Consider the following 55871-nt stretch of genomic DNA (forward strand, 5'->3'; position numbering starts at 1 on the left):
AGAGGCAAGTGACGAGTCAAGAGCAATAAGGCTTGAACAACGTGAAAGCCAGCGTCTTTAGGCGCTGGCTGGTAATTTGGGCTTATAGCCCTGGTACAAACCACCCGTTTGACGGGTGGTTATGATTGGGCTACTTAATGGGAAAAGTGGTAAAAAGTAAATTTCTAAAATACTAGAAAAATAAAGAAATTGAAGTGGAGAAATTTCTATCGAGTATCATTAGTAGGATCACGAAAAATAAAAGGTGACTGTTTATTTTTAAAATATGGAGATAGAGCCTTGTAAACTAGGTAAACAAAAAGAGGTTGGGATAAAAAAGATCCCGACCTCACTTTTTATTAGCAATTAAACTTTGACGCGATAGCTGATTGAACTTTTTTGTTCGTCTTTTAGACTCCAAAAAGTTCTAATCATCCTCGCGGGGCTGGGAATACGAAATCGAGACTTTGTCAATCGATTTCTGTCCCACCGCCTTTTTTTAAATATAATGGAGCCGGTGGGAGTCGAACCCACGTCCAAACACCTGCTAACATATTTGTCTACAACCATAGGTTATGTATTGTTTTAACAGCTCCTCGACACATAACTCAAGCCTAGAAACTGCGAGTCTATAAATCTCTTATCAAACTGCTAGACAAAGTTTGATCGTATCTCGCTAATAATAAGACCTGTCATTGAACACGAGCGATCCAAATCGGGTCACGCCTGCTGGTTTTTAGGCAGCTAGAGCGTAAGAAGTGTTATTTTTTGCAGTTATATTTAACTGAGCGTTTACGTCGCCACACGAGTCGCAAAATATGCCTCATAATGCCTGTCGAATCCGTAACGACCCCAAAAGACAACACAATTATTATACCTTATCTGAGGGGAAATTGCAAAAGTCAAGTAAAAAAAGGAATGACACTTTGTCATGTATATGTTTTATAAGTGGCTGTTTAGAACGATGAAGAGTCATCAGCTTAGTAAGAAAATCAAGAGAAAAACTGGAAATCATGTTATAATAAAGAGATAGAATCGTAAGAAAGAGTGGATGATTTTTTTGATAATTCCTACTTATAATTGGCAATTCGCTCCGCAAGTTGAGGATGCGGATTTTACAAAGATAGCTAAGAAAGCTGGTTTGGGCCCTGAAGTAGCTCGTTTGTTATTTGAACGAGGCATTCAGGATGAGACTAGTCTGAAAAAATTTTTAGAACCTTCTTTGGAGGATTTGCTTGATCCCTACCTTTTAAATGATATGGAAAAGGCAGTGGAGCGGATTCGCCATGCTATTGAACAAGGGGAACTGATTCTTATTTACGGGGACTACGATGCGGATGGGATGACTTCGGCTTCCATTGTTAAGGAAAGTTTAGAACAGTTGGGTGCTGAGTGCCTGGTTTATCTTCCCAATCGCTTTACGGATGGCTATGGTCCAAATGCCAGTGTCTACAAATATTTTATCGAACAGCAGGGCGTGTCTTTGATTGTGACGGTGGATAATGGTGTGGCAGGGCATGAAGCCATTGATTTGGCCCAGTCTATGGGAGTGGACGTCATTGTGACCGACCACCATTCTATGCCTGAGGTTTCACCAGATGCCTATGCTATTATCCATCCTGAACATCCAGGGGCGGACTATCCTTTCAAACATTTGGCTGGTTGTGGGGTCGCTTTTAAGCTAGCTTGTGCCCTTTTGGAAGAAGTACAGGTTGATTTGTTAGACTTGGTTGCAATTGGGACAATTGCCGACATGGTCAGCTTGACGGACGAAAATCGTATCATGGTCCAATATGGTCTTGAGGTCTTGCGCAATACTCAGCGAATGGGATTGCAAGAAATGTTTGAAATCGCTGGGATTTCGAGTAGTGATGTGACAGAAGAGACAGTTGGTTTTCAGTTAGCACCGCGTTTAAATGCTCTAGGACGTTTGGATGATCCTAATCCAGCTATTGATTTGTTGACTGGATTTGACGATGAGGAAGTGCATGAAATCGCCCTTTTGATTCATCAAAAGAATGAAGAACGTAAGGAAGTTGTTCAGTCCATTTACGATGAAGCCAAGGGCATGGTGGATCCTGATAAAAGTGTTCAAGTTTTGGCTAAAGAAGGCTGGAATCCGGGAGTTCTTGGAATTGTAGCTGGACGCTTGTTGGAAGAACTAGGTCAGACAGTTATTGTGCTAAATATCGAAGATGGACGCGCCAAGGGAAGTGCTCGAAGCATAGAAGCAGTCGATATCTTTGAAGCCTTGGACCCACATCGAGAACTGTTTATCGCATTTGGAGGTCACGCAGGTGCTGCAGGTATGACCCTCGAAGTGGATAAGTTGGAAGTCTTGTCTGATGTTTTGGAAGCATATATCCGAGAAAAAGGTGCAGATGCCCAAGGTAAAAACAATCTATTTTTAGACGAAGAACTGGATTTAGAGGCCTTGAGTCTGGAGACGGTGAAAAGTTTTGAACGTCTAGCTCCTTTTGGGATGGATAACCAAAAACCTGTCTTCTATATTCGAGATTTCCAAGTTGAGAATGCTCGAATTATGGGGGCTGGTAATGCTCATCTCAAGCTGAAAATTTCCAAAGGTGAGGCTAGTTTTGAGGTGGTCGCTTTTGGTCAAGGTAAATGGGCGACTGAATTCTCACAGACCAAGCAACTGGAATTGGCAGTGACTCTCTCTGTTAACCAATGGAATGGACAAACAAGCTTGCAGTTGATGATGGTTGATGCCCGTGTAGAAGGTGTCCAGCTCTTTAACATTCGTGGCAAGAATGCCCTGTTACCAGAAGGGGTAGCCGTTTTGGATTTTACGCAAGAGTTACCTGATGTGACCTCTTGTTCAGCTATTGTCGTTAAGAATATTCCTGAGGATATATCCCTCCTTAAGAAAATCTGTCAGGAGCAGGAATTTTCAGCTCTTTACTTTAAAAATGATATAGCCAAGGCTTACTATTTGACGGGCTATGGCACTAGAGAGCAGTTTGCAAAATTGTATAAAACCATCTATCAGTTCCCAGAGTTTGATATTCGCTATAAACTCAAGGATTTGGCGACCTTTCTCAAGATTGAGCAAATCTTGTTAGTCAAAATGATTCAGATATTTGAAGAGCTTGGCTTTGTGACCATTGAAAATGGAGTCATGAGGGTGAATAAAGAAGCTGAAAAGCGTGATATAGCTGAGAGTCAGATTTATCAAAAGCTGAAACAAACTGTTAAAGATCAAGAGATTATGGCGCTTGGAACAGTTCAGGAAATCTATGATTTCTTAATGGAAAAAAGTGAATAGAGATAGAAAGAGTTGGCTTGCTGACTCTTTTTTGTTTGCTAACAAAAACCTCTTCAATGAAAGGAATTTAGTGCTATAATGAGAGGAGTGAAGGACTGTTGAACCTTGTTGAAGAAAGTTATACTCTTCGAAAATCTCTTCAAACCACGTCAGCTTTATCTGCAACCTCAAAGCGGTGCTTTGAGCAACCTGCGGCTAGCTTCCTAGTTTGCTCTTTGATTTTCATTGAGTATTAGTATCAAAAGTACCAGAGAAGTTAGTCGGAGGAGAAAATGGATAAAGAGAAGAAAAAGAAATTACTGGCAGAGTATAAGCAACAACAGAAGAAAGAATTTGAAGCTAGTTTACCGATAACAAGGGAGCTCTTTTTAGATTTGTTTGATTTTTTGGATCAGGAGTTAGAGTCGCTGACTTGTCCTGCTGATTTTACCTTGACTAGATCCTTTCTAAAAGAGCGTGATTTAGAAGTTGAAGTGATTTTGGGATTTTTAGAAGCAAATGGAGCCTACTGTGACTGCGAAGTGCTTTATAATGTTGCTGACTTATTTGAAGATTAGACAGGATGGGAGCAACAATTGTCTCATTTGCCCCTCTTGTTAGTGCTGCTTTGTCCGTTATTGAACGGAAAGAGGTAGTTGAAGTACGATTATCTGTAAGATTCATTTTGAAAATTAGTAAAAAAATGGTATAATGAATGGAAAAGATTCGGCTGAAAGTGAATTGGACTTTCAGAAAAAGAGAGCTTTTAAAGCTCTACAAACAGTTGAAGTGACTATTCGGAGGAAAAATGAATACTATTAAATTAACAACACTTGGGGGTGTACGTGAAAATGGTAAGAACATGTACATCGCAGAAATTAACGACTCGATTTTTGTATTAGATGCAGGTTTGAAATATCCTGAAAATGAACAGTTGGGTGTCGATGTCGTTATTCCCAACATGGACTATTTGTTTGAAAATAGCGATCGTATTGCTGGGGTTTTCTTAACACACGGGCATGCGGATGCGATTGGCGCCCTCCCTTATCTCTTGGCAGAAGCTAAGGTTCCTGTATTTGGCTCAGAGTTGACCATCGAACTGGCTAAACTATTTGTTAAGGGAAATGACAGCGTCAAGAAATTTGATGATTTCCATGTGATTGATGAAAATACAGAGATTGATTTTGGCGGAACGGTAGTATCCTTCTTCCGTACAACCCACTCTATCCCAGAAAGTTTGGGTGTGGTCTTGAAAACATCTGAAGGCAACATCGTCTATACAGGAGATTTCAAGTTTGACCAAACAGCTAGTGAATCCTATGCTACTGACTTTGGACGTTTAGCCGAAATTGGTCGTGAAGGAGTCCTGGCTCTTCTAAGTGATTCTGCGAATGCAGATAGCAATATCCAAGTAGCCAGTGAAAATGAAGTTGGTGTAGAAATCACGCAAACCATCTCTGACTGGGATGGACGTATCATCGTTGCTGCAGTTGCAAGTAATCTTTCCCGTATCCAGCAGGTTTTTGACGCAGCTGCGGAGACAGGACGTCGTGTTGTCTTGACAGGATTTGACATTGAAAATATCGTCCGTACAGCTATTCGTCTGAAAAAATTGTCTTTAGCAAGTGAAAATCTTTTGATTAAACCAAAAGATATGTCTCGTTTTGAAGATCATGAGTTGATCATTCTTGAAACTGGACGTATGGGTGAACCCATTAACGGCCTACGCAAGATGTCTATCGGTCGTCACCGTTATGTTGAAATCAAAGAAGGTGACCTAGTTTATATCGTTACAACACCCTCAATCGCCAAGGAAGCGGTTATGGCACGTGTAGAAAATATGGTCTACCAAGCAGGTGGAGTTGTCAAGCCAATTACTCATAGCTTGCGTGTGTCAGGACATGGGAATGCGCGTGATTTGCAATTGATGATCAATCTCTTGCAACCTCAGTATCTCTTCCCAATCCAGGGAGAATACCGTGAGTTGGATGCCCATGCTAAGGCTGCTATGGCAGTTGGTATGCTACCAGAACGTATTTTTATTCCTAAAAAAGGGACTACTATGTCTTACGAGCATGGGGACTTTGTTCCATCTGGTGCAGTTACAGCAGGCGATGTCTTGATTGATGGGAATGCCATCGGAGATGTCGGTAATGTCGTCCTTCGTGACCGTAAGGTCTTGTCAGAAGATGGGATTTTCATCGTGGCTATCACTGTTAACCGTCGTGAGAAAAAAATCATTGCTAGAGCTCGAGTGCACACGCGTGGATTTGTCTATCTCAAGAAGAGCCGTGATATCTTGCGCGAAAGTACAGAGCTAGTCAATCAAACAGTAGAAGACTATCTACAAGGTGAAGATTTTGACTGGGCTGAACTCAAAGGTAAGGTACGTGATCATTTGGCCAAGTTCCTCTTTGACCAAACCAAGCGTCGCCCAGCTATCTTACCAGTAGTCATGGAAGCAAAATAGGATCAAATAGCAAGAGAAAGTCGAGTTTCGGCTTTTTCTTATCTTAAATGAATAAGGAGCAAGTTATGGCAGTAATGAAGATTGAGTATTACTCAGAAGTTTTAGATATGGAGTGGGGAGTGAATGTTCTCTACCCAGATGCGTCTCGGGTTGAGGAGCCAGATTCTACGGATATTCCTGTCCTCTATCTCTTACATGGGATGTCAGGGAATCATAATAGCTGGCTCAAACGGACCAATGTAGAGCGCTTGGTGCGAGGGACTAATCTGATTGTTGTCATGCCTAATACAAGTAACGGTTGGTACACAGATACTCAGTATGGCTATAACTACTATACAGCTCTAGCAGAAGAACTGCCTAAAGTGCTCAAACGTTTCTTCCCTAATATGTCTAGCAAGCGTGAAAAGACTTTTATCGCTGGCCTTTCAATGGGAGGCTACGGTTCCTTCAAATTGGCCCTATCAACCAATCGTTTCTCACATGCAGCTAGTCTTTCTGGTGCTCTTAGTTTCGAAGAGTTTTCTCCAGAAAGTCAAAATCTTGGGTCGCTTGCTTACTGGCGAGGTGTTTTTGGTAAAGTTAATGATTGGGTGAATAGCCCTTACTCACTTGAAACACTCGCTAAAAAGTCTGATAAGAAAACCAAGCTCTGGGCTTGGTGTGGTGAACAAGATTTCTTGTATGCTGCCAATAATCTAGCAGTGAAGAATCTCAAGAAACTTGGTTTTGATGTGACCTATAGCCACAGTGCAGGGACCCACGAGTGGTATTATTGGGAAAAACAATTGGAACGGTTTTTGGCTACCTTGCCAATTGATTTTGTTTTGGAAGAACGCTTGTCTTAGTTTTAGTTTTCTTTCAGCTTACTCAAGTAAAATAAGGAATCTATCTTTAGAATGGAAATCCATGGTTTAAAGATGGATTCTTATTTTTTTAGGAAAGGCGGGAAATCATGTTCTGGATTATTCGTGTTCTATGTCGATTGTTACTAGGGATTTGGCGCATGTTCTGGCGCCTTGTGTGGACTCTTGTAGTCTTAATTCTCATTGCTTTAGGGATTCTCTGGTATATGACAGGGGATTTATCTGGTATCTTCAATCAAGCGGGGCAACTTGTTCAAGTTGGTCAAGCAGGCTGGCATCAATGGCAAGAAACTGGTAAGTTGCAAGGTTTGTCTCAGACTGATCATCATCAAGATTCAGGAGTAAAATGGCCCCAAGCACAGGCGACAATTTATATTGATCCTCAAATGGATGCAACCTTCCAAAAAGCCTACGCTGAGGCTATTGCCAATTGGAATCAGACTGGCGCTTTTAATTTTGTACTTGTGACAGAACCTGACCAAGCAACTATTTTTGCGACTGAAATGAATGATGGTTCCACATCTGTTGCTGGTGAGGCAGAGAGCCAGACAAATCTCCTAACCAAACAATTTACTTCAGTAACAGTTCGTTTGAATCATTATTATCTATCCAATCCAAACTATGGCTATACCTATGATCGTATCTTGCATACGGCAGAGCATGAGCTAGGACATGCCATTGGCTTGGAACATACTAATGAAGTGTCAGTCATGCAGCCAGCAGGTTCTTATTATGGTATTCAGGCTCAAGATGTTCAAGCAGTTCAAGAACTATATGAGTCTGGAGAGTAAGTGATTTTCAAACGAAAAATAGAGCTCCTTGATGTAAGCAATGAAGGGGGCTTTTTGCTATAATGGAACTATGAATAACTTGATTAAATCAAAACTAGAGCTCTTGCCGACCAGCCCTGGTTGTTACATTCACAAGGATAAAAATGGTACGATTATCTATGTAGGAAAGGCTAAAAATCTACGTAACCGTGTACGGTCCTATTTCCGTGGGAGTCATGATACCAAAACAGAAGCCTTGGTGTCTGAAATTGTGGACTTTGAGTTTATTGTTACGGAATCCAATATTGAGGCCCTCCTTCTGGAAATCAACTTGATTAAGGAAAATAAGCCTAAATACAATATTATGCTCAAGGACGACAAGTCCTATCCTTTCATCAAAATTACCAATGAGCGCTATCCTCGCTTGATTATCACCCGTCAGGTCAAGAAAGACGGAGGTCTCTATTTTGGACCCTATCCGGATGTGGGCGCAGCTAATGAAATTAAACGGCTATTGGATCGGATTTTCCCTTTTCGTAAGTGTACTAATCCACCGTCTAAGGTCTGTTTTTATTACCATATCGGCCAGTGCGTGGCTCACACCATTTGTAAGAAAGACGAGGCTTATTTCAAAGCCATGGCTCAAGAAGTCTCTGATTTTCTAAAGGGGCAGGATGACAAAATCATTGATGATCTCAAGGGTAAAATGGCAGTGGCAGCCCAAAGTATGGAGTTTGAACGTGCAGCGGAATACCGTGATTTGATTCAGGCCATTGGCACTCTTCGGACCAAGCAACGGGTTATGGCCAAGGATCTCCAAAATCGTGATGTCTTTGGCTACTATGTAGACAAGGGCTGGATGTGTGTTCAGGTTTTCTTTGTCCGTCAGGGTAAGCTCATTGAGCGTGATGTCAACCTTTTTCCTTACTACAATGATCCAGATGAAGATTTTCTGACCTATGTTGGGCAGTTTTATCAAGAAAAATCTCATCTGGTTCCCAATGAAATTTTGATTCCTCAGGATATTGATGAAGAGGCCGTTAAGGCTTTGGTGGATACCAAAATTCTCAAGCCCCAACGTGGGGAGAAAAAACAACTGGTTAATCTGGCTATCAAAAATGCGCGTGTAAGCTTGGAGCAGAAGTTTAACTTACTAGAAAAATCAGTTGAGAAGACTCAAGGGGCTATTGAAAATCTGGGGCGACTTTTACAAATTCCAACCCCAGTCCGTATCGAGTCCTTTGATAACTCCAATATCATGGGGACTAGTCCAGTCTCTGCTATGGTTGTTTTTGTCAATGGTAAACCTAGCAAGAAGGATTACCGCAAGTACAAGATAAAAACAGTTGTAGGGCCAGATGACTATGCAAGTATGCGAGAGGTTATCCGCAGACGCTATGGTCGAGTTCAACGTGATGGCTTGACCCCGCCTGACTTAATTGTTATTGATGGTGGTCAAGGTCAGGTTAATATCGCTAAGCAGGTTATTCAAGAAGAGTTGGGGTTAGATATTCCCATTGCAGGTCTGCAAAAAAATGATAAGCACCAAACCCATGAATTGCTCTTTGGAGATCCGCTTGAGGTGGTAGAGCTGTCTCGTAATTCTCAGGAATTTTTCCTCTTGCAACGCATTCAGGATGAGGTGCACCGCTTTGCCATTACATTCCACCGTCAACTGCGCTCTAAAAATTCCTTTTCCTCTCAATTGGATGGAATTGAAGGTCTGGGTCCAAAACGCAAGCAGAATTTGATGAAATATTTCAAATCTCTGACAAAAATCAAGGAAGCCAGTGTGGATGAGATTGTCGCTGTTGGTATACCAAGAGCAGTGGCAGAGGCAGTTCATCATCACCTGAATCCAGAAGTAGACTCAGGGCTAGCTCAAGTAGCTGAGAAGCCTGTCGAGTATAAGGAATAAAGCAACAGTGGAATGTTTTAGCTTTAGTGAGTGCAAGCTAGTCGGATTTGTGGTAAAATAGATAAGATATGACAAAAGAATTTCATCATGTAACGGTCATGCTCCATGAGACCATTGATATGCTAGATGTAAAACCTGATGGTATTTACGTTGATGCGACCTTGGGAGGAGCAGGACACAGCGAGTATTTATTAAGTAAGTTAAGTGAGAAGGGGCATTTATATGCCTTTGACCAGGACCAAAACGCTATTGATAATGCACAAAAACGTTTGGCGCCTTACATTGAAAAGGGCATGGTCACCTTCATCAAGGATAATTTCCGTCATTTGAAGGACCGCTTACATGACTTAGGTGTGACTGAAATTGATGGAATTTGTTATGATTTAGGTGTGTCAAGCCCGCAGTTAGATCAGCGTGAACGTGGTTTTTCCTATAAGAAGGATGCACCACTGGATATGCGCATGAATCAGGAAGCTAGTTTGACCGCTTATGAAGTCGTTAATCACTACGACTACCATGATTTGGTAAGAATCTTTTTCAAATATGGAGAGGACAAGTTTTCCAAACAGATTGCTCGAAAAATTGAACAGGCGCGTGAGCTTAAACCAATCGAGACAACGACCGAGTTGGCAGAGATTATCAAATCTGCCAAACCGGCTAAGGAGCTCAAGAAAAAAGGTCACCCAGCCAAACAAATTTTCCAAGCTATCCGTATAGAGGTCAATGATGAACTGGGGGCTGCGGATGAATCAATCCAGCAGGCGATTGAACTTCTAGCTCTTGATGGAAGAATTTCAGTCATCACATTTCATTCGCTGGAGGACCGCTTGACCAAACAGTTATTTAAGGAAGCTTCTACAGTTGAAGTTCCTAAAGGTTTGCCTTTTATTCCAGACGATCTCAAGCCAAAGATGGAATTAGTATCTCGTAAACCGATTTTACCAAGCAAGGAAGAATTGGAAGCCAATAATCGTTCCCACTCAGCCAAGCTTCGAGTGGCAAGAAAAATTCACAAGTAAGAGGAAATAATGGCAGAAAACAGAGGAACAACGAGCCAATTGCTACAAGCTCGTATAAAAAAATTTTCGCGTGTTGAAAAGGCCTTTTACCTTTCAATTGCTATCACAGCCCTGATCTTAGCAGTAAGTGTTGTCTATATGCAAACAAAACTCCTGCAAGTTCAGAGTGAGTTAACAACAGTTAATAATCAAATCGAAGAAAAGAAGACCGAACTAGATGATGCCAAGCAAGAAGTTAATGAATTGATCCGATCAGAACGCTTGACAGGAATTGCAGACTCGCAAGAGTTGCAGTTAAATAATGAAAATATCCGATCGGCGGAGTAGTATATGAAAACCTGGAAAGAAAGAATAATACACTTTGCCATTAAGAATCGCAGAACTCCTCTAGAAAACCGCAGACGAGTTGGAAAAAGCCTTAGTCTCTTGGCTGTCATTCTCTTTGCTGTTTTTTTGGTTAACTTTGCGGTGATTATTGGTACGGGAAAGAAGTTTGGTGTTGACCTGGTCAAAGAAGCTTATAAGGTTCATCAAACAACTCGAACAGTCCCTGCTAAGAGGGGAACCATTTATGATCGTAATGGAACTCCGATTGCAGAAGATGCAACGTCCTATAATGTTTATGCTATCATTGATAAGGATTATAAATCAGCTAATGGAGATATTCTATATGTTGAGGAATCTCAGTACAATAAGGTAGCCGAAATTTTCCATAAGTACTTGGATATGGAGGAGACCTATGTCAAAGATCAACTCTCTCAACCGAATCTCAAACAGGTTTCTTTTGGTGCTAAAGGAAATGGGATTACCTATGCTAATATGATGTCCATTAAACAGGACTTAGAATCTGCTAAGGTTGAGGGTATTAATTTTACGACTAGTCCAAATCGAAGTTATCCAAATGGAAAATTTGCCTCATCCTTTATTGGTTTAGCACAGTTACATGAAAATGAAGATGGCACGAAAAGTCTAATTGGGACATCGGGTATCGAGAGTTCCTTAAATAGTTTATTGGCAGGGACAGATGGTATTATTACTTACGAAAAAGACCGTCTAGGTAATATTGTTCCTGGTACAGAACAAGTCACCCAACAGACCGTAAACGGGAAAGACGTCTATACGACCCTATCTAGTCCTTTGCAGTCCTTTATGGAAAGTCAAATGGATGCCTTCCAAGGAAAACTAAAAGGCAAGTATATGACTGCGACCTTGGTTAGTGCCAAGACAGGAGAAATTCTGGCCACGACTCAAAGACCGACCTTTGATGCTGATACCAAAGAAGGGATTACAGAGGACTTTGTCTGGCGTGATATCCTTTACCAAAGTAACTATGAACCAGGTTCAACCATGAAGGTCATGACCTTAGCAGCAGCTATAGATAACAACACCTTCCCTGGTGGAGAATACTTTAATAGTAGCGAATTAAAAATAGCAGATGCAACTATTAAGGACTGGGATGTGAATGATGGCTTATCAGCTGGAAGTATAATGACATACTCACAAGGTTTTGATCACTCGAGTAATGTCGGTATGACCTTGCTCCAGCAAAAAATGGGGGATGCCACTTGGTTAGACTATCTCAGTCGTTTCAAATTTGGTGTTCCTACTCGTTTTGGGATGAGTGATGAATATGCCGGACAATTGCCTGAAGACAATATCGTTAGTATTGCCATGAGTTCTTTTGGTCAAGGGATTTCTGTTACTCAGACCCAGATGCTTCGTGCCTTTACAGCAATCGCTAATGATGGGGTCATGCTAGAGCCGAAGTTTATTAGTGCCCTCTATGATCCAAATGATCAGACTGTTCGTAAATCGCAGAGGGAGGTTGTAGGGAATCCTGTTTCTAAAGAAGCGGCTAGTCTGACTCGAGAAAATATGATTTTGGTTGGTACAGATCCTGTTTATGGTACAATGTACAATAAACTTACCGGTAAACCAATCGTTACTGTTCCTGGTCAGACTGTTTCTGTCAAATCTGGAACAGCTCAAATTGCCGATGAGCAAAACGGAGGATATTTAGTTGGGAAAACCAATTATATCTTTTCTGTAGTAACCATGCATCCTTCTGAAAATCCTGATTTTATTCTTTACGTAACAGTTCAACAGCCAGAACACTTTTCTAACCCTTGGTTTGGAGAATTTGCTAATCCTATTCTTGAACGAGCTTCTGCCATGAAGGAATCTCTCAATCTTCAATCTACAGCTAAGAACTTGGATCAGGTAACATCAACAACTAACTATGCAATGCCTGCGACTAAGGATTATAGTGCTGGAGATTTGGCTGAAGAGCTACGACGTAACCTTGTTCAACCAATTGTTATCGGTTCCGGAACAAAAATTAAAGAAAGTTCAGTATCAGAAGGAACCAATCTAGATGCTAATGAAAAAGTTCTACTACTCTCTGACAAGGTAGAGGAGATGCCTGACTTATATGGCTGGTCTAAGAAAAATGTTGAAACCTTTGCCAAATGGTTGAATCTTGAAGTTGAATTTGAAGGTACAGGAGAAATTGTTAAAAAACAAAGTGTTCGTTCTAATACAGCTTTAAAAGATTTACAGAAAATAAAAATAACATTAGGAGATTAGAATGCTAGTTTCTATCTTTCCTGGGATCCTTACTTTTGTTCTTACAGTGGTAGGAATTCCAGCTTTTATCCGTTTTTACCGTAAAGCACAAATTACTGGTCAACAGATGCATGAGGATGTTAAACAGCACCAAGCAAAAGCTGGGACGCCAACAATGGGAGGAATAGTCTTCCTCGTAACAAGTGTTTTAGTTAGTTTAGTTCTTGCACTTTTGACTAATCAACTAACCAACAATGTCGGAATGATCCTCTTTATTCTCGTTTTGTATGGTTTGGTTGGCTTCTTAGATGATTTCCTCAAGGTTTTTCGTAAAATCAATGAAGGGCTCAATCCTAAACAAAAGCTCTTGCTTCAATTAGTAGGAGGAGTTATCTTCTATCTCTTTTATGAAAGAGGAGGGGATGTCTTAAATGTATTTGGTTATCCATTGCACTTAGGCGTTCTTTACATTTTCTTTGCTCTCTTCTGGTTGGTTGGTTTTTCAAATGCTGTTAACTTGACTGACGGAATTGATGGCTTGGCAAGTATCTCAGTAGTGATTAGCCTATCTGCCTATGGAGTCATTGCTTATGTACAAAACCAATTGGATATTCTCCTAGTGATTCTTGCTATGATTGGTGGTCTTCTTGGTTTCTTTGTCTTTAACCATAAGCCTGCTAAAGTTTTTATGGGAGATGTCGGAAGTCTTGCTCTTGGAGGGATGTTGGCCGCTATTTCTATGGCATTGCACCAAGAATGGACGCTGCTTTTGATTGGTCTAGTGTATGTCTTTGAAACAACATCTGTTATGATGCAAGTCACCTACTTTAAGTTGACTGGAGGAAAACGTATCTTCCGTATGACACCAGTTCACCATCATTTTGAGTTGGGGGGCTTTTCTGGAAAAGGCCAAGCTTGGAGTGAGTGGAAGGTCGACTTCTTCTTCTGGGGAGTGGGCTTACTCGCTAGTCTCTTGACTTTAGCTTTCATGTATTTGTTCTAAAAATAGAATATTGATTATAAGAGAGAAGGATTAAGTTCCTTCTCTTTTCTATTTCCATCAGTTTATTGCATCCCCTTCTCAAAAATAGGTAAATTTATGGTAAAATGGAAATAGAAAGTTGAAATGATGAGTTATTTTAAAAAGTATAGATTTGACAAATCCAAGTTTAAGTTAGGGATGCGAACTTTCAAGACAGGGATCGCTGTTTTTTTAGTTCTCATGATTTTTGGTTTTTTTGGCTGGAAAGGACTTCAGATTGGAGCCTTGACTGCGGTTTTTAGTTTAAGAGAAGACTTTGACAAGAGTGTTCATTTTGGTACTTCTCGTATTCTCGGAAATAGTATCGGTGGTTTTTATGCCCTGATTTTCTTTCTCTTAAATAATCTTTTTCACGGAGCCTTCTGGGTAACCCTCCTAGTTGTTCCAATTTGCACCATGTTAACCATTATGACAAATGTTGCTATGAACAATAAAGCAGGTGTTATCGGTGGAGTTGCGGCTATGTTGATTATTACCTTATCAATTCCAAGCGGTGAGACTGTTTTGTACGTATTTGCCCGAGTTTTTGAAACATTTATGGGTGTTTTTGTAGCAATTCTTGTAAATTACGATATTGATCGTTTACGGATCATTTTACTGAAAAAAACAAAATAATGTCACAAGATATAACATTATTGATTGACGATTGAATTTTTTTAGACTATAATAGACAGAAAGAAGGAAGTGTACATGAAGGAAAAAGAATTTCGTCGCAATATGGCAGTTTTTCCTATTGGTAGTGTTATGAAGCTGACCGATCTTTCGGCGCGCCAAATTCGTTATTATGAAGACCAGGAATTGATTAAGCCTGATCGCAACGAGGGCAATCGCCGTATGTATTCTTTGAATGACATGGATCGATTGCTTGAGATTAAAGATTATATCTCTGAAGGTCTGAACATTGCTGCCATCAAGAAAAAATATGCTGAACGTGAGGCGAAGTCTAAAAAACCAGTGAGTCAAACTGAAGTGCGTAGAGCGCTTCGGAATGAAGTTCTCCAGCAAAGTCGCTTTGCTTCTCAACAATCGCCTTTTGGTCGCGGTTAGGCAACCGCAAGTCGTCATATATAAGGAGAAAAACCATGCCAATCACAGCTGCAGATATTCGTCGTGAAGTTAAGGAAAAAAATGTAACCTTTATCCGTCTCATGTTTTCAGATATTTTGGGAACTATGAAAAACGTCGAAATTCCTGCTACAGATGAACAACTAGACAAGGTCTTGTCAAACAAGGCTATGTTTGATGGGTCTTCTATTGAAGGATTTGTCCGTATCAATGAATCAGACATGTATCTATATCCAGATTTGGACTCTTGGACAGTCTTCCCATGGGGAGATGAGAACGGTAGTGTCGCAGGATTGATTTGTGATGTCTATACAACAGAAGGGGAACCATTTGCAGGAGACCCTCGTGGAAATCTTAAACGTGCTCTTCGTCATATGGAAGAAGTTGGATTCAAATCTTTCAACCTTGGACCAGAGCCAGAATTCTTCCTATTTAAACTTGATGAAAATGGAGACCCAACTCTTGAAGTGAATGACAAGGGTGGTTACTTTGATTTGGCGCCTACAGACCTTGCTGATAACACTCGTCGTGAGATTGTAAATGTCTTGACTAAAATGGGATTTGAAGTAGAAGCCAGTCACCACGAAGTTGCCGTAGGTCAACATGAGATTGACTTTAAGTATGATGAAGTTCTTCGTGCTTGTGATAAGATTCAAATCTTTAAACTTGTTGTAAAAACCATTGCTCGTAAACATGGTTTGTATGCAACCTTTATGGCTAAACCTAAATTTGGTATAGCTGGTTCAGGAATGCACTGCAATATGTCCTTGTTTGACGCGGAAGGAAACAACGCCTTCTTTGATCCAAATGATCCAAAAGGAATGCAGTTATCAGAAACTGCTTACTACTTCCTTGGTGGTTTGATTAAACATGCCTACAACTATACAGCTATCATGAACCCAACTGTTAACTCATACAAACGTTTGGTGCCAGGCTACGAAGCCCCTGTTTACATCGCTTGGGCAGGTCGCAATCGTTCACCACTTGTTCGCGTACCAGCATCACGCGGAATGGGAACACGTTTGGAGTTGCGCTCAGTGGACCCAATGGCAAACCCTTATATTGCTATGGCTGTTCTTTTAGAAGTTGGTTTGAACGGTATCGAAAATAAAATCGAAGCACCAGCACCAATCGAAGAAAATATCTACATGATGACTGCTGAAGAGCGTAAAGAGGCTGGCATCACAGACCTTCCATCAACTCTTCACAATGCTTTGAAAGCTTTGACAGAAGACGAAGTTGTTAAAGCAGCTCTAGGTGAGCACATCTATACTAGCTTCCTTGAAGCCAAACGCATCGAGTGGGCAAGCTATGCAACTTTTGTCTCACAATGGGAAATTGATAACTACCTAGATCTTTACTAATGATAAATCAAAAAGATTGTCCGTGAGGACGATCTTTTTTTCTTGCATTTTATATCGAGGTGTGATATATTCTCTATAACGAAGTGCGATATATCAAACTAAATAGGAGGTCTGGTTAAATGGAATTAACAGATAAGATTAGGCGTGTCTACCTTCCCATGACTGAAACGGGATTTTATATTCTGTTTTGTCTGCAAAAGGAGAACCATGGCTATGGTATTACGCAAAAGGTCAAAGAAATGACAGATTCGCAGGTTTCGATTAGTCCTGGAACTATGTATGGAACCCTGTCAAAGATGGAAAAGGATGGTTTGATTTCCTTTGTCCGAGAAGAGGAAAAACGAAAAATCTATCAGATAACAGACTTGGGCCGTAAAGTTTTAGAGATTGAGTTGAAACGTATTGAACGACTCTACAGAAACAGTCGGGAGGAGCTTTGATGGAAAAGAAAGTTGTTTATAGAATTGCTACCATTGCGGATTATGATAGAGAGGCTCTCTATCTCGGAGAAATGCATGCTCAGGGCTGGAAACTTAAGGAAGTAAGCTATTCTAACTTAGTAGTTGCGGTTAAGTATACTTTTGAAAAGTGCCAACCGGAGCAGGTGGTTTATCAGTTGGACTTTTATCCTATGAAAAAATCAGAGAGAGCTTCCTATTTACAATTATATAAAGACTGTGGCTGGGAGCATATTACAAACTTTAATGGTTTTTCCTACTTTAGAAAGCTTTATTCTGGAGTTGAGTCGGATGCCGAGTTTGAAATTTATAATGACGCGTCCGGGAAGTTAGCAATGGTCAAGAAGATTTTAACAATGCGGATGCTTCCTGTTTTGCTTCTCTTTTCAGCGCTACTACCGGTTTTCTCAAAGTTACTCAGTGGAAGAAGTTATTTCAGTTGGGGAATGTTTTTGATTGTTATCATAGACTGTACTTTATTGATAGTTTTCGCGATTCAGATTTCTTATATTTTTTGGAGATTGATTCAAAAGTGGAAAGAATTATCTGATAAATAAAACCATGCATGTTTTCTAATTTGGAGGTCAGACAATGAATAGCAAAGTACAATTTCGAATGTTTATCATTTTTGATTTGGATAAGGTAGAAGAGTATTTGCATGAGATGCATTTGAAAGGTTGGAGATATAAAGCAAATCGTTTTGGCTTTTTCTATTTTGAGCAATGCCAACCAGATGATGTGGTTTACTGTGTATGGAATACTAGCTATCTTAGAAAAAATGAGGTAGATTTACAAAGTATTAAGGATAGAGGATGGGAATTTGTGGAAAATTGTTCTTATTCTGTTTTTCGAAAGGCAACTGATGATTTAGTTCCGAACGATCAAATTTTTATGAACAATCGTCTTAGATGGGATGGTGTGAAATCTGGACTTCGTACATCTACAGTTTCTATCTCTGGTGGTCTTGTTGTTTGTATGAGTCTGTTTCGCGAAAGTCTCTCTCAGTCTTTCTTCCTTATTTTTGCCCTATATGCTCTCATGATTACTTATCTAATCTATAGTTTTTATAGACTTAAACGGAAATATCTGGTTGATTGACAATAGTTTCTAGGTCCTCAGACTGATTTTTAGCACTCTTAACAAAAGAGTGCTAATTTTTTGAGTTTTTGTCTTGACATTCTCTTTTAAGGGTGTATAATAGAATCATAAGTTAGCACTTGAATGTATCGAGTGCTAAAAGATCTATCAGAGAGGAGTAGCGAGATGGTTACAGAACGTCAGCAGAATATTTTAAATCTGATTATTGACATCTTTACCAAAACGCACGAACCTGTTGGATCTAAAGCATTGCAAGAGTCTATTAACTCCAGTAGTGCTACCATTCGAAATGATATGGCAGCTCTAGAAAAGCAAGGTTTGCTTGAAAAGGCACATACTTCCAGTGGTCGGATGCCGAGTGTGGCTGGTTTTCAATACTATGTCAAACACTCCCTATCCTTTGACCGTTTAGCTGAAAATCAAGTTTATGAGATTGTAAAAGCCTTTGATCAAGAATTCTTCAAACTTGAGGATATCCTTCAAGAGGCAACTAAAATCTTGTCAGACTTGAGTGGTTGTACGGTTGTAGCACTGGATGTTGAACCAAGTAGGCAGAAGCTAACAGCTTTTGATATCGTTGTCCTCGGACAACATACAGCACTGGCAGTTTTTACGCTTGATGAGTCTAGAACAGTTACCAGTCAGTTTTTGATTCCGAGAAATTTCTTGCAGGAGGATTTAAATCGCCTCAAGACCATGATTCAAGAGCGTTTCCTGGATCAAACTGTTTTGGATATTCACTACAAGATTCGGACAGAGATTCCGCAGATTATCCAACGTTACTTTACAACAACGGATAACGTCATGGACCTCGTTGAACATATCTTCAAAGAAATGTTCAATGAAAATATCGTGGTTTCTGGAAAAGTCAATCTTCTGAATTTCGCAAATCTAGCAGCTTATCAGTTTTTTGATCAGCCACAAAAAGTAGCTTTAGAAATTCGAGAGAATCTGATTGGCGACCAGATGCAAAGTGTCCGAGTTGCGGATAGCCAAGAATCTTGTCTTGCTGACTTAGCGGTGATTAGCAGTAAGTTCCTGATTCCTTATCGTGGATTTGGAATTCTTGCGATTATAGGTCCGGTTAATCTGGATTATCAACAATTGGTCAATCAAGTCAATGTTGTGAATCGAGTTTTGACCATGAAGTTGACGGATTTTTATCGCTATCTCAGCAGTAATCACTATGAAGTGAATTAAGATTGAAATCATTAAAGGAGGCGAAAATGTCCCAAGATATAAAAAATGAAGAAGTAAAAGAAGAGGAAGTTGTGGAAACAGCTGAAGAAACAACTCCTGTGAAGTCTGAATTGGACTTGGCTAATGAACGTGCTGAAGAATTTGAAAATAAATACCTTCGTGCCCATGCAGAAATGCAAAACATTCAGCGTCGTGCCAATGAAGAACGTCAACTCTTGCAACGCTATCGTAGCCAAGATTTGGCAAAAGCAATTTTACCATCACTTGATAACCTTGAACGCGCCCTTGCAGTTGAAGGTTTGACAGATGATGTGAAGAAGGGCTTGGAAATGGTGCAAGAAAGTTTGATTCATGCTTTGAAAGAAGAAGGGATCGAGGAGATCGCAGCGGACGGAGAGTTTGACCATAACTACCACATGGCCATTCAAACAGTCCCAGCTGATGATGAGCATCCAGCAGACACCATCGCACAAGTCTTCCAAAAAGGCTACAAACTCCATGACCGCATCTTACGCCCAGCCATGGTAGTAGTATATAACTAGGCTAGAGAAGTTAAAAACCTTGTCCGAAATGACAATAAACTATGAAAGAATGATAAATAATGGTTTAGCTTTGCCAATAGTGAGCGAAGCGAACCAAAGGCGATACTCTTCGCCGTGGCGTTATTTTCGCAAACTTTGAGACTTTAGGCTCAAAGTTTAGTCAAAGAGATTGACTAAGTCAAGCTCTGACGGCGTCGCCACTTAAGAAGAGTATCAAAAAGAAAAAAAGAAGATATAACTTAAGGAGAAAAAACATATGTCTAAAATTATCGGTATTGACTTAGGTACAACAAACTCAGCAGTTGCAGTTCTTGAAGGAACTGAAAGCAAAATTATCGCAAACCCAGAAGGAAATCGCACAACTCCGTCTGTAGTTTCATTCAAAAACGGTGAAATCATCGTTGGTGATGCTGCAAAACGTCAAGCAGTCACAAACCCAGATACAGTCATCTCTATCAAATCTAAGATGGGTACTTCTGAAAAAGTTTCTGCTAACGGTAAAGAATACACTCCACAAGAAATCTCAGCTATGATCCTTCAATACTTGAAAGGTTACGCTGAAGAATACCTTGGTGAAAAAGTAACTAAGGCTGTTATCACAGTTCCAGCTTACTTTAACGATGCTCAACGTCAAGCGACTAAAGATGCTGGTAAAATTGCTGGTCTTGAAGTAGAACGTATCGTCAACGAACCAACAGCAGCAGCTCTTGCTTATGGTTTGGACAAGACTGACAAAGAAGAAAAAATCTTGGTATTCGACCTTGGTGGTGGTACATTTGACGTATCTATCCTTGAATTGGGTGATGGTGTCTTTGACGTATTGGCAACTGCGGGGGACAACAAACTCGGTGGTGATGACTTTGACCAAAAAATCATCGACCACTTGGTAGCAGAATTCAAGAAAGAAAATGGTATCGACTTGTCAGCAGACAAGATGGCTCTTCAACGTTTGAAAGACGCAGCAGAAAAAGCTAAGAAAGACCTTTCTGGTGTGACTTCAACTCAAATCAGCTTGCCATTTATTACTGCTGGTGAGGCTGGACCTCTTCACTTAGAAATGACTTTGACTCGTGCGAAATTTGATGATTTGACTCGTGACCTTGTAGAACGTACAAAAGTTCCAGTTCGCCAAGCTCTTTCAGATGCAGGCTTGAGCTTGTCAGAAATCGACGAAGTGATTCTTGTTGGTGGTTCAACTCGTATCCCTGCCGTTGTGGAAGCTGTTAAGGCTGAAACTGGTAAAGAACCAAACAAATCAGTAAACCCTGATGAAGTTGTTGCTATGGGTGCTGCTATCCAAGGTGGTGTGATCACTGGTGATGTTAAAGACGTTGTTCTTCTTGACGTAACACCATTGTCACTTGGTATCGAAACAATGGGTGGTGTCTTCACAAAACTCATCGACCGCAACACAACGATTCCAACATCTAAATCACAAGTCTTCTCAACTGCAGCAGACAACCAACCAGCCGTTGATATCCACGTTCTTCAAGGTGAACGCCCAATGGCAGCAGACAACAAGACTCTTGGACGTTTCCAATTGACAGATATCCCAGCTGCACCTCGTGGTATTCCACAAATCGAAGTAACATTTGACATCGATAAGAACGGTATCGTATCTGTTAAAGCCAAAGACCTTGGAACTCAAAAAGAACAAACAATTGTTATCCAATCTAACTCAGGTTTGACAGACGAAGAAATCGACCGCATGATGAAAGATGCAGAAGCTAACGCTGAAGCAGATAAGAAACGTAAAGAAGAAGTTGACCTTCGTAACGAAGTAGACCAAGCAATCTTTGCGACTGAAAAGACAATCAAAGAAACTGAAGGTAAAGGCTTCGATGCAGAACGTGATGCTGCCCAAGTTGCCCTTGATGAGCTTAAGAAAGCCCAAGAAGACAACAACTTGGACGAAATGAAAGCAAAACTTGAAGCTTTGAACGAAAAAGCACAAGGACTTGCCGTTAAACTCTATGAACAAGCCGCAGCAGCGCAACAAGCTCAAGCAGGAGCAGAAGGCGCACAAGCAACAGGAAACGCAGGCGATGACGTAGTAGACGGAGAGTTTACGGAAAAGTAAAACAATCCAGTGGATTGTTTTAGCGGAACCTCCTGAAATAAAGAAAGGTTCCGAGATTTGAGGATTCCTTTAATCCGAAACTCAATTCAGCATTACTAGTTTGATTTTTAAAACTTAAACTAGTAAGTAAAAGAAGAAATCCAGAGGTTGCAACCCAGCCTCTGTTTTTCGGTAAAATAGAGGATGTTGCGTATGAAAAAAGTACTTTGTATCATTTATCCTAATTTTTCTCTCTATGAGATAACCGCTTTAACAAGTACTTTAGCTCTGTCTTTTGACGTCACGATTGATTATGTCGCTTCAGATCACTCGATGGTGGTCTCTGAGGATGGTTTGCCCTGTCAACCGACCAAAACACTAGATCAGATCCGTATAGAAGAGTATTCTTGTGTGATTTTGCCAGGAATGGTAAATATAGGACCTGCCCTACAGGATGAGAAATTGCTTTCGTTCTTGAGGAACCTTGGTGAGCAAGATATCCTCATTGCAGCCATTTCTTCAGCGCCTCTTTTATTGGCGAAAGCAGGCTTGTTGAAGGATACGAAATTTACAGGTGGAATTTGGCAAAACTTCTTTGACTATTTTGAATTTCTTCCACGTGAAAATTTCCAACCGAAAGTTCTTGTGCAAGATAAACAAATCATTACGGCTATTGGTTTTGCGCATCAAGAGTTTGCAAGAAAAGTAATTCTTAGTCTAGGTTTGGCAGAGAATACGGATAACTATTTTAAAGAACAGAACGAGTATGCTGAAGAGGATTTGATATTTACTCTATCGGACCAAGAGTTTGATCAAGTGAAGCGAAGTATAGAAAACATCCTCTAAAGATTACATGAAAATTATAGAAAGGAACAAAGAGTGTTCGAGTAATTGAACACGGGTTCCAAAAATTCTTACTCAAAATGAAAGAAAGGAATTGAACCCGACCTACATCGAGGTTTGATTTACAACATCAATAGAAAGGAACAAAGAGCGTTCGGGGAATTGAACTCGAGCGGAAAGCTTGGAAATTAGATAAACCTCCTAAGAAATCAGGATTTCTTGTCGGTTTCCTAAATTTCAGTCGCTTTCTGTTCGCTCTTAGTATCTTGTATGAACAATACTGAATTTTATGACCGTTTGGGCGTTTCGAAAAATGCATCTCAAGATGAGATCAAGAAAGCCTATCGGAAATTATCTAAGAAATATCATCCAGATATCAACAAGGATCCTGGAGCTGAGGACAAGTACAAGGAAGTTCAAGAAGCTTATGAAACTTTGAGCGATGAACAGAAACGTGCTGCCTATGACCAATACGGTGCTGCGGGTGCCAATGGTGGTTTTGGTGGTGCTGGCGGTTTCGGTGGCTTCGATGGAGCAGGTGGTTTTGGCGGATTTGAAGATATCTTCTCAAGCTTCTTTGGTGGTGGCGGTGCATCACGTAATCCAAACGCCCCTCGTCAAGGTGACGACCTCCAGTATCGCGTTCATTTGACTTTTGAAGAAGCTATTTTTGGTACAGAAAAGGAAGTCAAATACAATCGTGAAGCAAGCTGTCGTACTTGTAATGGGTCTGGTGCCAAACCTGGAACAAGTCCAGTAACTTGTGGACGCTGTCATGGTTCAGGTGTGATCAATGTTGATACCCAAACACCGCTCGGTATGATGCGTCGCCAGGTAACCTGTGATGTCTGTCATGGCCGTGGTCAAGAAATCAAAGATCCATGTACAACCTGTCATGGAACTGGTCATGAAAAACAAGCTCATAGCGTACACGTAAAAATCCCTGCTGGTGTGGAAACAGGTCAACAAATCCGCCTAGCTGGCCAAGGTGAAGCCGGCTTTAATGGTGGTCCTTATGGTGACTTGTATGTAGTAGTTTCGGTGGAAGCAAGTGATAAATTTGAACGTGAAGGAACTACTATCTTCTATAATTTGAACCTCAATTTTGTTCAAGCAGCACTTGGTGATACAGTAGACATCCCTACAGTTCATGGTGATGTAGAATTAGTCATTCCAGAAGGAACTCAGACTGGTAAACGATTCCGCCTACGTGGTAAAGGTGCGCCTAGCCTTCGTGGTGGTGCCCTTGGTGACCAATACGTTACTGTCAATGTTGTTACCCCAACAGGTTTGAATGACCGCCAAAAAGCAGCCTTGAAAGAATTCGCAGCTGCAGGTGATTTAAAAGTAAATCCAAAGAAAAAAGGCTTCTTTGACCATATTAAGGATGCCTTTGAAGGAGAATAAAGCATAAAGTAAAAAGAGCCTTCGGGCTCTTTTTCGTGCAATCTTTAGAATGTTATACTCAATGAAAATCAAAGAGCAAACTAGGAAGCTAGCCGCAGGCTGTACTTGAGTACGGCAAGGCGACGCTGACGTGGTTTGAATTTGATTTTCATTGAGTATTAGCATGGGAGAAATCATTCTCAGACTAGTCTGTTATTGATATTTTTGAGTGAGTAAGCCAGCCTCATCCATCTCCTGGATGAGTTGCTTGAGTTCCGCTTCCTTGCCAGGTTTCACGGTGACGGTATCAATGTGCTTAATTGCCGAATTATCATGAATATCCACCAAGGTCAAAGCTTTCTCATAGAACGCGATTCCCTTTTTCATGCTTTCTGGATCATTCAAAGTTAGAATTGTGTAAGAAGAATGTGATTTCTTTCCGTTTTCTCGGAAATACTTCTCGCCTTCCTCCTCTAAAAATTGGAATAAACCATGATTGAACAAGTTATCCCCTACTTTATAGTAAGAAATATCTCCTGTCTGTAGAACATAGACTTTGAGTCGGTTTTTAGTCAGGTTAGGACTTTCTTTTAGGACGGGGTGGCTATTGATAACTTCATCAGAGAATGTCACATAAAAATCTAAGCCTCCACCCTCGAATTCATAGTGTCCATCTGATTCTACTTTTTCAGGAGGCATGTCAAGGGAGATAAAGATTTGTTTTAAGGCTTCATTTCCTTTTCTGATGTCACTCGGTGAGGCCTTGAACAGATTGGCCAGTATTAGAAATGCTAGGGCTGCAAGAAGGCAGAGGCCACCACAAATGATCAGGATGATACGCGTCAGAACTTTAAACAACTGTTTCATTTTCATGCCCTCCCTGGTCTACTAAGATCTGCTAACCCAAAATGGATTTAAAGGGGAAATAAGGAAAATTGGAGTTTCCCTTAGTTTTCTTCAGTTTCCTGCAATTCTTTTAGTACAGCTAATCTTGTTTGGACGTCTTTTTCCAAGACTTTAAACTTATAGGTCAAATCTTTTTGATATTCCTTGATGAGTTCTTTTTGTTGGTCGATAATTTGCAGGCTATCTTGAATGATATCCAAGTCATCCTTAATGGCTTCAACACGATCAGTTGTATCTAAAACCTCTTCAGTGATAGCTTGGCGGTTCTTAACGAGAAGGTATGAACCGACTGCAGAGCCTGCAAAAAGTAGTAAGTTTGATAGTTTCATAGTGACTCCTTAAGCATTTTTGATCGTTTCAGCGACTTGGGCAAGTTTGTCGAAGTCTGGTTCATGTGCGATAAAGTCAATTTTTAGGTCGTCATCTGCACTATAGCGAGGAACCAGGTGGACATGGGTATGGAAAACGGTTTGTCCAGCAACTTCTTCGCAGTTGGCGATGATATTCATACCTTCAGCTTTGGTAGCTGCCATGACTTTTTGAGCAACCTTTGGTACTTGGGCGAACAGTTGGCTAGCACTAGTAGCATCCATTTCTAAAAGGTTGCGATAGTGTTCTTTTGGTACGACCAAGGTGTGACCAGGTGTTACTTGTGAGATATCAAGGAAGGCAAGAACTTGATCATCTTCGTAAACCTTTGATGCGGGAATCTCCCCAGCGATAATTTTACAAAAAATGCAATCTGACATAAAATCTACCTCTACTGTATTGAATTTTGATATAATATAGCTACATTATACCAGATTTGGAGAAAATATGTTAGAAATTAAAAATCTGACAGGGGGCTATGTTCATGTCCCTGTCTTGAAAGATGTGTCCTTTACAGTCGAGAGTGGACAGTTGGTCGGTTTGATCGGTCTCAATGGTGCTGGAAAATCAACGACTATCAATGAAATTATTGGACTTTTGACACCTTATAGTGGAGAAATAAACATCGACGGGCTAACCTTAGGTGCCAATCCGCGAGAATATCGTCAGCAGATTGGTTACATTCCTGAAACTCCTAGTTTGTACGAAGAATTAACTCTCAGAGAACATATCGAGACGGTTGCCATGGCCTATGGTATTGAACAAAACCTAGCTTTTGAACGTGTAGAACCTCTTTTAAAAATGTTTCGTTTGGATCATAAGTTAGATTGGTTTCCTGTTCATTTTTCAAAAGGGATGAAGCAGAAGGTCATGATTATCTGTGCCTTTGTTGTGGATCCGAGTCTCTTTATCGTCGATGAACCTTTCCTTGGTCTTGATCCCTTGGCAATTTCGGACTTGATTCAGCTTTTGGATCTTGAAAAGAAAAAAGGCAAGTCGATCCTCATGAGTACCCACGTTCTTGACTCTGCTGAAAAAATGTGTGATTCTTTTGTCATTCTCCACAAAGGTCAAGTCAGAGCTAAAGGGGATCTTGAAGAGCTGAGACAAGCATTTGCCATGCCAGAAGCAAGTCTCAATGATATCTATTTGGCTTTGACCAAAGAGGAGGACAGATGAAAGACTTGTTCCTAAAGCGAAAGAAGGCTTTTCGTAAAGAGTGTGTCGGTTATCTGCGCTATGTGCTCAATGACCACTTTGTCTTGTTTTTACTGGTCTTAGTAGGTTTTCTAGCCTATCAGTATAGTCAACTGCTCCAGCATTTTCCTGAGAATCATTTACCAATCCTAGGTTTAATTGGGATTGTCTCTGTTTTACTCTTACTTTGGGGAGGGATAGCGACCTATGTAGAAGCGCCTGATAAGCTCTTTCTCTTAGTAGCTGAAGAAGAAGTGAGAGAACACATCCAGAAGCAAAGTTTAGTTTCCTTCATCTTTTGGGTTAGTGTACAGACTCTCTTTTTGCTCTTTTTTGCTCCGTTATTTTTAGCCATGGGCTTAGGCTTAGGAGTTTTTGGGGTCTATGTTTTTCTTTTGGGAGTCGGGAAATATTTCCTGTTTCAGAAAAAGGCTGGCAAGTTTTTTAGTGCAAATCATCTGGACTGGGACTATGTGATTGCCCAAGAAAGTAAACGCAAGCAGTTCTTGCTTCGCTTCTTTGCCCTCTTTACCCAAGTCAAGGGAATTTCAAACAGCGTCAAGAGACGAGCTTATCTAGATGTTATCCTAAAAGCAGTTCAGAAGGTGCCGAGCAAGATTTGGCAGAACCTCTATCTTCGTTCTTATCTGCGAAATGGAGACCTCTTTGCCCTCAGTCTTCGCCTCCTCTTCTTATCTTTGCTGGCTTTGATCTTTATCGAGCAAGCTTGGATTGCGACAGCAGTAGTGGTTTTATTTAACTATCTCTTACTCTTTCAGTTATTGGCTCTCTATCATGCCTTTGATTACCAATATTTGACCCAACTTTTCCCGCTAGACAAGGGACAAAAGGAAAAAGGGTTACAGGCAGTTGTCCGAGGATTGACAGGTTTTGTTTTATTGGTTCAGCTGGTAGTGGGATTGATTACCCTCCAAGAAAAACTAGCCCTTCTAGCCCTACTTGGAGCTGGACTGGTCTTACAAACCTTGTATCTCCCTTATCAGGTGAAACGCCAGATGCAGGATTAAATCTTATAAGATTAGATGAAAATGAGGTTGGGACAAAAGATCCCGACCTCACTTTTTATTAGCAATCAAACTTTGACGCGGTAGCTGATTGAACTTTTTGTTCGTCTTTTAGACTCCAAAAAGCTCCTAATCATCCTCGCGGGGCTGGGACTACGAAATCGAGACTTTGTCTATCGATTTCTGTCCCACCGCCATTTTTATTTACGTAACTTCAATGAATACCAAGAAGCAAACCAGAAGATAGTCGCAGGTTACTCAAAACCTAGTTTTAAGGCTAACATGGTTTGAAAAGATTTTAAAGACTATTACAAGATAAGGGTTGGCCCGTAGAGACTTAACTTGGTCTTGACTTGGTCAAAGTGGAAGCGGTCATAGGCTCTCCAAGCGGCGCGAGTAGGGGCATCTGGATTGAGGGCACTGAGACCCATGAGAAGACTGGAAGTCTGGTAAAATTTTTCCAGCTCAATCAAGAATCTATTATCCACTGTTTCAGCTTTAGAGAGAAAGCGGAGGATATTGTCCAGTTGCTCCTGAAAGCGGACATCGTCAGCTGTTGCCTGTTTGCAGACTTGGTAAGTTTTGTTTAACTCAGTTATCAGTGTCTGAGCTTTTTTGATGGGGTCTGTTTCCGTCATGAGAATTCCTCCTTTGTGATGGTTTTAAAGTTGTTTTAAGCCTTTGTCTTTCTATAATCCTAGCCTATCACTTTTTACTCTTTTTTTACCTTCAAATCTTTAATTGTCATTGAAATTTCCTGAATGGTAATAGCGAAATTTTATGATAAAATAGTTGTAAGGTTATCATAGTCATTTTGTAAAAACTTAGACACTTTAGGAATTTTTGAGAACCGTTTAGGATTTGGTGAAAAATAGTTTCTCGGCTTATGATATCCTCTCTTCAGGAGGTTTTATCCATGAACTATATCATCATCCAAAAAGAGAAAGAAATTTTCAAATTAAACATAAAGGATATCTACTATATCCAAACGCATCCAAGGAAAGCCCATACCGTGCAGATTGTTACAGAAGACGCTAGCTTTGATCTGTTTCAAAATTTAAGCAAGCTTGAAAAACAATATGGGGAAACTTTAACGAGATGTCATCGAAATTGTCTGGTCAACCTTGAACGAGTAAAATCCATGGAACTCCAATCGAAGATTCTTTTTCTTGGAGAAGAAGATCGATATGCTGTTCAGTATTCCAGACGTCGTTATAGAGAAATTCGCCAAAAATGGTTGAGACAAGGAGAGTAAGAAGATGAGAATATTTGTTTTAGAAGATGATTTTTCCCAACAAGCAAGAATTGAAACGACGATTGAAAAACTTTTGAAAAAACAGAGTATCATTCCCAGTTCTTTTGAGGTCTTTGGAAAGCCAGACCAATTGCTGGCAGAGGTGCATGAGAAGGGGGCGCATCAGCTTTTCTTTTTGGACATTGAGATTCGAAATGAAGAGATGAAGGGACTAGAAGTGGCTAGAAAGATTCGGGATCGGGATCCTTATGCCCTGATTGTCTTTGTGACGACTCACTCAGAGTTTATGCCCCTGTCCTTTCGCTACCAAGTTTCAGCTTTGGACTACATTGATAAGGCCTTGTCGGCAGAGGAGTTTGAATCTCGTATCGAGACAGCCCTCCTCTATGCCAATAGTCAAGACAGTAAAAGTCTAGCGGAAGATTGCTTTTACTTTAAATCAAAATTTGCCCAATTCCAGTATCCCTTTAAAGAGGTTTACTATCTCGAAACGTCCCCAAGACCCCATCGTGTTATTCTCTATACCAAGACAGACAGGTTAGAATTTACGGCTAGTTTAGAGGAGGTTCTCAAGCAGGAACCCCGTCTCTTGCAGTGCCATCGCTCTTTTCTAGTTAATCCAACTAATGTAGTTCGTTTGGATAAGAAAGAAAAACTCCTTTTCTTTCCCAATGGCGGAAGCTGTCTAATCGCGCGTTATAAGGTCAGGGAAGTGTCTGAGGCTATCAATAACTTACACTGAGTGAGGTGATGGAATGGAATTAGTTTGGAAGATAGTATATGCGTTTTTGATATCTGGATTGGAATTGTTTATATTTTTTAAGGTGGATGGAATTGTTCTAACTCTGGAGAGAGTTTTTAAGGCCTTTCTTTTTAAGATACTTTTGGCAGTTGTTTTTGTAATGATTAGCTATATAGTAGGAAATAATTACCTATCTTATTTTGTGGAACCCTTGTACGGCATCGGTTTATCTTTCTTGTTTTTAAGAGGGCTTCCTAAAAAACTCCTTATCTTTTATGGTCTCTTTCCAATGATATTGGTGAATCTCTTTTATAGAGGAGTCTCCTATTTTGTGCTTCCATTTTTGGAGCAAGGGCAGGTGTATGATGACCACTCTTTTATTTGGTTATTTATAAAAATTTTTATTTGCTTTATTTCTCTAGCTTTTTTGAAATGGTTAGATTATGATTTTACTAGCTTGAGAAGGGAGATTCTAGATAAAGATTTTCAAAAGTCCCTGACTAAGATTAACTGGATAATGGGAACCTACTATCTAGTGATGCAAAGTCTGTCTTACTTTGAATATGTACAAGGTATCCAATCAACGACAGTTCGCCATCTAATCCTAGTGTTTTACCTGCTCTTTTTTATGGGGATTATCAAGAAATTGGATACCTATTTGAAGGACAAACTCCATGAGAGACTGAACCAAGAGCAGGACTTGCGCTATAGAGATATGGAGCGGTATAGTCGGCATATAGAGGAACTTTATAAGGAAGTGCGGAGCTTTCGTCATGATTATACCAACCTCTTGACCAGCTTACGTCTGGGCATTGAAGAGGAGGATATGGAGCAGATAAAAGAGGTCTACGACTCCGTCTTGAAGGACTCTAGCCAAAAATTGCAGGACAATAAATATGACCTGGGCAGATTGGTGAATATTCGAGACCGTGCCCTTAAAAGTCTCCTAGCAGGAAAATTTCTAAAAGCTAGAGAAAAGGATATTGTCTTTAATGTCGAAGTTCCTGAGGAGATTCAAGTCGAGAGTATGAGTCTGCTTGATTTTCTGACTATTGTGTCTATCCTTTGTGACAATGCCATTGAAGCTAGTGCAGAGGCCAGTCAACCTCGTGTCTCAATCGCCTTTATAAAAAATGGAGCACAGGAAACCTTTATCGTTGAAAACTCCATCAAAGAAGAGGGTATAGATGTTTCTGAAATCTTCTCTTTTGGAGTTAGTTCTAAAGGGGAGGACCGAGGTGTTGGTCTCTATACCGTCATGAAGATTGTGGAAAGTTATCCCAATGCCAGTCTCAATACCACCTGTCAAGATCAAGTCTTTCGTCAGGTTTTGGCGGTTCATTTGCTGTCAACTTCTGATTAGAAAATGTGTGAACAAGAGAACAATGGCATTTTAGGTTGAAAAACACTGCAACGATTTGTCTTTATCCAACCTGACTTTTTATATTATTCGAGGAAAAATAAATGAACCAGAAATCTTATTTTATAGCTTGTTCTGTACTGATTATCCTATCCAATCTTCTCATGTTTTCTCTAGTCAATGAGGGAGAAGGTACAGGAGCTAATCTGATTATAATTGTTTCAACCTGTGTCTTGCTACCAGCCTTTTTACATGCAGTTGAAAATCAGCAGACATCATTGGTTAGGGCAGAATCCTTGCTCCTCATTCAGATGGCAGTGGTGTCCTTAGTCCGTCTCATCAGCCGAATAGAGAGGACACCTGAAATCTTACATACAGGCCTCACCCTTCTAGTTTTAGCAAGCTGGCTAGCCTTTATCCTCCTAGCTATTATGAGAATGTATCAGAAAAAAGGGAAGTAAAGATGAGTGCATTTTAATTTGTTAGGTTTTATTTGGGCAAGCATATTTTCCGTGCTTGCTTTTTCATTTTTTCTACAATTTAGGAGGTTTTGATGACCATTCATGATTTGGGGAAATTAAGGTCAAAAGGAGTGCTATACTAGCAGTGTAAAGGATATAGCTCAACTAAAATAAAGCACACATTTAGGAGGAAATCTTATGAAGAAAAAAATACTTGTCATTTTCATCTTGTATCTAATCATGTCTCCGCTTGGGGGGAGTATTTGGTATCAGCTATTTTATACCATAGCCTATCTGATTGCAGTTATGATCTATTTTGCTATCATTAAAAAGAAAGAAGTAAAGAAATGAAAACTTTTCTTGCTAAAAAACGGAACATCTTCTTAGCTAGATTGTTCCTAGGTCAGTTTCCTGTACTGATCTCTACTTATTTATTTCTATCTCGTCAGTTTTTGCATTTTTCCTTAGTTTTTCAATTGCTTTTAGTGGTTGTTAACTTGGCTTCTATTTTGGTAATTGTTTACCTCACTAGGGAAATGAGAATGAGAAAGTTTGAAGATGATGAGTTGGTCAATCCGAGAACCAATCAACTCATGTTCATTGGATTGACAGGTTTTATGTCTATTATCGGTTTGTATAGAGGAATGACAGCAGCAGAATCCTATCAACAACTGATTGGTTATATTGCTTCTGTTCTCTGCTTAATCATCATGTTGCTGCTCATTTGGGGCTTGAAGTATTATAAAAAGTAAGCTCACAAAAAGAACTTACAGGTAGCGTTTTCAGACTGCTGGTCTTTTTTAAGAGAAGTTCTTGTAATTTAAGAGTTTTTGACGACCGTTTAAGATTTGGATACAAAACCTAAAAAAGCAGTGCCATACTAAAAGTGTAAAAGTTACAAGGATACCAATGCTAAACTGAAATAAAGGAGTGATTCTTATGGCGAAAAAAATAGTTACGATTGTCATCTTGTATGTAATCATGCAAACCTGTCTTTATCCGTTTAGGGGAAATGAGTGGTATTATGTAATGGATGCGCTAGCATACTTTGCTTCGGTTTATATCTTCGTTCAGTTCAATAAAAAATGGAGAAAAAGCCATTTTGAATCTTGAACATAGAAGTTTTATAGGTCTGGAATGGATCATCTAAATAGAATGAATAGTTTTAAATTAATATCTGCTAAGGATCATCTGTAAAATGCAAAATTCTTGCATCCTTATTTTGATCGACTTTTAAAGGAGAGAGGTTGTGTTTATGGCCATTTTTAATAAATGTCATGCTGTGTTTGTTGGATTTTTAGCCTTTATAATAGTTACTTCAGTAGGTTATACCATCAATCAAGGAGATTTTTTTCAAAACGAGTACCTATTTATTATCGTAAAGACTTTCTGGATTTCACTGAGTGTTGCCTATGCGAAATGGTTTGATATGGTTTCGCTAAGAAGGTTAACGAAGAAAGAAATTCTACTTTTTATTGGAAGTTTTCTTATTTGTGTGCTGGTAAATATAGGTTATTATAGTTTTTTTACAGTCTCTTCTGGTGCTGGATATCAACACCTTGAGGCTACTAGTACAGGAATTTCATTATCCTTTATTGCAAGCGTGACAGTTTTTGGGCCTATTCTGGAGGAATTTGTTTTCAGAGGTATCCTTCAAGGTGCGGTTTTTGAAAATTCTTGGTTGGGCCTTATACTGACTGCCTCTCTCTTCTCTTTCCTGCATGCTCCTTATGATGTTCCTTCATTTATCTATTATCTATTTGGAGGTTTGATGCTGGGCTTTGCTTATAAAAAGAGTCAAAATCTATCGGTGCCTATCTTAGTCCATATCTGTTACAATTGTTTATCATTCTTCTAGTAGTTTTCAGTAGTTAAATTTACAAAGGAATGTAGAGGATGGTCAATTAGCGTCATAGTGCCTAGGGAACTGACCTGGTAGATGTGAAATCAATAGATGGAGGAATCATATGAAAAAGTATGTGTATTTTTTAGATTTATTTGCCCGAGTTGTAATAATATTGCTATCTCTTGTTCTTTGTATAAGAGTACTCATGATTTCAACAGAACTCTGGAGAAATGTTCTTGTACTGGTAAGTACCCCTGTTACGATCTATAGTCTGCTAAAACATAGACCAGGCAAGAAGAACATAAAAACCCTGTGAAAATCTTAAAAGAAAGATTAAAAAGATGCAAGCAAAATATAAAAATCAAATAGCAGAAGTTTGGGAAATTGGTAAGGATACACCGAAACCAAGTTGGGTAGAAGATGCCTTGAAAAAGAATTACATAGTATGGCTAGACAATCATGTCCGAATTTTAATGGCAGGCCTTCAGTCTTCTCTTGTAACCAATCTCAAAATCGGGCTAGTCGGAACAGCAGGAGGAGGTTTTGCTGGTTATAGTATGTATGTCCTTGGCTATCCAGGAGATTATCTTGACCTCACCAATCATAGAGTGGTATCTGCCAAGGCTTTTCATCGAGACTATCAAGTTTTATAAAATGATTAGGTAGAAAAAGGATGATGGTCTATCATTTTGAAAAGAATTGACTGCCTAGATGATGAAAAATATAAAGTTTTTAACAGCAACAAAAGTACACAAGGGTAGATGTATTGGCTTATCAAAGTCATGGTGATAGCTACCGAGACTGAATGCTGGAGGATTAAATGATAATTGGTGGCAGTTACGATAGCAAAGCTATGAGGGAGTTTCTATGAAAAAATATTCTATTCTTTTCAAAACAAGTGCAATTCTTTCTTATTTATTTTTGTTTTTCGGATTGTCTTGGACAACCCAATTTTGGAGAAATTATTGGGAGTTCTCGTCTGGGGTAGGAAATGTCATCTGGATTCGAAACATCATCAGTGTTCTCTTTATCGGTTTGATGATGTGGTTCTTGGTTAGGTCGGGCCATGCTTATCTCTTTCGTATCCCTAGGAAAAAGTGGTTGAGCTATTCTGTTCTGACGGTGTTAGCAGCTGTCGTTCTTATAAGCTTTAACTATCTGACAGCTAAACACGTTCAGGGGACAAACGAAAGTTGGAATTTGTTTATTGCCTATAGTGAGACCAATTTTGCAGAGTTCGGAGTTTATCTAACCTTAATAGTACTAGGGCCTCTGATGGAAGAATTGGTATGTAGGGGACTGCTTCAACATGCCTTCTTTAAGAATTCAAGATGGGGACTGGATATTCTATTTCCGTCAGTTTTGTTCGCCTTACCTCATTTTTCAAGTTTTCCTAGTCTACTAGACCTTCTGGTTTATACAGCAGTTGGATGTATATTTGGTGGTTTGACACGCTATACAAAGACTATCTATCCGTCTTACACGATTCATATTGTTAATAATATCATTGCAAACTTACCATTTTTACTCACTTTTCTACATAGGGTCTTGGGGTAAAAAACCAAAAGGCTTGCTTTTCAGCCATAGAGGAGGTCATCATGTATAAACACTTATTTTTCCTAGATTCAAAAACCTTAGACTGGTTGACGCCCTATATTCTAGACTTGGCTTCTGACACCATTGCTTTCAATGTTTTTGTGCTAACCTTTGTATCTGTGGTGCTCTTTTATTTCCTAAATCCCATGCTATCTTTAATGGCTATCTTCTTAGGGGGTGGTTATGTGGTCGGATTTTGGTTACTCAAGTGGTTTGTTTTGGAAAGACTAGAGCTAAAGGATGACGTGTAGGGAAGTCTGTTTGATGGGGAGGATAGTTTTATGGCCATTTTCAATAAATGTCATGCTTTGTTTTTGGGATTTTTAGTCTTTGCAATCGTTGGTACAGCGGGATATTTCGTCAATCAAGGAGATTATTTTCAACACCAGTACACATTCATTGCTGTAAAGAGTCTCTTGCTTTTCCTTAGTTTTGGCTATGCGAAATGGTTTGACATGATTTCTTTTGGGATGTTAAGTAAAAAGCAGCTTTTGCTGTCCATTGGAATTTTTCTTCTCACTGTGCTGGTAAATATAGGCTATCATGCCTTTTTCTCAGTTGTTTCTGGTGCTTCGGCTCAACATCTTGAGGAAACTAGTAGAGGACTGTCGCTTTCCTTTATTGTAAGTGTTACAGTTTTGGGACCAATCCAGGAGGAATTTATGTTTAGAGGACTTCTTCAAGGTGCAGTTTTTGATAATTCTTGGTTAGGACTTGTGTTGACTTCCTCTCTCTTTTCTTTCATGCATGATCCTTATGATGTGCCTTCGTTTTTCTATTATCTATTTGGGGACTTGTTGCTGGGCTTTGCTTATAAAAAGAGCCAAAACCTATGGGTCTCCACTTTAGTCCATATGTTTTACAACAGTTTGCCACTCTTATTTTATTTATAAAAATCATGAAAGGTAAGTAGGAGATTGCGCTTACCTTTTTCTTTCTATAATGATAACCCAAACCACCCCAGAGGCTTTTATTTGAGAATCAGGTCGGGACTGGTTGACGAATAAGATAAAAACTAGTAGAATAGTAAGGAAACTTTATACGGAGGAAAGAAATGGACTTGGGTGATATTGAGCTAACGCTGACCCCTATACCTGGGAAAAGCGGAAAAGCTTATATGGGAAGCTACCCTGATGGGAAGCGCGTCTTTATTAAAATGAACACCTCTCCAATCCTACCTGGTTTAGCCAAGGAACAAATCGCTCCTCAATTATTATGGACTCGCCGTTTATCGGATGGGCGTGATATGTGTGCCCAAGAATGGTTGAATGGTAAAATTTTGACCCCTTATGATATGAATCGCAAGCAGATTATCAATATTTTGAGCCGCTTGCATCGTTCGCGTCCTTTGATGACGCAATTGACTCGTTTGGGCTATTCTTTAGAAACACCTTTTGACTTGCTTCAGGCTTGGTTAAAAGATGCTCCAGAATCCTTGAAGAACAATCAATATCTAAGAATGGTAGTAGAGGATTTGCGAGGAAGTTTGCCAAACTTTAGGGAAGATTATGCAACGATTGTTCATGGAGATGTACGACATAGTAATTGGATTGAGACAGAGAGCGGTCTTGTTTATTTAGTGGATTGGGATTCCGTTCGTTTAACGGATCGCATGTTTGATGTAGCTCATATGCTATGTCACTATATTCCAGACTATCAGTGGAAAGAGTGGTTGACTTATTACGGTTACAAATACAACCAGACAGTCATCAACAAACTATTTTGGTATGCTCAGTTATCCTTCTTGAGCCAGATTGCCAAATATTATACAAATGAAGATCTAGAAAATGTCAATCGGGAGATTTATGCCTTGCGTATCTTCCGTGACAAGTATGGAAAGAAGAGATGAGAGTTAGAAATCGTAAAGGGGCAACAGAATTACTAGAGGCTAATCCTCAGTATGTTGTCTTAAATCCTTTAGAAGCCAAAGGGAAATGGCGAGATTTATTTGGAAATGACAATCCTATCCATGTTGAGGTTGGTAGTGGTAAAGGTGCTTTTGTAACAGGTATGGCCAAGCAAAACCCTAATATCAACTATATCGGGATTGATATTCAAAAGTCTGTTTTGAGCTATGCCTTGGACAAGGTCTTGGAAGTTGCTGTACCCAATATCAAGTTGTTGTGGGTTGATGGTTCAGATTTGACCGACTACTTTGAAGATGGTGAGATTGATCGTTTGTACCTGAACTTTTCAGATCCGTGGCCTAAAAAACGCCATGAAAAGCGTCGTCTAACCTATAAGAGTTTCTTGGATACCTTCAAGCGTATCTTGCCTGAACACGGTGAGATTCATTTCAAGACAGATAACCGTGGCTTGTTTGAATATAGCCTAGTGAGTTTTTCTCAATATGGCATGAAGCTCAATGGCGTTTGGTTGGACTTGCACGCCAGTGACTTTGAAGGAAATGTCATGACAGAATATGAGCAAAAATTCTCAAGTAAGGGTCAAGTTATCTACCGAGTTGAGGCAGAATTTTAAGAAAAAGCTTAAAATCAAGCCTTCTGAGTGCTTATACTTTACATAAGTAGTCAAAAGTGTTATACTGTAAGTAAGAATATGAGAAAGTGAGGCGGGGAAATATCTTCGCCTCTTGCTTATGAGGAGGTGGACGCAATCGCAACTATCGTAGAATTAGTCAGAGAAGTCGTAGAACCTGTCATTGAAGCTCCCTTTGAACTCGTGGATATCGAGTACGGAAAGATTGGCAGTGACATGATTCTTAGTATTTTTGTAGATAAACCAGAGGGAATTACCTTGAACGACACAGCGGACTTGACAGAAATCATCAGTCCTGTCCTAGATACTATCAAGCCAGATCCCTTCCCAGAACAATATTTCCTAGAAATCACCAGTCCAGGCTTGGAGCGTCCTTTGAAAACCAAGGAAGCGGTCGCTGGAGCAGTTGGGAAATACATCCATGTTGGACTTTACCAAGCCATCGATAAGCAAAAGGTCTTTGAAGGAACCTTGCTAGCCTTTGAAGAGGATGAGTTGACTATGGAGTATATGGACAAGACTCGTAAGAAAACAGTCAAAATCCCATACAGTTTGGTATCAAAAGCACGTTTAGCAGTAAAATTATAGTAAAAGAAAGGAAGCTTTTGAAGATTCAAAAGTGAATAGAAGATGAGTAAAGAAATGCTAGAGGCCTTCCGCATTTTGGAAGAAGACAAGGGAATCAAAAAAGAAGACATCATTGATGCAGTGGTGGAATCACTTCGTTCAGCCTATCGCAGACGCTATGGGCAGTCTGATAGTGTAGCCATTGATTTCAACGAAAAAACAGGTGACTTTACAGTTTATACTGTTCGTGAAGTTGTTGATGAAGTATTTGATAGCCGTTTGGAAATCAGCTTGAAAGATGCTCTTGCCATTAACTCAGCTTACGAGCTTGGGGACAAGATTAAATTTGAAGAAGCACCAGGTGAGTTTGGTCGTGTAGCAGCCCAGTCTGCCAAACAAACCATCATGGAAAAAATGCGCAAGCAAACACGTGCTATCACCTACAACACATACAAAGAGCATGAACAAGAAATCATGTCAGGTACAGTGGAGCGCTTCGACAATCGCTTTATCTATGTCAACCTTGGCAGCATCGAAGCCCAATTGTCAAAACAAGACCAAATCCCTGGAGAAGTCTTTGCTTCTCACGATCGTATCGAAGTTTATGTCTACAAGGTTGAAGACAATCCTCGTGGTGTCAACGTCTTTGTAAGTCGTAGCCATCCAGAGATGATCAAACGCTTAATGGAACAAGAAATTCCTGAAGTTTATGACGGAACTGTTGAGATCATGAGCGTAGCTCGTGAAGCAGGTGACCGTACCAAGGTTGCTGTTCGTAGCCACAATCCAAATGTGGACGCCATTGGTACAATCGTTGGACGTGGTGGTGCTAACATCAAGAAAATTACTAGCAAATTCCACCCAACTCGCTACGATGCTAAGAGCGATCGTATGGTTCCAATCGAAGAAAACATCGACGTTATCGAATGGGTAGCCGATCCAGCTGAATTTATCTACAACGCTATCGCTCCTGCAGAAGTTGACCAAGTTATCTTTGATGAAAACGACAGTAAACGTGCCTTGGTCGTTGTGCCAGATAACAAGCTTTCTCTTGCGATCGGTCGTCGTGGACAAAACGTTCGTTTGGCAGCTCATTTGACTGGCTACCGTATCGATATCAAGTCTGCAAGTGAGTTTGAAGCCATGGAAGCAGCAGAACAAGCTGACCAGGTAGAAACAGACGAATTGGTCGAAGAATAAGAGCTGATCAGAGGAGGGGAAGATGAAAACTAGAAAAATCCCTTTGCGCAAGTCTGTGGTTTCCAATGAAGTGATTGATAAACGCGATTTACTTCGTATTGTCAAGAACAAAGAAGGACAGGTCTTTATCGACCCGACAGGCAAGGCTAATGGTCGCGGCGCTTATATCAAGCTAGACAATACAGAAGCCCTTGAGGCCAAAAAGAAAAAAGTCTTTAACCGTAGCTTTAGTATGGAAGTTGAAGAAAGCTTTTATGACGAGTTGATTGCTTATGTCGATCACAAAGTGAAAAGAAGAGAGTTAGGACTTGAATAAGCAAAAAATTATCAATCTCTTGGGTCTTGCTCAGCGAGCAGGGAAAATCATCTCGGGTGAGGAAATGGTAGTCAAAGCCATCCAAGACCAGAAAGTAAAGCTGGTATTTCTCGCTCATGATGCCGCTCCCAACCTGACCAAGAAGATTCAGGATAAAAGTCATTATTATCAAGTAGAAGTTATTACCGTGTTTTCAACACTGGAATTAAGCATAGCAGTCGGAAAATCAAGAAAGGTTTTGGCTGTGACAGATGCTGGATTTACAAAGAAAATGAGGTCTCTTATGGAATAGAAGAGGAGGACATGATTTGTCTAAGAAAAGATTGTACGAAATCGCGAAAGAACTTGGAAAAGAAAGTAAGGAAGTTGTAGCGCGTGCAAAAGAGTTGGGCTTGGATGTGAAAAGCCACTCATCAAGTGTGGAGGAAGCAGCTGCTTCAAAAATCGTAGCAAGTTTTAAACCTGCTCCTGCTCCAAAGGTAGAATCGAAACCTGTGGCTCCAAAGCCAGTTGTCACTAAGGAAGAGGCAAAACCAGCAGCACCTGTTGCCCCTAAAGAGGAAAAAGTGGCACCAGCAAAACCACAGAGTCGAAACTTTAAGGCTGAGCGTGAAGCACGTGCAAAAGAGCAGGCTGAACGACGCAAGCAAAATAAGGGCAATAACCGTGACCACCAGCAAAATGGAAATCGTCAAAAAAATGATAACCGTAATGGTGGTAAACAAGGTCAAGGGAATCGCGACAACCGCCGATTTAATGATCAAGGTAAAAAACAACAAGGTCAGCAAAATCGTGGGAATGATCGCCGTCAGCAAGAGGACAAACGTCCAAATCAAGCAGGCCCACGTATTGACTTTAAAGCCCGTGCAGCTGCTCTAAAGGCAGAGCAAAATGCAGAATATGCTCGTTCAAGTGAGGAACGCTTCAAGCAGTCTCAAGCTGCCAAAGAAGCCTTGGCTCAAGCAAACAAACGCAAGGAACCTGAGGAAATCTTTGAAGAAGCTGCTAAATTGGCTGAACAAGTACAGCAAGTTCAACCAGTGGTTGAAGTAGCTCCTGCAGCTAAAGAACCTGTAGTGGATACACGTCGTAAGAAACAAGCCCGACCAGACAAAGAACGTGACGATTTTGATCACGAAGAAGATGGTCCTAGAAAACAACAAAAGAATCGAAGTAGTCAAAATCAAGTGAGAAATCAAAGAAATAGTAACTGGAACAATAACAAAAAGAATAAAAAAGGCAATAAGCAAAACAACCGTAATCAGGCACCAAAACCTGTTACAGAGCGTAAGTTCCATGAATTGCCAACAGAATTTGAATATACAGATGGTATGACCGTCGCGGAAATTGCAAAACGTATCAAGCGCGAACCAGCTGAGATTGTTAAGAAACTCTTCATGATGGGCGTGATGGCGACACAAAACCAGTCCTTAGACGGTGAAACAATCGAACTCCTCATGGTAGATTACGGTATTGATGCTAAACAAAAGGTTGAAGTGGACAATGCTGATATCGAACGTTTCTTCGCTGAAGATGGTTATCTCAATGAAGATGAACTTGTAGAGCGTCCACCAGTTGTTACCATCATGGGACATGTTGACCATGGTAAGACAACACTCCTAGATACCCTTCGTAACTCTCGTGTTGCGACAGGTGAAGCAGGTGGAATCACTCAGCATATCGGTGCCTACCAAATCGTTGAAAATGGCAAGAAGATTACCTTCCTTGATACACCAGGACACGCGGCCTTTACTTCTATGCGTGCGCGTGGTGCTTCTGTTACCGATATTACCATCTTGGTCGTAGCGGCAGATGACGGGGTAATGCCTCAGACTATCGAAGCCATCAACCACTCAAAAGCGGCTAATGTTCCAATCATCGTAGCTATCAACAAAATCGATAAACCAGGTGCTAACCCAGAACGTGTGATCGGTGAATTGGCTGAACATGGTGTTATGTCAACAGCTTGGGGTGGAGATTCTGAGTTCGTAGAAATCTCAGCCAAGTTCAACCAAAATATCGATGAACTCTTGGAAACTGTTCTACTTGTGGCTGAAATTCAAGAGCTCAAAGCTGATCCAACAGTTCGTGCCATCGGTACTGTTATCGAAGCTCGTTTGGATAAAGGAAAAGGTGCGGTCGCAACCCTTCTTGTTCAACAAGGTACTTTGAATGTCCAAGATCCAATCGTTGTCGGAAATACTTTTGGACGTGTCCGTGCTATGACCAACGACCTCGGACGTCGTGTGAAGGTTGCAGGCCCATCAACACCAGTATCGATCACAGGTTTGAACGAAGCGCCAATGGCAGGTGACCACTTTGCCGTTTACGAAGATGAAAAATCTGCCCGTGCAGCTGGTGAAGAACGTGCTAAACGTGCTCTTATGAAGCAACGTCAAGCTACTCAACGTGTCAGCCTTGAAAACCTCTTTGATACCCTTAAAGCAGGAGAACTCAAGTCTGTTAACGTCATCATCAAAGCCGACGTACAAGGTTCTGTTGAAGCTCTCTCTGCATCACTTCAAAAGATTGATGTGGAGGGTGTTAAAGTAACTATTGTTCACTCAGCAGTAGGTGCTATCAATGAATCTGACGTGACACTTGCCGAAGCTTCAAATGCCTTTATTGTTGGTTTCAACGTGCGTCCTACACCACAAGCTCGTCAACAAGCAGAAGCTGACGATGTAGAAATCCGTCTCCACAGCATCATCTACAAGGTTATCGAAGAGATGGAAGAAGCCATGAAAGGGATGCTTGACCCAGAATTTAAAGAAAAAGTTATCGGTGAAGCGATTATCCGCGAAACCTTCAAGGTATCTAAAGTGGGAACAATCGGTGGATTTATGGTTACCAGCGGTAAAGTTACCCGTGACTCTAAAGTCCGTGTCATCCGTGACGGTGTCGTTATTTACGATGGTGCCCTAGCTAGCTTGAAACACTATAAAGATGACGTTAAAGAAGTTACAAACGGCCGTGAAGGTGGTCTCATGATTGACGGCTACAATGATATCAAGATGGATGATGTGATTGAAGCCTACATCATGGAAGAAATCAAGAGATAAGATTTTTGCTCCTTTCTTAGGTGGTGAGGGACGCAAGCAAACCGATGGTTTCATTGCTTATTTTTGAGCCTAGAGTCTCAAAAATCCCCAGTGATTGAACTGAATTATCAGTACAATCACTTTCACCACGGCGAAAGAAGCAGATAAGTTCAAATTGAACTTCGTTTCAATTTGAATTGAAAATCAATAAGTTTAAAAATAGCTAGGTCTGCTGGCCTAGCTTTTGGTTCAATTGAGAGAAAGGAAAAAGCATGGCAAATCATTTCCGTACGGATCGTGTGGGCATGGAAATCAAGCGCGAAGTCAATGAGATTTTGCAAAAGAAAGTCCGTGATCCGCGTGTCCAAGGTGTGACTATCACTGATGTTCAGATGCTAGGTGATTTATCTATGGCTAAGGTTTACTACACTATTTTGAGTAATCTTGCTTCAGATAATCAGAAAGCTCAAGTCGGGCTTGAAAAAGCAACTGGAACAATCAAACGTGAGCTTGGTCGCAATTTGAAATTGTACAAAATTCCAGACTTAACTTTCGTCAAAGACGAATCCATCGAATATGGAAACAAGATTGACGAAATGCTACGCAATCTGGATAAAAATTAAGCAGAAAGAGGGGCAACCCTCTTTTTTGTGTGTCTATAAGTAGGTCATTGTCTAGTCAGATTAGATGAGTAGAAATCAATAAAATAAATCTTGAAAATATCATTTATTCCATAAATATGATAAGATAAAGCTTGATACGAATGAAAAACGGAGATAGAGATGGCTAAAGAAGATGTGGCGATGCAAGTGTTGCAACAGGTAGTAAAACTTCCTGTCGTCAAAGTGAACCGGTCAAAATTTTTAATGGACAAATTCTCTAAGGAAGTGGCTTCAAAGGATATTCCTAGATTATTGGAAGAAGGGCCGACAGCTTTATTACCTCAGGAAACCTTAGATCGAGTGGCCAATGCCTGTATTAAAGATAATATTTTACTGGCAAGTGGGACATCTGTTTTAGCAGGTTTACCTGGAGGTATTGCCATGGCGGTTACAATTCCGATAGATGTAGCCCAGTTTTACGCATTTTCATTAAAACTAGCCCAGGAGCTAGGCTATATTTACGGCTATGATGATCTCTGGGCTTCGCGAAATGAGCTGAGCGAAGAAGCTAAAAATACCCTTTTGCTCTATCTGGGAGTGATGTTGGGAGTAAATGGTGCGGGCGCTCTACTTCGTTCTGGTGGGGTTACAGTTGCTAAGCAAGTGATGAAAATTGTAAACAGAAAGACTTTGACAAAGACTCTTTGGTATCCAATTTTGGAAAAAGTTCTGAAAATCTTTGGAGTGAATCTGACCAAGGGAGGATTGGCTAAGGGGATGGGAAAAGTTATTCCTATCTTAGGTGGAGTCCTATCAGGTGGCTTAACTTTTGCGACCATGAAACCCATGGGAGAAAGATTGCAAAAAGAATTGTCCAAATTGATTAACTACGATGAAGCACAATATCAAAGAGATGTTGCCACTATCCAAAAAGAGGTTGAAATCATCGAAGGAGAATGACATGGGGATCATAACAGTACTGGCCAAAACCTACGGTAATTATCTTCTTACAAGGCAAGCTTTAAAAGTTGCAGAAACCATAAAGAAAGATGAAAACACAGTCGTTAGTTTGGCGAAATTAGTTCTCGTAGATAAGCTTATGGATACAGCTACTTGGTTGATGAAGCCGGAGGATAAAGAATGAAATCTTTTTGGAGGTTCTTTACTCTTCTTTTTATAACACCAATTGTTGGTCTGATAAAAATACTCTGGTTCCTAATCTCTTTCGCCTTCCAATTACTGTTCTATAAGATTCTTTTTAAGATCATAGACTGGTTTTTCAAACTTCTCTGATGATCATGGTAAGGATAAGACTTTGAAATTTTACTAGGAAGAGTCTATATAATTAGAAATAATGAAGTTATACGAAATAAACTAGCAAGTCTTCTACTGCTAGTTTTTTAATCTTTGCCCTTGTGGTATAATAAAAAAGAAAAAACTGTTAGAGAATATGATGGAGGTTATGATGGACAATATCATTGATGTATCTATTCCTGTTGCGGAAGTGGTGGATAAGCATCCAGAAGTTTTAGATATCCTAGTAGAACTCGGTTTTAAGCCTCTTGCAAATCCCTTGATGCGAAATACAGTCGGACGAAAAGTATCGCTCAAACAGGGTTCTAAGCTCGAGGGAACTCCTATGGATAAGATTGTACGCACACTGGAAGCAAATGGTTACGAAGTGATTGGATTAGACTAATGGCAGATGAACGAATTCATGTCCTACGGGATATTTTATTAGAATTGCATAATGGAGCCTCACCTGAATCCGTTCAGGAGCGCTTTGATGCGACCTTTACAGGTGTATCAGCTATCGAGATTTCTCTCATGGAGCATGAGTTGATGAACTCTGACTCAGGTGTGACATTTGAAGACGTCATGGAGCTCTGTGATGTCCATGCTAATCTCTTTAAAAATGCTGTTAAGGGTGTCGAAGTTGAAGATACAGAGCATCCTGGTCATCCTGTCCGTGTTTTTAAGGATGAAAATCTAGCCCTCCGTGCTGCCTTGATTCGTGTTCGTAGATTATTAGATACATATGAGTCTATGGAAGACGAGGAAATGCTTGCGGAGATGCGTAAGGGTTTGGTTCGGCAGATGGGACTTGTAGGTCAATTTGACCGCCACTACCAGCGCAAGGAAGAGCTCTTCTTTCCTATCATGGAGCGTTATGGACATGATTCGCCACCAAAAGTCATGTGGGGAGTCGATGACCAGATCAGGGAGCTTTTTCAGAAAGCCTTGGCGACAGCCAAGTCCCTACCAGAAGTGTCCATTAGCACTGTAAAGGCTGATTTTGACGCTTTTGCGACTGAATTTGAGAGTATGATTTTCAAGGAAGAATCTATCCTCCTCATGATTCTACTAGAATCCTTTACCCAGGATGATTGGATTCAGATTGCTGAGGAAAGTGATGCTTATGGCTATGCTATCATCCGACCATCTGAGAAATGGGTACCTGAACGTAAAAGCTTTGTTGAGAAGAAAAGTGTAGAAGAACCAAGTCAGCCAGAAACTGTAGAAGGCCAAGTTCAGAAGGTTATTGATACGCCAGAAGGGCAGTTTACCATCACCTTTACACCTAAGGAAAAGGAAGCAGTGCTGGATCGCCATAGTCAACAGGCTTTTGGCAATGGCTATCTCTCAGTCGAGCAGGCTAATCTTATTCTCAACCATCTGCCAATGGAAATTACCTTTGTTAATAAGGATGATATTTTCCAGTATTACAATGACAATACGCCAGCAGATGAGATGATTTTCAAGCGGACACCTTCTCAAGTAGGGCGAAATGTTGAGCTTTGTCACCCACCCAAGTACCTTGATAAGGTAAAGACCATTATGAAAGGTCTTCGTGACGGGGTCAAGGACAAGTACGAGATGTGGTTCAAGTCCGAGTCACGAGGTAAGTTTGTCCATATCACCTATGCTGCAGTACACGATGAAAATGGAGAATTTCAAGGTGTATTGGAGTATGTTCAGGATATCCAGCCCTACCGTGAGATTGATACAGACTATTTCCGTGGATTAGAATAAGGAGAAAAAATGAGTTACGAACAAGAATTTATGAAAGAATTTGAAGCCTGGGTTAATACCCAAATCATGATTAATGATATGGCGCATAAGGAAAGTCAAAAGGTCTATGAAGAAGATCAAGATGAGCGTGCTAAAGATGCCATGATTCGCTATGAAAGTCGCTTGGATGCCTACCAGTTCTTGCTAGGCAAATTTGAAAATTTCAAGGCAGGCAAGGGTTTCCATGATTTGCCAGAAGGTTTATTTGGTGAGAGACATTATTAAGAGTTATAAAAAAAGTGTGGTCTATAAACCGCACTTTTTACATATGATGGGTATGCTTAGTAATCCATTGTTCTGTTTTTATTTTTAACCAAAATGAATAGATTCCAAGAGTGATAATCGTCAGTAAGAACCATTTGATCCAATTTCCAAATAACTGGGCGCCAGTTCCATCAAAATATAAACGTTGACCATCGATGACAGTATGTCGGACTTTCCAATCTTGCATAAAACAAACGGCCCAAGGTGTGGCAATTCCTAGAGTTAAGCTGATGATGAAAAAAGCGACAATCGAGTGCCCGATAAAGCTGAGTAATCCACCGTCAAAATAACTTTCTTTGTTCATATAGAATCTCCTTAGAATTTTATGGATAAGTAAATCGTTACTTTGAGGTGTTGTACCATAGGAGGAGATAGGAGTCAATATTTCTTGAAATGAGGAACTATAGTTCAAACGAAAATAGCATTCACGATTTGTCCTACTTATCTTTTTGTGTTACAATGTTAGCATGAAAACGAAAAATATTATTAAAACAGGTTTGGTCGTGGCAGGACTTGGAGCCCTTGCCTTTGGAGCTAAGAAAGTAGCTGATGATCACAAACTCATGAAGACGCAGGAAGAGTTGACTGCTATTGTGCGTGACTACTTTTCAGAAATGGGTGAGATTGGGACTCTCTATGTCCAAGTGTACGAAAGTAGCCTAGAACGTCTTGTTGGTGGTGTTATTTTTGAAGATGGTCGTCACTATACCTTTGTCTATGAAGATGAAGATCTCATCTATGAGGAGGAAGTTTTATGATTTCTCCTAACAGTTTAGAAGAATTAGCGAATTTAGTAGAGCAGGATGGCAAGAAGGTCTTCCTTTTTGTGGCCGACTGGTGTGGCGATTGTCGCTATATCTATCCTGCTTTACCAGAGATTGAAGAGACCAATCCAGAGTTTACTTTTATACGGGTAGACCGAGATGAGTATATGGAACTTGCGAAACTTTGGGATGTATACGGAATTCCAAGTCTTGTTGTCTTAGACAAGGACAAGGAGATTGGACGCTTTGTCAATCGCGACCGAAAAAGCAAGGAACAAATCAACAATTTTTTAGCAGGACTGAAATAGGAGAAAAGAGAAAAAATGATTTTTACATATAACAAAGAACATGTCGGCGATGTCCTTATGGTCATTGTGAAAAATAGTAGCGATGCCAAATTAGATGTTGAGCGTAAAGGTAATGTGGCACGAGTTTTTCTAAAGGAAACTGGCCAAACTGTCGCTTGGAATATTTTTGAGGTTTCTAGCTTATTTGAAATTGCAGACCGTGGACAAGTCTTTTTAACTGACGAGCAAGTCGCTCGTTTGAACCAAGAACTGCAGTCGGAAGGTTTTGCAGAAGAAATTATCAATGACAAAGAGCCTAAGTTTGTTGTTGGTGAAATTGTCGAGATGGTAGCTCATCCAGATAGTGACCACTTGAATATCTGTCAAGTTGCTGTCGGAAATGACAAGACAGTGCAAATTGTTGCCGGAGCTCCAAATGCGCGTATTGGCTTGAAAACCATTGTAGCTCTTCCTGGAGCTATGATGCCAAAAGGGAATCTCATTTTCCCAGGGGAACTCCGTGGGGAAAAGAGTTTTGGGATGATGTGCAGTCCTCGTGAATTGCATTTGCCAAATGCTCCACAAAAACGTGGTGTTATTGAGTTGACAGACGACCAAGTTGTTGGAACACCATTCGATCCGGCTAAACACTGGACAGCTTAATTTGTAACTAGTATCTATTAAACTAGATAGGAGAAAGTAAGATGGCAAAAAATGTAGTGATTACAGGTGCAACATCAGGAATTGGTGAAGCAATCGCGCGTGCCTATCTAGAAAAAGGTGAGAATATTGTTCTCACAGGGCGTCGAACAGAAAGACTTGAATCTCTCAAAACTGAGTTTGCAGAAGCTTTTCCAAATCAAAAAGTCTGGACCTTTCCCCTTGATGTGACCGATATGACAATGGTTAAGACTGTTTGTTCAGAAATTTTAGAAACTGTGGGTCAGATTGATATATTGGTCAATAACGCTGGACTTGCTTTAGGCTTAGCTCCCTATCAGGACTATGAAGAGTTGGATATGCTGACCATGCTGGATACCAATGTCAAGGGCTTGATGGCAGTCACTCGTTGTCTCTTGCCTTCTATGGTAGCAGCCAATCAAGGCCATATCATTAATATAGGTTCAACCGCAGGTATTTACGCCTACGCTGGTGCAGCAGTCTATTCAGCAACCAAGGCTGCAGTCAAAACATTTTCAGATGGACTACGGATTGATACCATTGCGACTGATATCAAGGTGACAACTATTCAGCCTGGTATTGTAGAGACTGATTTTTCAAAAGTCCGTTTCCATGGAGATGAGGCACGGGCTGCAACGGTCTATCAGGGACTTGAAGCCTTGCAGGCACAAGATATCGCAGATGCTGTAGTTTATGTGACCAGTCAGCCACGTCGTGTGCAAATCACAGATATGACCATCATGGCCAATCAACAAGCAACTGGATTTATGATTCACAGAGATTAATATTATTTAAAAAAGTTACAAATTTTGTAACTTTTTTTGATTTCCTTCGAATAGATAAGTAGGAGGATGAAAAAATGTATAATAAAATTATTCTTATTGGAAGAATCGTGGCAACACCAGAATTGCACAAAACCAACAATGATAAGTCCGTTGCACGAGCAACTATCGCAGTGAACCGTCGTTACAAAGACCAAAATGGAGAACGTGAAGCAGACTTCATCAATATTGTGGTCTGGGGCAAATTGGCTGAAACCTTGGCTAGTTATGGAAGCAAGGGTAGTCTCATTTCTGTGGATGGGGAACTTCGTACCCGTAAGTTTGAGAAGAATGGCCAGACCAACTATGTAACAGAAGTTCTCTGTACAGGTTTCCAACTCTTAGAAAGCCGCGCCCAACGTGCTATGCGTGAAAATAATGCAGGACAAGACTTAGCAGATTTGGTCTTGGAAGAAGAGGAACTTCCATTTTAATATCAATCAAATAGAAGAGCTGGTTCGCCTATAGACCAGCTTTTTCTATTATTTTTGTAGTATTGTTCGGAAATTAATTCTTAAATAGGTCAAATAAATGCACTTGTACAATAAAATCAAGCACTTTTTTTGAAAAAGTAGTAGAATAAAGTAATATATATTCAAAATTTTCAGAAAAGGAATGAAATTTGAAGAAAAATAAAGAGAAAATAGAATTGTTGAAATGGCTGATAAAGCGTCTATTACTGCTGATTCCAGTGGTCTGTGTTCTCTTATGGCTTTTCGGCCGTTGTCAAACAAGTGGCATCAAGAATCAGACTAAAATTGGTGTCACCTATATGACCATGAACAATGGGTTCTATAAAAGTATTCATTCGGAAATTAGTCGAATTGCCGATGAAAGAGGAGCTCTTGTTTACGTCCGAGATCCAGAATTGGACGAAGAAAGACAGAGCCAACAGATTGATGATTTTTGTGCTCAAAAAGTTGATATGATAGTGATCAATCCGGTCAAGGGGGATAGCCAGTCAATTTTAACTGCTCTTGAAAAAGCTAGAAAACAAGGAATTAAAATCATTGCGGTCGATACCCAACTGAAGAATTTTAAGCCAGATGCAAGTATTGTATCCGATAACTACCAAGCGGGAGTATTGATTGCTAAAGAGTTGATGAAACGTTCTTCTAGTGCTCGGGTCCTCCTTTTGGAACATAAAGGGACTGTTTCAGCAGATACGCGGATTCAGGGGTTTAAAGACACTATAGAGGGGCACAGTTCTTATCAGATTGTATCGGAACTAGAAACCAAGGGGCAAACGGAAATCGCCATGCCGGCTGTCCAGAATTTTTTACAATCAGGGGTTGAAATTGATACCTTGGTTGCCTTAAATGACCGCTCAGCTATAGGTGCTCTGGCTGCAATTAAGGAGCAAGGAATAACTTACCCCATTGCGATTTATGGAATCGATGGTTCACCAGATATGAAATCTTTGTTGCACTCGACGGATGATGTTGTGGGAACCGTTGCTCAGTCTCCTTTGAAGATGGGAGACCGCGTGATGGAGGTCATTCAAGATATTGCTGAAGGGAAGAGCTATACCAAAGAGGTGAGCATTCCAGTTGAAATGATGACAAAGGAAAACATTGATCAGTTTGATGTGAATGGGTGGCAGTAATGAGAAAGTTTAGAGGTGTTCGATACAGTTTGGCCATTCTTATGGTCGTCAATTTTATCGCTGTTATGCTAAACAGTATCATCTATCTTCAAGCAACCAACTATATCATAGCTCAACGCCAAGCTTCTCTATTATTAGAGCGTCTAGAGCGTATTCCCTTTGCTCCATCTACGACTTTTTGGTTGTCTGCAGTTTTGTTTGCTGGGATTGCTTTGATATCGATGAGTCGATATCGGCCTCAAACGAGTCGATGGTCTATTTTTGATAAGAGGAATATTCTGGAGATTCTCCTGATGCTGCTTCTGATGTGGGTTCAAAATGTAGCTTATAACGGGCTCATTCTCTTGGTTTTTGCGGATATCTTCTATGGTTCCAAAGAGTTGAATACCAAGAGAGATCGGAAGTATTGGTTTGCCTTTATCCTAGTGAGCTTCTTGATGCTCCTTGTGACAAATTCAGATGTCTTTTCGCTTTTCTTCCCGATTCCGTCCTTAGATGTCTATATTCATTTTTATCCTGAATCTATCCGCATTCTGGCCTTTTTCTTAAAGAATTCCCTTTATGCCTCGAATATGGTACTCTTCATTATTTCACTTTTGTTTTATATTATGAACGTCCTTGCGGAAAACCACGAAGTAGAGGAAGAATTGGCCATGGTGTCCAAGGTTAATACGGAGTTGAACAATTATATGGCCTTGTCTGAGAAGATTGCAGAGGATCGGGAGCGTAAGCGGATTGCTCGCGAGATTCATGATACTCTGGGGCACGCACTAACAGGCATCTCAGCAGGTTTAGATGCTGTTGGGGTCTTGATTGATATCGATCCAAATCGAGCAAAAGAGCAGGTGAAAAACGTATCAGAAGTGGTCCGTGAAGGAATCCAAGATGTGAGAGGTTCTCTTAATCGTCTTCGTCCGGGAGCCCTTGAGGGACGAACTCTCAAAGACGCTTTAGAAAAGACCATCCGCGAGTATCAAATTCTTTCCAACTTACAAGTTGATCTAAACTATGAATGGATAGATGTCGATATGGATGTCATGATTGAAGATACAATCTTTCGTGTGATTCAAGAGTCTATGACCAATGCGGTTCGCCACGGTCATGCCAGCCAACTAAAACTCCATTTTTTTGAGGATAAAGAGAATTATTTGATCGCTTTGCAAGATAATGGAGTTGGGTTTGAAACCTTAACTTATGGTTATGGACTCAAACAGATGATGGAGCGTATTTCAATTCTAGGAGGCCAGCTTCAATTTGAAAGTCGCGATGGATTTTTCACACGTGTCAGTTTACCAAAATACAAAGAAGGGAGATAAGATATGGTGATAAAAGTAATGGTGGCAGATGACCAAGCCTTGATTCGAGAATCTTTGAAAATTATTTTGTCGGCTCACTCCGACATCGAAGTGGTAGCTACAGTGGAAGATGGGAATCATGTCTTGTCCAGCATTCCACAGACGCATCCGGATCTGATCCTGATGGATATTCGGATGCCAGGCATGGATGGGGTTTTGGCTACAAAAGAAGTAAAAGAACACTATCCGGATATCAAAATTATTATTTTAACAACTTTTGACGATGATGAATTTATCTATAGTGCACTCAAGTATGGTGCTTCAGGATATCTTTTAAAGGGAGCCTCGACAGAAGAACTCTATGAGGCTATTAAGGTGGTGCATCAGGGTGGAGCTATGATCAACCCAAATATCGCTAGCAAGGTCTTTCAGATATTCTCTCAAATGGCCAAATCGAATTTCTCTATTGCTGTGGATGAGGACAACGTCAAGGATTTGAGTACGACAGAATGGCGAATTATTCAAGAAGTCGGCTATGGCGAGTCAAACAAAGAAATTGCGGCCAAACTTTTCTTATCAGAAGGAACTGTGCGCAATTACTTATCAACGATTTTGGCGAAATTAAATCTAAGAGATCGAACGCAATTAGCAATTTGGTCAGTTCAAACAGGAGTGACTAGACGCGATTTTTCAAAAGGAAATACGGAATGAAATTAAACCGAAAGCATCTTTGTTGGGGAATCGTTCTCCTTTTTGTGGTCTCTGTGAGTACTGGTTTTTATTGGTGGAAACAACAACCGATCGTGCTCCATATAGGAGTTTATGCAGGATCTAGTTGGGATGTACCGACCAGTCAACGCTCCCATGCTTTGGATCTTGCGATTCAAAAATTTGAAAAGTCCAATCCTAATGTCCGTGTGGAATATGAAAATGGGATTCCACAGTCGGATTATTCAGACTGGCTCTCAGAAAAGATTGTTTCAGGAAAGACGCCGGATGTGTTTATGGTCTCTGAGCAAGATCTGTCCTTATTGGCGGCGCGTGGCGTTCTAGAAAAGTTAAATGGCTATATGAATCAAGAAGACCAAGCTGCTTTTTATCCTGTTGCATTTGAATCAGGTGTCTATCAGGGGCAATCCTATGCCTTACCTTATGAAAGTAATCCTATTTTGATGTGTGTTAATAAAGATTTGCTGGACAAAGAAGGCATTGAGGTTCCCAAGGAAGGTTGGAGCTTGGAAGAGTTCCATACAATTTGTAAAAAACTAACCAAAGATACCAATGGAGATGGTCAATTGGATCAGTTTGGGAGTACAGAATATACCTGGAAAGAAGCTTTGGCAGCAAATGGGGGTAGTCTCTTTCAAGGAGGGATGCTCAAACTTACGGCTCCAGAAGTCAAAGAGTCTTTGACTTTTTTACAAAAATTGGAAGAGTTGAATAAGAACTATAAGGTGAGTTCCAAAGATTTTGACCAGGGGAAAGTCGCTTTTTATCCCATGACTTTGGCTCAATATAGAACCTATAAACCTTATCCTTACCATGTTTCAAAATATTCAAATTTCACCTGGACCTGTATCCCTATGCCTGCTAAGTCAAAAACTACCAAGGCGACTTTGGTTACGACGACTTCTTTTGCCATGTCTGCTCGGACTCCTCATTCCAAGTTAGCTTGGGAATTGATGCAAGTGTTGACAGAAGATCCAGAAATTCAACAACTCCTCTTTGCTCAATCTCAAGGGATTTCCGTTATGCCACAGGTGGTCCAAAGTCAATCTAGTAAAGATCTTCTACAGGTAGATGATTTTGGCACGGATTCCTTGACCAATCAGACCTTGAATCGTATCATGGAACAAGCTGTTGAAAGTAGTCCCAAGAATGTCTCTAAAGAAATGTTGGAAAAGCTGGACTACTTGATTGGCAATGCTTTGCGCGATCAAGATGTCGAGAACCGCTTGCCTCAAATTCAGAGGGAAATTGAAAGTAGTCTTCAGGTAGGAGTTTAAAGAAAAATAAGATGACATTGTGTCAAGTGACAGATGTCATTTTTTTGTTGCTAAATGTCATGTTTATCATGTGACATTTGACAATGTAAAAGCGCTTCCAAATATTCTACAATAGAGTCAAATAAAGGAGGTGTAGAAAAATGAAATATCTCATTTTAGTCAGTCATGGTGGATTAGCAGAAGGACTAAAAACATCGCTAGCTATGTTTGCTGGTGACAAGATAAATCAGGTCATCGCAGTTGGACTCAAAGAAGGAAAATCGGTCGATGACTTTGCAGTTGATTTTAGAGAGAGCATTTCAGAATTGACAGCAGATGATTCTGTGCTGGTCTTGGCAGACATTGTAGGTGGTAGTCCATTAACCACGGCAGCCACTGTCCTAGAAGAAGCTGGAAAGCTAGATGGAGCTTTAATTCTTGGTGGGATGAACCTGACCATGGCCCTGACAGCAGTTGTGATGAAGGATGTGTTGGATGGAGACGATTTGTCAGCAACTATCTTATCAGAAGCACAATCTGCACTACAACCTTTTGAAGTTTCAGCCACTAGTGCTGAAGAAGATGATGACGATATTTAATAGGGAGGTACCTTATGGTAGTAACATTTGTACGGATTGATGACCGCATGATTCACGGTCAAACAGTCACACGCTGGGCAAAAGAAAAACCATGTGATGGTTTGATTGCCGTAAACGATGCAGCAGCATCAAACAAGGTTTTGATCCAAGCTTACAAAGGCGCATCAGACAAGAAAACCTTTGTATGGACAAAAGAAGCCTTTAAAGAAAAGTCAGCAAAAGTAACGGAATCTGACAGTCGGTACTTCTTGATTACCAAAAACCCAATCGATATGAAGGAAATTTTGGTGGATCAAGGTTTTGTCCCAGGAGATGTTAAAGAAATCATCGTTGGCCCTGCAAATGATCGTCCTGGTGCAGTGAAATTGGGCAATAACCAATCCATCACCCAGGAAGAAGCAGAAGCCTTTCAGGCAATTCAGGCAGCAGGTTACAAGGTTAAATTCCAATTGTTGCCGGATGTTTCAATTGGTTACTGGGATGATTTCAAATCTAAATTTGGTTTTTAAACCTAACAGTTTTATTAGTTAGGTAAATAAATTTACAAACATAAGGAGCGTTTGTTATGACAATTTCATGGATTCAAGCAATCTTGCTTGCTGTTTTCGCCAGCTTGTCTTCAATGCCTGGTATGGGAGGTTCCAGTATCGGGAACTATACACTCGGTCGTCCCTTGATCGGTGGGTTGATTTCAGGTTTAATTCTTGGAGATGTGACAACCGGTATTATGGTCGGGGTTGCCCTTCAAGTTGTTTATATCGCCTTGGTAACACCTGGTGGAACCGTATCTGCCGATGTTCGTGCCATCTCTTATATCGGTGTTCCTCTTGCTATCTTGTTTGTGCATGCAAATCACATCACAGACGAAGCTGGAATTGCAGCAGCTGCAGCCCCAATCGGTGCAGCAGTTGGGACAATCGGTACTGTTCTTTTCTACGGTACAGCTACAATGAACTTGCTTTGGCAACACATTGGTTGGAAAGCCGTTGAAGAAGGAAACTTCAAAAAACTCTACGCAGTTGACTGGGTTTATCCTTGGATTTCTCACTTCCTCTTCTCTTTCCTTCCAACTATGATTATCACTAAATATGGTGAAAACATGGTTGATTTGATGAAACTTTACCTTCCTATGGATGGTTTCTGGATGAAAGCTCTCTTTACAGTCGGAGCTCTTCTCCCATGTGTCGGTATTGCTATCTTGTTGAAACAAATTGTTACAAAAGCAACTGACTTCATTCCATTCTTTGTTGGATTTACCTTGGCTAAATCTCTCGGCTTGAACTTGGTAGCTAGTGCGGTTGTTTCATTGATCTTTGCAGTAATCTACTATGAACTTGAAGTAATCAAATCTATGAAAGCTGCTCCAGCTGGGGTTGTTTACGTAGACGATGATGAGGAGGATATTTAAAATGGCTGATAGAAAGAAAATTTCAAAGAAAACATTAGCAAAAGCATTTCATCATTGGTATTATGGTCATTTGACTTGTTTCTCTCAAGAACACATGCAAACCTTTGGGTACTTGACTTCTATGCTTCCAATCGTAGAAGAAATGTATGATACAAAAGAAGAACAAAAAGATGCTATGCAAACCTATACTGCCTTCTTCAA

65 protein-coding genes and 1 other RNA gene (1 of these 66 running past the window's edge) are annotated in these 55871 nt (G+C 40.3%); 60 read left to right on the plus strand and 6 right to left on the minus strand.

Features of this window, described 5'->3' with window-relative positions; translation table 11 throughout:
* Positions 1–485: 485 nt before the first annotated feature.
* Positions 486–833, minus strand: a transfer-messenger RNA (tmRNA) gene (gene ssrA, locus QM460_RS04550).
* A gap of 206 nt (positions 834–1039) precedes the next feature.
* On the opposite strand from ssrA, the gene recJ reads away from it, so the two are divergent.
* The 21 genes from recJ to dnaJ all read left to right on the plus strand — a co-directional run bounded on the left by recJ (position 1040) and on the right by dnaJ (position 23927).
* Entirely contained in the window at positions 1040–3265 is a 2226-nt protein-coding gene (recJ, locus tag QM460_RS04555; protein WP_414289440.1) for a single-stranded-DNA-specific exonuclease RecJ, read from the plus strand.
* A 272-nt stretch (positions 3266–3537) separates the two neighbouring features.
* Positions 3538–3822, plus strand: coding sequence for a DUF2695 domain-containing protein (locus QM460_RS04560; RefSeq protein ID WP_414289368.1), 285 nt, complete (start codon positions 3538–3540; stop codon positions 3820–3822).
* Between the two features lie 230 nt (positions 3823–4052).
* Entirely contained in the window at positions 4053–5714 is a 1662-nt protein-coding gene (locus tag QM460_RS04565; protein ID WP_414282514.1) for a ribonuclease J, read from the plus strand.
* A gap of 65 nt (positions 5715–5779) precedes the next feature.
* The gene (locus tag QM460_RS04570; RefSeq protein WP_414267390.1) at positions 5780–6559 is read left to right on the plus strand and encodes an alpha/beta hydrolase; all 780 of its coding nucleotides are present in this window, start codon (positions 5780–5782) and stop codon (positions 6557–6559) included.
* A 107-nt stretch (positions 6560–6666) separates the two neighbouring features.
* The gene (locus QM460_RS04575; protein ID WP_414289369.1) at positions 6667–7368 is read left to right on the plus strand and encodes a M57 family metalloprotease; all 702 of its coding nucleotides are present in this window, start codon (positions 6667–6669) and stop codon (positions 7366–7368) included.
* A 70-nt stretch (positions 7369–7438) separates the two neighbouring features.
* Positions 7439–9265 (plus strand): excinuclease ABC subunit UvrC, encoded by a 1827-nt coding sequence (gene uvrC / locus QM460_RS04580; RefSeq protein WP_414289370.1) that lies wholly within the window; start codon positions 7439–7441, stop codon positions 9263–9265.
* Positions 9266–9333: 68 nt separating this feature from the next.
* Positions 9334–10284, plus strand: coding sequence for a 16S rRNA (cytosine(1402)-N(4))-methyltransferase RsmH (gene rsmH / locus QM460_RS04585; RefSeq protein ID WP_075230631.1), 951 nt, complete (start codon positions 9334–9336; stop codon positions 10282–10284).
* Between the two features lie 9 nt (positions 10285–10293).
* Positions 10294–10611, plus strand: coding sequence for a cell division protein FtsL (gene ftsL / locus QM460_RS04590; RefSeq protein ID WP_006144939.1), 318 nt, complete (start codon positions 10294–10296; stop codon positions 10609–10611).
* Between the two features lie 3 nt (positions 10612–10614).
* Positions 10615–12870 carry a penicillin-binding protein PBP2X gene (pbp2X, locus tag QM460_RS04595; RefSeq protein WP_414289371.1) on the plus strand — a complete coding sequence of 752 codons (2256 nt, stop codon included), beginning with the start codon at positions 10615–10617 and terminating at the stop codon, positions 12868–12870.
* Between the two features lies 1 nt (position 12871).
* Positions 12872–13852 (plus strand): phospho-N-acetylmuramoyl-pentapeptide-transferase, encoded by a 981-nt coding sequence (mraY, locus tag QM460_RS04600; RefSeq protein WP_414289372.1) that lies wholly within the window; start codon positions 12872–12874, stop codon positions 13850–13852.
* 126 nt (positions 13853–13978) lie between these two features.
* A complete protein-coding gene (locus QM460_RS04605; RefSeq protein ID WP_414289373.1) occupies positions 13979–14506 on the plus strand; it encodes an FUSC family protein in 528 nt (175 codons plus the stop codon).
* Positions 14507–14581: 75 nt separating this feature from the next.
* On the plus strand, positions 14582–14938 hold the full coding sequence (gene glnR / locus QM460_RS04610; protein WP_000659543.1) for a transcriptional repressor GlnR: 357 nt from the start codon (positions 14582–14584) through the stop codon (positions 14936–14938).
* A gap of 35 nt (positions 14939–14973) precedes the next feature.
* The gene (gene glnA, locus QM460_RS04615; protein WP_414289374.1) at positions 14974–16320 is read left to right on the plus strand and encodes a type I glutamate--ammonia ligase; all 1347 of its coding nucleotides are present in this window, start codon (positions 14974–14976) and stop codon (positions 16318–16320) included.
* Between the two features lie 119 nt (positions 16321–16439).
* Positions 16440–16760 carry a PadR family transcriptional regulator gene (locus tag QM460_RS04620; protein WP_049508281.1) on the plus strand — a complete coding sequence of 107 codons (321 nt, stop codon included), beginning with the start codon at positions 16440–16442 and terminating at the stop codon, positions 16758–16760.
* Positions 16760–17335 carry a DUF2812 domain-containing protein gene (locus tag QM460_RS04625; protein ID WP_414289375.1) on the plus strand — a complete coding sequence of 192 codons (576 nt, stop codon included), beginning with the start codon at positions 16760–16762 and terminating at the stop codon, positions 17333–17335. Before QM460_RS04620 ends, QM460_RS04625 begins: the two co-directional genes overlap by 1 nt.
* A 34-nt stretch (positions 17336–17369) precedes the next feature.
* A complete protein-coding gene (locus tag QM460_RS04630) occupies positions 17370–17876 on the plus strand; it encodes a DUF2812 domain-containing protein (protein WP_049508277.1) in 507 nt (168 codons plus the stop codon).
* Between the two features lie 165 nt (positions 17877–18041).
* Entirely contained in the window at positions 18042–19076 is a 1035-nt protein-coding gene (gene hrcA / locus QM460_RS04635) for a heat-inducible transcriptional repressor HrcA (RefSeq protein ID WP_414289376.1), read from the plus strand.
* A gap of 26 nt (positions 19077–19102) precedes the next feature.
* The gene (gene grpE / locus QM460_RS04640; protein ID WP_414289377.1) at positions 19103–19618 is read left to right on the plus strand and encodes a nucleotide exchange factor GrpE; all 516 of its coding nucleotides are present in this window, start codon (positions 19103–19105) and stop codon (positions 19616–19618) included.
* Between the two features lie 256 nt (positions 19619–19874).
* The gene (gene dnaK, locus QM460_RS04645; RefSeq protein ID WP_414289378.1) at positions 19875–21698 is read left to right on the plus strand and encodes a molecular chaperone DnaK; all 1824 of its coding nucleotides are present in this window, start codon (positions 19875–19877) and stop codon (positions 21696–21698) included.
* A 192-nt stretch (positions 21699–21890) separates the two neighbouring features.
* Positions 21891–22523 (plus strand): DJ-1/PfpI family protein, encoded by a 633-nt coding sequence (locus QM460_RS04650; protein WP_060955285.1) that lies wholly within the window; start codon positions 21891–21893, stop codon positions 22521–22523.
* A 267-nt stretch (positions 22524–22790) separates the two neighbouring features.
* Positions 22791–23927 carry a molecular chaperone DnaJ gene (gene dnaJ, locus QM460_RS04655; RefSeq protein WP_049530135.1) on the plus strand — a complete coding sequence of 379 codons (1137 nt, stop codon included), beginning with the start codon at positions 22791–22793 and terminating at the stop codon, positions 23925–23927.
* Between the two features lie 192 nt (positions 23928–24119).
* Here the strand turns inward: dnaJ and QM460_RS04660 are convergent, their stop codons facing one another.
* The 3 genes from QM460_RS04660 to QM460_RS04670 form a co-directional block, all read right to left on the minus strand.
* A complete protein-coding gene (locus tag QM460_RS04660) occupies positions 24120–24773 on the minus strand; it encodes a hypothetical protein (RefSeq protein ID WP_414289379.1) in 654 nt (217 codons plus the stop codon).
* A gap of 80 nt (positions 24774–24853) precedes the next feature.
* Positions 24854–25141: a hypothetical protein gene (locus QM460_RS04665; RefSeq protein ID WP_045763640.1), complete on the minus strand. Its 288-nt coding sequence runs from the start codon at positions 25139–25141 to the stop codon at positions 24854–24856.
* Positions 25142–25150: 9 nt separating this feature from the next.
* On the minus strand, positions 25151–25561 hold the full coding sequence (locus tag QM460_RS04670; protein WP_414289380.1) for an HIT family protein: 411 nt from the start codon (positions 25559–25561) through the stop codon (positions 25151–25153).
* Positions 25562–25628: 67 nt separating this feature from the next.
* On the opposite strand from QM460_RS04670, the gene QM460_RS04675 reads away from it, so the two are divergent.
* Both QM460_RS04675 and QM460_RS04680 read left to right on the plus strand, forming a co-directional pair.
* Positions 25629–26360, plus strand: coding sequence for an ABC transporter ATP-binding protein (locus QM460_RS04675; RefSeq protein ID WP_414289381.1), 732 nt, complete (start codon positions 25629–25631; stop codon positions 26358–26360).
* Entirely contained in the window at positions 26357–27406 is a 1050-nt protein-coding gene (locus QM460_RS04680) for an ABC transporter permease (RefSeq protein WP_414289382.1), read from the plus strand. The genes QM460_RS04675 and QM460_RS04680 overlap by 4 nt, the downstream gene beginning before the upstream one ends.
* Before the next feature lie 305 nt (positions 27407–27711).
* Here QM460_RS04680 and QM460_RS04685 read toward each other — a convergent pair whose 3' ends face one another.
* Entirely contained in the window at positions 27712–28041 is a 330-nt protein-coding gene (locus QM460_RS04685) for a helicase BlpT (protein WP_414267379.1), read from the minus strand.
* Positions 28042–28319: 278 nt separating this feature from the next.
* Between QM460_RS04685 and QM460_RS04690 the strand changes: the two genes are divergently transcribed.
* From QM460_RS04690 to QM460_RS04805, 24 genes are all read left to right on the plus strand, one after another.
* Entirely contained in the window at positions 28320–28658 is a 339-nt protein-coding gene (locus QM460_RS04690) for a LytTR family DNA-binding domain-containing protein (protein ID WP_075228505.1), read from the plus strand.
* Positions 28659–28662: 4 nt separating this feature from the next.
* Entirely contained in the window at positions 28663–29400 is a 738-nt protein-coding gene (locus tag QM460_RS04695; RefSeq protein ID WP_373094279.1) for a response regulator transcription factor, read from the plus strand.
* 13 nt (positions 29401–29413) lie between these two features.
* On the plus strand, positions 29414–30763 hold the full coding sequence (locus QM460_RS04700) for a sensor histidine kinase (RefSeq protein ID WP_414289383.1): 1350 nt from the start codon (positions 29414–29416) through the stop codon (positions 30761–30763).
* Positions 30764–30864: 101 nt separating this feature from the next.
* Positions 30865–31221: a hypothetical protein gene (locus QM460_RS04705; RefSeq protein WP_414289384.1), complete on the plus strand. Its 357-nt coding sequence runs from the start codon at positions 30865–30867 to the stop codon at positions 31219–31221.
* A gap of 198 nt (positions 31222–31419) precedes the next feature.
* The gene (locus QM460_RS04710; protein ID WP_414289385.1) at positions 31420–31572 is read left to right on the plus strand and encodes a hypothetical protein; all 153 of its coding nucleotides are present in this window, start codon (positions 31420–31422) and stop codon (positions 31570–31572) included.
* Positions 31569–31973, plus strand: a complete 405-nt coding sequence (locus tag QM460_RS04715) for an immunity protein (protein ID WP_414289386.1) — start codon at positions 31569–31571, stop codon at positions 31971–31973. Before QM460_RS04710 ends, QM460_RS04715 begins: the two co-directional genes overlap by 4 nt.
* 503 nt (positions 31974–32476) lie before the next feature.
* Entirely contained in the window at positions 32477–33079 is a 603-nt protein-coding gene (locus tag QM460_RS04720) for a lysostaphin resistance A-like protein (protein WP_414289387.1), read from the plus strand.
* 329 nt (positions 33080–33408) lie between these two features.
* Positions 33409–33720: a role in replication gene (locus QM460_RS04725; RefSeq protein WP_414289388.1), complete on the plus strand. Its 312-nt coding sequence runs from the start codon at positions 33409–33411 to the stop codon at positions 33718–33720.
* A 214-nt stretch (positions 33721–33934) separates the two neighbouring features.
* Entirely contained in the window at positions 33935–34624 is a 690-nt protein-coding gene (locus QM460_RS04730) for a lysostaphin resistance A-like protein (RefSeq protein WP_414289389.1), read from the plus strand.
* Between the two features lie 41 nt (positions 34625–34665).
* A complete protein-coding gene (gene blpZ, locus QM460_RS04735) occupies positions 34666–34914 on the plus strand; it encodes an immunity protein BlpZ (RefSeq protein WP_414289390.1) in 249 nt (82 codons plus the stop codon).
* Positions 34915–34944: 30 nt separating this feature from the next.
* Positions 34945–35556, plus strand: a complete 612-nt coding sequence (locus QM460_RS04740; protein ID WP_414289391.1) for a lysostaphin resistance A-like protein — start codon at positions 34945–34947, stop codon at positions 35554–35556.
* 161 nt (positions 35557–35717) lie between these two features.
* Entirely contained in the window at positions 35718–36512 is a 795-nt protein-coding gene (ccrZ, locus tag QM460_RS04745) for a cell cycle regulator CcrZ (protein ID WP_000362994.1), read from the plus strand.
* Positions 36509–37144, plus strand: coding sequence for a tRNA (guanosine(46)-N7)-methyltransferase TrmB (gene trmB / locus QM460_RS04750; RefSeq protein WP_001266101.1), 636 nt, complete (start codon positions 36509–36511; stop codon positions 37142–37144). The genes ccrZ and trmB overlap by 4 nt, the downstream gene beginning before the upstream one ends.
* Positions 37145–37270: 126 nt before the next feature.
* The gene (gene rimP / locus QM460_RS04755) at positions 37271–37750 is read left to right on the plus strand and encodes a ribosome maturation factor RimP (protein WP_414289392.1); all 480 of its coding nucleotides are present in this window, start codon (positions 37271–37273) and stop codon (positions 37748–37750) included.
* A gap of 42 nt (positions 37751–37792) precedes the next feature.
* Entirely contained in the window at positions 37793–38929 is a 1137-nt protein-coding gene (gene nusA / locus QM460_RS04760; RefSeq protein WP_414289393.1) for a transcription termination factor NusA, read from the plus strand.
* A 22-nt stretch (positions 38930–38951) separates the two neighbouring features.
* A complete protein-coding gene (gene rnpM / locus QM460_RS04765; protein ID WP_414289394.1) occupies positions 38952–39245 on the plus strand; it encodes an RNase P modulator RnpM in 294 nt (97 codons plus the stop codon).
* Entirely contained in the window at positions 39238–39537 is a 300-nt protein-coding gene (locus QM460_RS04770) for a YlxQ-related RNA-binding protein (RefSeq protein WP_414289395.1), read from the plus strand. Before rnpM ends, QM460_RS04770 begins: the two co-directional genes overlap by 8 nt.
* A gap of 16 nt (positions 39538–39553) precedes the next feature.
* Positions 39554–42307 carry a translation initiation factor IF-2 gene (infB, locus tag QM460_RS04775; protein ID WP_414289396.1) on the plus strand — a complete coding sequence of 918 codons (2754 nt, stop codon included), beginning with the start codon at positions 39554–39556 and terminating at the stop codon, positions 42305–42307.
* Positions 42308–42558: 251 nt separating this feature from the next.
* The gene (gene rbfA / locus QM460_RS04780) at positions 42559–42909 is read left to right on the plus strand and encodes a 30S ribosome-binding factor RbfA (RefSeq protein WP_001273596.1); all 351 of its coding nucleotides are present in this window, start codon (positions 42559–42561) and stop codon (positions 42907–42909) included.
* Between the two features lie 159 nt (positions 42910–43068).
* A complete protein-coding gene (locus tag QM460_RS04785; protein WP_414289397.1) occupies positions 43069–43848 on the plus strand; it encodes a hypothetical protein in 780 nt (259 codons plus the stop codon).
* Position 43849: 1 nt separating this feature from the next.
* On the plus strand, positions 43850–44032 hold the full coding sequence (locus tag QM460_RS04790; RefSeq protein ID WP_045763661.1) for a hypothetical protein: 183 nt from the start codon (positions 43850–43852) through the stop codon (positions 44030–44032).
* Positions 44033–44353: 321 nt separating this feature from the next.
* Complete coding sequence (locus QM460_RS04795; protein WP_000368732.1) at positions 44354–44587, plus strand: DUF1858 domain-containing protein; 234 nt, start codon at positions 44354–44356, stop codon at positions 44585–44587.
* Positions 44587–45921 carry a DUF438 domain-containing protein gene (locus QM460_RS04800; protein WP_414289398.1) on the plus strand — a complete coding sequence of 445 codons (1335 nt, stop codon included), beginning with the start codon at positions 44587–44589 and terminating at the stop codon, positions 45919–45921. The genes QM460_RS04795 and QM460_RS04800 overlap by 1 nt, the downstream gene beginning before the upstream one ends.
* A 9-nt stretch (positions 45922–45930) precedes the next feature.
* Positions 45931–46185 carry a DUF1912 family protein gene (locus QM460_RS04805; RefSeq protein ID WP_414282531.1) on the plus strand — a complete coding sequence of 85 codons (255 nt, stop codon included), beginning with the start codon at positions 45931–45933 and terminating at the stop codon, positions 46183–46185.
* 37 nt (positions 46186–46222) lie between these two features.
* On the opposite strand, the gene QM460_RS04810 is transcribed toward QM460_RS04805, so the two are convergent.
* The gene (locus QM460_RS04810; protein WP_061862688.1) at positions 46223–46528 is read right to left on the minus strand and encodes a DUF898 family protein; all 306 of its coding nucleotides are present in this window, start codon (positions 46526–46528) and stop codon (positions 46223–46225) included.
* A 163-nt stretch (positions 46529–46691) separates the two neighbouring features.
* Here QM460_RS04810 and QM460_RS04815 point away from each other — a divergent pair, with 163 nt between their 5' ends.
* The 13 genes from QM460_RS04815 to QM460_RS04875 form a co-directional block, all read left to right on the plus strand.
* Positions 46692–46982: a DUF4651 domain-containing protein gene (locus tag QM460_RS04815; RefSeq protein ID WP_024053819.1), complete on the plus strand. Its 291-nt coding sequence runs from the start codon at positions 46692–46694 to the stop codon at positions 46980–46982.
* Positions 46979–47296 carry a thioredoxin family protein gene (locus QM460_RS04820; protein WP_414289399.1) on the plus strand — a complete coding sequence of 106 codons (318 nt, stop codon included), beginning with the start codon at positions 46979–46981 and terminating at the stop codon, positions 47294–47296. The genes QM460_RS04815 and QM460_RS04820 overlap by 4 nt, the downstream gene beginning before the upstream one ends.
* Before the next feature lie 15 nt (positions 47297–47311).
* Positions 47312–47938, plus strand: a complete 627-nt coding sequence (gene ytpR / locus QM460_RS04825; protein ID WP_414289400.1) for a YtpR family tRNA-binding protein — start codon at positions 47312–47314, stop codon at positions 47936–47938.
* Positions 47939–47979: 41 nt separating this feature from the next.
* Positions 47980–48741, plus strand: coding sequence for an SDR family NAD(P)-dependent oxidoreductase (locus QM460_RS04830; RefSeq protein WP_414289401.1), 762 nt, complete (start codon positions 47980–47982; stop codon positions 48739–48741).
* A gap of 74 nt (positions 48742–48815) precedes the next feature.
* The gene (locus QM460_RS04835) at positions 48816–49211 is read left to right on the plus strand and encodes a single-stranded DNA-binding protein (protein WP_061862693.1); all 396 of its coding nucleotides are present in this window, start codon (positions 48816–48818) and stop codon (positions 49209–49211) included.
* A 188-nt stretch (positions 49212–49399) separates the two neighbouring features.
* Complete coding sequence (locus QM460_RS04840; protein WP_414289402.1) at positions 49400–50383, plus strand: substrate-binding domain-containing protein; 984 nt, start codon at positions 49400–49402, stop codon at positions 50381–50383.
* Positions 50383–51699 (plus strand): sensor histidine kinase, encoded by a 1317-nt coding sequence (locus tag QM460_RS04845; RefSeq protein ID WP_414289403.1) that lies wholly within the window; start codon positions 50383–50385, stop codon positions 51697–51699. Before QM460_RS04840 ends, QM460_RS04845 begins: the two co-directional genes overlap by 1 nt.
* A gap of 6 nt (positions 51700–51705) precedes the next feature.
* Positions 51706–52389: a response regulator transcription factor gene (locus tag QM460_RS04850; protein WP_006147185.1), complete on the plus strand. Its 684-nt coding sequence runs from the start codon at positions 51706–51708 to the stop codon at positions 52387–52389.
* Positions 52386–53684 carry an ABC transporter substrate-binding protein gene (locus QM460_RS04855; protein WP_414289404.1) on the plus strand — a complete coding sequence of 433 codons (1299 nt, stop codon included), beginning with the start codon at positions 52386–52388 and terminating at the stop codon, positions 53682–53684. The genes QM460_RS04850 and QM460_RS04855 overlap by 4 nt, the downstream gene beginning before the upstream one ends.
* A gap of 140 nt (positions 53685–53824) precedes the next feature.
* On the plus strand, positions 53825–54262 hold the full coding sequence (locus tag QM460_RS04860; protein WP_000876218.1) for a PTS sugar transporter subunit IIA: 438 nt from the start codon (positions 53825–53827) through the stop codon (positions 54260–54262).
* Between the two features lie 14 nt (positions 54263–54276).
* Positions 54277–54771 (plus strand): PTS system mannose/fructose/N-acetylgalactosamine-transporter subunit IIB, encoded by a 495-nt coding sequence (locus QM460_RS04865; RefSeq protein WP_000261775.1) that lies wholly within the window; start codon positions 54277–54279, stop codon positions 54769–54771.
* A gap of 56 nt (positions 54772–54827) precedes the next feature.
* Positions 54828–55670: a PTS mannose/fructose/sorbose/N-acetylgalactosamine transporter subunit IIC gene (locus QM460_RS04870; protein WP_006151610.1), complete on the plus strand. Its 843-nt coding sequence runs from the start codon at positions 54828–54830 to the stop codon at positions 55668–55670.
* On the plus strand, positions 55654–55871 hold the 5' end (the start) of the coding sequence (locus QM460_RS04875; protein ID WP_033586897.1) for a PTS system mannose/fructose/sorbose family transporter subunit IID. The gene runs 637 nt beyond the window's last position; the window shows 218 of its 855 coding nt (coding positions 1–218); the start codon lies at positions 55654–55656; its stop codon lies beyond the right edge, outside the window. The genes QM460_RS04870 and QM460_RS04875 overlap by 17 nt, the downstream gene beginning before the upstream one ends.

Origin of the sequence: Streptococcus infantis, assembly GCF_047464415.1 — a bacterium.
GTDB lineage: Bacteria > Bacillota > Bacilli > Lactobacillales > Streptococcaceae > Streptococcus > Streptococcus infantis_AE.

Excerpts from the sequence above, each read along its gene's own strand:
- QM460_RS04560 (WP_414289368.1), top strand. The coding sequence starts at position 3,538 with ATGGATAAAGAGAAGAAAAAGAAATTACTGGCAGAGTATAAGCAACAA.
- QM460_RS04565 (WP_414282514.1), top strand. The coding sequence starts at position 4,053 with ATGAATACTATTAAATTAACAACACTTGGGGGTGTACGTGAAAATGGT.
- QM460_RS04570 (WP_414267390.1), top strand. The coding sequence starts at position 5,780 with ATGGCAGTAATGAAGATTGAGTATTACTCAGAAGTTTTAGATATGGAG.
- QM460_RS04575 (WP_414289369.1), top strand. The coding sequence starts at position 6,667 with ATGTTCTGGATTATTCGTGTTCTATGTCGATTGTTACTAGGGATTTGG.
- uvrC (WP_414289370.1), top strand. The coding sequence starts at position 7,439 with ATGAATAACTTGATTAAATCAAAACTAGAGCTCTTGCCGACCAGCCCT.
- rsmH (WP_075230631.1), top strand. The coding sequence starts at position 9,334 with ATGACAAAAGAATTTCATCATGTAACGGTCATGCTCCATGAGACCATT.
- ftsL (WP_006144939.1), top strand. The coding sequence starts at position 10,294 with ATGGCAGAAAACAGAGGAACAACGAGCCAATTGCTACAAGCTCGTATA.
- pbp2X (WP_414289371.1), top strand. The coding sequence starts at position 10,615 with ATGAAAACCTGGAAAGAAAGAATAATACACTTTGCCATTAAGAATCGC.
- mraY (WP_414289372.1), top strand. The coding sequence starts at position 12,872 with ATGCTAGTTTCTATCTTTCCTGGGATCCTTACTTTTGTTCTTACAGTG.
- QM460_RS04605 (WP_414289373.1), top strand. The coding sequence starts at position 13,979 with ATGAGTTATTTTAAAAAGTATAGATTTGACAAATCCAAGTTTAAGTTA.
- glnR (WP_000659543.1), top strand. The coding sequence starts at position 14,582 with ATGAAGGAAAAAGAATTTCGTCGCAATATGGCAGTTTTTCCTATTGGT.
- glnA (WP_414289374.1), top strand. The coding sequence starts at position 14,974 with ATGCCAATCACAGCTGCAGATATTCGTCGTGAAGTTAAGGAAAAAAAT.
- QM460_RS04620 (WP_049508281.1), top strand. The coding sequence starts at position 16,440 with ATGGAATTAACAGATAAGATTAGGCGTGTCTACCTTCCCATGACTGAA.
- QM460_RS04625 (WP_414289375.1), top strand. The coding sequence starts at position 16,760 with ATGGAAAAGAAAGTTGTTTATAGAATTGCTACCATTGCGGATTATGAT.
- QM460_RS04630 (WP_049508277.1), top strand. The coding sequence starts at position 17,370 with ATGAATAGCAAAGTACAATTTCGAATGTTTATCATTTTTGATTTGGAT.
- hrcA (WP_414289376.1), top strand. The coding sequence starts at position 18,042 with ATGGTTACAGAACGTCAGCAGAATATTTTAAATCTGATTATTGACATC.
- grpE (WP_414289377.1), top strand. The coding sequence starts at position 19,103 with ATGTCCCAAGATATAAAAAATGAAGAAGTAAAAGAAGAGGAAGTTGTG.
- dnaK (WP_414289378.1), top strand. The coding sequence starts at position 19,875 with ATGTCTAAAATTATCGGTATTGACTTAGGTACAACAAACTCAGCAGTT.
- QM460_RS04650 (WP_060955285.1), top strand. The coding sequence starts at position 21,891 with ATGAAAAAAGTACTTTGTATCATTTATCCTAATTTTTCTCTCTATGAG.
- dnaJ (WP_049530135.1), top strand. The coding sequence starts at position 22,791 with ATGAACAATACTGAATTTTATGACCGTTTGGGCGTTTCGAAAAATGCA.
- QM460_RS04660 (WP_414289379.1), bottom strand. The coding sequence starts at position 24,773 with ATGAAACAGTTGTTTAAAGTTCTGACGCGTATCATCCTGATCATTTGT.
- QM460_RS04665 (WP_045763640.1), bottom strand. The coding sequence starts at position 25,141 with ATGAAACTATCAAACTTACTACTTTTTGCAGGCTCTGCAGTCGGTTCA.
- QM460_RS04670 (WP_414289380.1), bottom strand. The coding sequence starts at position 25,561 with ATGTCAGATTGCATTTTTTGTAAAATTATCGCTGGGGAGATTCCCGCA.
- QM460_RS04675 (WP_414289381.1), top strand. The coding sequence starts at position 25,629 with ATGTTAGAAATTAAAAATCTGACAGGGGGCTATGTTCATGTCCCTGTC.
- QM460_RS04680 (WP_414289382.1), top strand. The coding sequence starts at position 26,357 with ATGAAAGACTTGTTCCTAAAGCGAAAGAAGGCTTTTCGTAAAGAGTGT.
- QM460_RS04685 (WP_414267379.1), bottom strand. The coding sequence starts at position 28,041 with ATGACGGAAACAGACCCCATCAAAAAAGCTCAGACACTGATAACTGAG.
- QM460_RS04690 (WP_075228505.1), top strand. The coding sequence starts at position 28,320 with ATGAACTATATCATCATCCAAAAAGAGAAAGAAATTTTCAAATTAAAC.
- QM460_RS04695 (WP_373094279.1), top strand. The coding sequence starts at position 28,663 with ATGAGAATATTTGTTTTAGAAGATGATTTTTCCCAACAAGCAAGAATT.
- QM460_RS04700 (WP_414289383.1), top strand. The coding sequence starts at position 29,414 with ATGGAATTAGTTTGGAAGATAGTATATGCGTTTTTGATATCTGGATTG.
- QM460_RS04705 (WP_414289384.1), top strand. The coding sequence starts at position 30,865 with ATGAACCAGAAATCTTATTTTATAGCTTGTTCTGTACTGATTATCCTA.
- QM460_RS04710 (WP_414289385.1), top strand. The coding sequence starts at position 31,420 with ATGAAGAAAAAAATACTTGTCATTTTCATCTTGTATCTAATCATGTCT.
- QM460_RS04715 (WP_414289386.1), top strand. The coding sequence starts at position 31,569 with ATGAAAACTTTTCTTGCTAAAAAACGGAACATCTTCTTAGCTAGATTG.
- QM460_RS04720 (WP_414289387.1), top strand. The coding sequence starts at position 32,477 with ATGGCCATTTTTAATAAATGTCATGCTGTGTTTGTTGGATTTTTAGCC.
- QM460_RS04725 (WP_414289388.1), top strand. The coding sequence starts at position 33,409 with ATGCAAGCAAAATATAAAAATCAAATAGCAGAAGTTTGGGAAATTGGT.
- QM460_RS04730 (WP_414289389.1), top strand. The coding sequence starts at position 33,935 with ATGAAAAAATATTCTATTCTTTTCAAAACAAGTGCAATTCTTTCTTAT.
- blpZ (WP_414289390.1), top strand. The coding sequence starts at position 34,666 with ATGTATAAACACTTATTTTTCCTAGATTCAAAAACCTTAGACTGGTTG.
- QM460_RS04740 (WP_414289391.1), top strand. The coding sequence starts at position 34,945 with ATGGCCATTTTCAATAAATGTCATGCTTTGTTTTTGGGATTTTTAGTC.
- ccrZ (WP_000362994.1), top strand. The coding sequence starts at position 35,718 with ATGGACTTGGGTGATATTGAGCTAACGCTGACCCCTATACCTGGGAAA.
- trmB (WP_001266101.1), top strand. The coding sequence starts at position 36,509 with ATGAGAGTTAGAAATCGTAAAGGGGCAACAGAATTACTAGAGGCTAAT.
- nusA (WP_414289393.1), top strand. The coding sequence starts at position 37,793 with ATGAGTAAAGAAATGCTAGAGGCCTTCCGCATTTTGGAAGAAGACAAG.
- rnpM (WP_414289394.1), top strand. The coding sequence starts at position 38,952 with ATGAAAACTAGAAAAATCCCTTTGCGCAAGTCTGTGGTTTCCAATGAA.
- rbfA (WP_001273596.1), top strand. The coding sequence starts at position 42,559 with ATGGCAAATCATTTCCGTACGGATCGTGTGGGCATGGAAATCAAGCGC.
- QM460_RS04785 (WP_414289397.1), top strand. The coding sequence starts at position 43,069 with ATGGCTAAAGAAGATGTGGCGATGCAAGTGTTGCAACAGGTAGTAAAA.
- QM460_RS04790 (WP_045763661.1), top strand. The coding sequence starts at position 43,850 with ATGGGGATCATAACAGTACTGGCCAAAACCTACGGTAATTATCTTCTT.
- QM460_RS04795 (WP_000368732.1), top strand. The coding sequence starts at position 44,354 with ATGGACAATATCATTGATGTATCTATTCCTGTTGCGGAAGTGGTGGAT.
- QM460_RS04800 (WP_414289398.1), top strand. The coding sequence starts at position 44,587 with ATGGCAGATGAACGAATTCATGTCCTACGGGATATTTTATTAGAATTG.
- QM460_RS04805 (WP_414282531.1), top strand. The coding sequence starts at position 45,931 with ATGAGTTACGAACAAGAATTTATGAAAGAATTTGAAGCCTGGGTTAAT.
- QM460_RS04810 (WP_061862688.1), bottom strand. The coding sequence starts at position 46,528 with ATGAACAAAGAAAGTTATTTTGACGGTGGATTACTCAGCTTTATCGGG.
- QM460_RS04815 (WP_024053819.1), top strand. The coding sequence starts at position 46,692 with ATGAAAACGAAAAATATTATTAAAACAGGTTTGGTCGTGGCAGGACTT.
- QM460_RS04820 (WP_414289399.1), top strand. The coding sequence starts at position 46,979 with ATGATTTCTCCTAACAGTTTAGAAGAATTAGCGAATTTAGTAGAGCAG.
- ytpR (WP_414289400.1), top strand. The coding sequence starts at position 47,312 with ATGATTTTTACATATAACAAAGAACATGTCGGCGATGTCCTTATGGTC.
- QM460_RS04830 (WP_414289401.1), top strand. The coding sequence starts at position 47,980 with ATGGCAAAAAATGTAGTGATTACAGGTGCAACATCAGGAATTGGTGAA.
- QM460_RS04835 (WP_061862693.1), top strand. The coding sequence starts at position 48,816 with ATGTATAATAAAATTATTCTTATTGGAAGAATCGTGGCAACACCAGAA.
- QM460_RS04845 (WP_414289403.1), top strand. The coding sequence starts at position 50,383 with ATGAGAAAGTTTAGAGGTGTTCGATACAGTTTGGCCATTCTTATGGTC.
- QM460_RS04855 (WP_414289404.1), top strand. The coding sequence starts at position 52,386 with ATGAAATTAAACCGAAAGCATCTTTGTTGGGGAATCGTTCTCCTTTTT.
- QM460_RS04860 (WP_000876218.1), top strand. The coding sequence starts at position 53,825 with ATGAAATATCTCATTTTAGTCAGTCATGGTGGATTAGCAGAAGGACTA.
- QM460_RS04865 (WP_000261775.1), top strand. The coding sequence starts at position 54,277 with ATGGTAGTAACATTTGTACGGATTGATGACCGCATGATTCACGGTCAA.
- QM460_RS04870 (WP_006151610.1), top strand. The coding sequence starts at position 54,828 with ATGACAATTTCATGGATTCAAGCAATCTTGCTTGCTGTTTTCGCCAGC.